The organism is Pseudomonas sp. C32 (assembly GCF_030417915.1).
Classification (GTDB): Bacteria; Pseudomonadota; Gammaproteobacteria; order Pseudomonadales; family Pseudomonadaceae; genus Aquipseudomonas.
Window position 1 is genome coordinate 1 of sequence record NZ_JAUHUK010000020.1, and the last position, 57,671, is coordinate 57,671.

A 57,671-nucleotide genomic window follows, 5' to 3' on the forward strand; every position below is an offset into this window, starting at 1 on the left:
TAATAATAGGGGATACAACATGAGCAGTTCCGTTCGCATCGGCGATATCATCGACGATGCCAAGATATCGGTATATCAGATTGTCATTCTGATCCTGTGCTTTCTGATCGTCCTGGTGGACGGTTTCGATACCGCAGTCATCGGCTACATCGCCCCTTCCTTGAAGGATACGTGGGGATTAGCACCTGCCCAACTCGCACCCGTATTCGGTGCAGGGCTTTTTGGTTTGATGATAGGAAGCCTGGTCTTCGGCCCGATAGCAGATGCTGTGGGTCGCAAGCGAGTGCTGCTCGTGTCTGTATTCGTCTTTGGTGCTTGCACATTGGCCTCGGCCTACTCTACCTCAATTGAAATGCTGACGGCGCTTCGCTTCCTGACCGGGCTTGGTCTGGGCGGAGCTATGCCGACCTGCATCACGCTGACTTCTGAGTATTCTCCGGCGCGCCGGCGGATGATCATGGTCACGTTGAGCTGGAGCGGTTTCACTGCCGGCCTTGCTTTGGGAGGCCTTCTGGCAGGGCAGATCATTCCTGTCTTTGGATGGAGAGGGGTACTTGTTCTTGGCGGAATAGTTCCATTGGCAATGTTGCCTTTGCTGGCTTGGTATCTACCTGAGTCGGCCCGCTTCATGGCCTCCCGTCCAGATCATCAGGGCGCGTTGCGCAAAGTAGTGGAAAAAATCACTGGCAGTCGCTGGGAGGGAGGGATGATTTTGGAGGACGAGCGTTCTCCGAGCGCCAAATCTCCCATTTCTCAGCTGTTCATCGACGGTATGGCATTGAGAACGGTGCTGCTCTGGAGTGCGTTCTTCTGCTCTCTGTTTGTGTTCTACCTCATCACCAGTTGGCTGCCGTCACTGCTTAAAGATGCAGGTTATGACATCACCCATGCATCCAGAATCGGTGCCATGGTGCCAGTCGGCGGAACGGTCGGGGCCATCCTACTTGCCCTGCTGATGGATCGAGTCGGCCCGTACCGCGTCCTTGCCGCGTCTTACCTCGGGGCTGCGGTGATGATTGCCGCGACGGGGTATCTCATCGACGACATCTACAAGCTGGCGGTAGCTGTTTTCCTGATCGGCTTCGGCGTTGCCGGGGCACAGAACGGGTTGAACCTAGTCTCTGCCAGTATTTATCCCACCACTGCCCGTGTCACTGGTGTCAGCTGGGCGATGGCGTGCGGACGGCTCGGCTCGATCACCGGCTCAACCATGGGCGCCTGGCTCATGGCTACAGCGGGAGACACCCAGACTTTCTTCTGGTGGCTTGCACTGCCTGTGTTAGTTGGAGCCTTGGTCGTCTTCACGCTTTACCTTATTAGTTTGACGCGCAATGCATCTTTGCCTGGGGTGTCACCCTACTCAAATTAATTCTAATTGGTTTGTTGCCACTTAAATAGCGCCAAGTGCCCACTGTTTTAGGTGCTTTGAACGCTTGCGCACTCAGTAATTTTTCCGCTACAAATAAAATAATTCGGAGAAAAATATGTCGTACTGCAAACAATTCTTTTTGGGTGCGGTCGTATTGGTAGGGCTGCCAACAGGGAGTTATGCAGAGGGTTTTTTTGAGGACTCTCACGCTCGACTTGATACGCGTAACTTCTACTTCAATCAGGATCTACGTGACGGTACGATCAAACCGTCGAAACTTGAAGAGTGGGGTCAAGGGTTTGTACTTGATTACACCTCAGGGTACACGACCGGCCCTGTCGGATTTGGCGTTGACGCGCTGGGCCTGCTGGGAGTGAAGCTGGACTCGGGTAAGGGTACTCATTACAACCCGCAGAGTACTAACCGCGCTGGGCAGTTGTTCCCAACTGACGGTGATGGTCGTGCAGTAGATGAATTCAGTGCGCTGGGTGTCACTGGCAAATTCAGAATCTCCAAGACTGAAGTAAAACTTGGCACTTTACGGCCAAAAATGCCTGTCTTAGTCTTTAACGATGGTCGGCTCTTGCCTGAGACTTTCCAAGGATTGCAAGCCACCTCTCGTGACCTAGATAAATTCACCTTCACAGCGGGTCAAATTCAGAGAGTAAAGAGCCGTAATTCATCGAATGGCGAAGGTATGGCGATTTCTGGAGCAGGCGGTGCAACTGGGAAGCGCAGTAACGAGTTCGACTTTGCAGGGGTTGATTACAGTTTAAGCAAACAACTTACCCTCCAGTATTACTACGGAGAACTAAAAGATTTTTATCGTCAGCATTTTGTTGGGCTGGTTCATAACACCCCACTCTCCGTTGGTTCGTTCAAAAGCGATCTCAGGTTCTTTGACAGCAGTTCGTCCGGTAAAAACGGCAGCGTCGCTGGTCGTGCAGAAGGATATCGCGGCGCAGGATTCCAAAATGGAGGTGAGGTTGATAACCGCGCACTGGCTGGTCTTTTCACCTACACATTGGGAGCACACTCCGTAGGGCTGGGATATCAACATATGAGTGGAAGCAGCGATTTTCCATTCGTTAACCAACAGGATGGTGCATCAACCTACTTGATCACTGACCGCCAGACGGGCGCGCGTTTTCAGAAGGCGGGCGAGCGGACATGGGTGGCTCAGTACAACGTGGATTTTGCCACTTACGGTATCCCGGGGCTGACCACGTTGCTTGCCTATCAGCGTGGGGATCACATCGAAACAGCCACTGGCGACAAGCAGGAGTGGGAACGGAATTTCTGGGTCTCGTATGCCTTCCAGGGGCCAACCTTGAAAGGTTTGGGTGTCTCGTGGCGTAACGCCTCGCTGCGAAGCACCTTCCCGACTCAGCGCAACCTGGATGAAAACCGGCTTTACATCACCTACACGCTACCGCTGTTCTAACCATTTGGTTGCAACGGAAAAGCGGAATGGACAAGGGATGCGGGATCGTGAAGTCAGTCGTCACCAAATGACCAAACGCGAAACCATGTCTTAAAAATTACAGCCGGGTCTCGTGTCGCTCTTTAATTGGAGCAATGCGATACCCGGCAAAAACATTTGGACAACTCGCACTATTTTCGAACCGATCAGGTCGAGTCAGCGTGTCCTAATTACCTTTCCCCACAAACCTGACCGGAGATAATAATGAGCGGTTACGTAGTATCCCTTTCTCAGCTAGGCAAACACGATGTTGAGCACGTTGGGGGCAAGAACGCATCCCTAGGCGAGATGATCAGTAACCTGGCAGGCGCCGGCGTGTCCGTACCAGGCGGCTTCGCCACTACAGCTCAAGCCTATCGCGATTTTCTTGAACAGAGTGGGCTGAACGATCAGATTCATCAGGCCCTCGACGCGCTCGACGTTGACGATGTCAACGCCTTGGCCAAGACCGGCGCACAGATCCGTCAATGGATCATGGAAGCCGAATTCCCTGAAAAACTGAATGCCGAGATCCGTACCGCGTTTGCCGCGTTGTCGGCCGGTAACCCTGATGTGGCCGTGGCCGTGCGTTCCTCCGCCACCGCCGAAGACTTGCCGGACGCCTCGTTCGCCGGTCAGCAGGAAACCTTCCTGAACATCCGTGGTGTGGAAAACGTTATCCGTGCCGCCAAAGAGGTGTTCGCTTCGCTGTTCAACGACCGTGCGATTTCCTACCGCGTGCACCAGGGCTTCGACCACAAACTGGTCGCCCTGTCGGCTGGCGTGCAGCGCATGGTGCGTTCTGAAACCGGCACTGCCGGCGTCATGTTCACCCTCGACACCGAATCCGGTTTCCGTGACGTGGTGTTCATCACCGGCGCCTACGGCCTGGGCGAAACCGTCGTACAAGGCGCGGTCAACCCGGACGAATTCTACGTACACAAGGGCACGCTGGAAGCCGGTCGTCCGGCGATCCTGCGTCGCAATCTGGGCAGCAAAGCCATCAAGATGATCTACGGCGACGAGGCCAAGGCCGGTCGTTCGGTCAAGACTATCGACGTCGACAATGCTGATCGCGCGCGTTTCTGCCTGTCCGACGCTGAAGTCAGCGAACTGGCCAAACAAGCGATGATCATCGAAAAGCACTACAAGTGCCCGATGGACATCGAATGGGCGAAGGACGGCGACAACGGCAAGCTCTACATCGTGCAGGCGCGTCCTGAAACCGTGAAAAGCCGCACCCAGGCCAACATCATGGAACGTTACCTGTTGAAAGAAACCGGCACCGTGCTGGTTGAAGGTCGCGCCATCGGCCAGCGCATTGGCGCCGGCAAAGTGCGCATCATCAAAGACGTCTCCGAGATGGACAAAGTCCAGCCGGGCGACGTACTCGTTTCCGACATGACCGACCCGGATTGGGAACCGGTCATGAAGCGCGCCAGCGCCATCGTCACCAACCGTGGCGGTCGTACTTGCCACGCGGCGATCATCGCTCGTGAACTGGGTATCCCGGCAGTGGTCGGTTGCGGCAACGCCACCCAATTGCTGAAAGACGGCCAAGGCGTGACCGTTTCGTGCGCCGAAGGCGACACCGGTTACATCTTCGAAGGCGAACTGGGCTTCGACATCAAGAAGAACTCCGTGGATGCCATGCCGGAGCTGCCGTTCAAAATCATGATGAACGTTGGCAACCCGGATCGCGCCTTCGACTTCGCGCAACTGCCGAACGCCGGTGTGGGCCTGGCCCGTCTGGAGTTCATCATCAATCGCATGATCGGTGTGCACCCGAAAGCGCTGTTGAACTACGACGGTCTGCCACAGGAAATCAAGGACAGCGTCGACAAGCGTATCGCCGGTTACAACGACCCGGTCGACTTCTACGTCGACAAACTGGTGGAAGGCATCAGCACCCTGGCTGCAGCGTTCACGCCGAAAAAAGTCATCGTGCGTCTGTCGGACTTCAAGTCCAACGAATACGCCAACCTGATCGGCGGCAAGCTCTACGAGCCGGAAGAAGAAAACCCGATGCTGGGCTTCCGTGGCGCTTCGCGTTACATCAGCGAATCGTTCCGCGACTGCTTCGAACTCGAATGCCGCGCGCTGAAACGTGTGCGCAACGAGATGGGCCTGACCAACGTCGAAATCATGGTGCCGTTCGTCCGTACCTTGGGCGAAGCCAGCCAGGTCGTCGATCTGCTCGCCGAAAACGGCTTGAAGCGCGGCGAAAACGGTCTGCGTATCATCATGATGTGCGAACTGCCATCCGACGCCTTGATGGCCGATGAGTTCCTCGAATTCTTTGACGGTTTCTCTATTGGCTCCAATGATCTGACTCAGCTGACGCTGGGTCTGGATCGCGACTCCGGCATCATCGCGCACCTATTTGATGAGCGTAATCCTGGGGTCAAGAAGCTGTTATCCCTTGCCATTGACGCTTGCCATAAAGCAGGTAAGTACGTGGGCATCTGTGGCCAAGGCCCGTCCGACCATCCTGATCTGGCGCGTTGGTTGATGGAGCAGGGGATTGATAGCGTTTCGTTGAACCCTGACTCAGTAGTGGAGACGTGGTTGTTCTTGGCCGAACATCCAAAATGACCGATGGTACTGCCGTCGCGAACGGCGGTTAAGTCGGTAGCCTCTGCGCGGTGAGTGCGTATTGCTCGCCACCTCCCCTCAGACAAAGTGCCGCCCACATAGGGCGGCACACCTGCCATTACTGCTTCGATTTCACTGATGCCACAGGATTCTCTGAAGCGCTCTCTATGCGTGGTCATGCCGCATGCGGCAACTGTTGCCTGCTCACAATTTCACCTCGTATTTCCGATCTAATTATCGCGATAGGCTTGCGTTGCATTGTCCAGGCAAGGGCACATATAGACGCGGAAGGACGCAGGGATTCCTAGGGCAGTAGGTCTTACCGCTGGCTTGCGGGGGCATTTCGGTAGTGCAAGGCTGGGGTTTGCCTTGCCTCATCTCTGCTTTCAGGATTGGTCATTCAAACTGGGCTGCTGGGGGCAGGGGCCCCCGCCAGAGGTTGTCACATTCGTTATGTTCGATACTCGCAAAAAAGGCCCCAGTTCAAGACGAGAACGTGGGGCCAAAGGAGCGCTAATTGAGCAACGTTAAGTCAGTCAGAGATCTTGGCCGGAGCGACTTTCAGGCAAATCAGCATGATGGCCCCAAACAGAGGGCCAGCAGCCAAGACGCTGAATGCTACTGTGAACGAGCCGGTGCTCTGGAAGACAAAACCAACGGCCACGGGCACTATGACGCTTGCTAATTGCCAGATCGCTGCTGTCAGACCTGTTGCGGATCCGGCATGTTTCGCCCCTGCGATTTCACCGACCATAACTGCCAGAAGGGGGCTATAGACAAAAGCGCCCAAGCCGATCAAAGGCGCTCCAATGAGAAACGCCGTACGCCCTTGAAGCTGGCCGAACACGACCAACATCGCTGAAAAGAACAGCAGACAAAGGACTGCGATGAGTTTTGGGTTACGGATCCAGTCCGAAAGAAGTCCAAAGGCAGGCTTACCGAAAATCGCCGCGATACCGGCCAAAGAGACGATCCCACCTGCTTCAACGGGGCTGAATCCCTCATGTTTGATCAGCAGTGTGTTTGCCCAGAATGCAAAGCCCCACGTACCCCAAAAGCCACCGAAACCTGCAAGAGTAAGGAACAACACGTTTCGATTACGCATCAACTTGATAACGGCTTTTAGTGGCGCGGGCGCATTGTCTACAGGGCCATCGCGAAGCAGAAAGATGCTCAAAATGCCTAGGCCGAAAGTGACGATGCCCAAGATGTGATAGACATTACGCCAACCTACCGCTTCCGCAAGCGTTGGCACTAAGAGGTTCGTTACGACAACTCCGAGTGAAGAAGCAATCATGAAGAGCCCCATTGCCCGGCCACGACTGCCTTTGTCGAACCAGGTGACGATGAGTTTCACGCAGCAGGCAAAATCGGCGCCGGCAGCAAAGCCCATGAAAAGCTGTAAAGCCAGGCCTTGCCCGAAGGTGTGAGTGAAACCAAACAAGCCAGTAAAAACGCCGAGCGACAGCATAGAGATGATGAGTACCATCCGCGCGCCCAGCTTATCGCTAAGCAAACCGCCTAGTGCATTGAACGCAACGTAGCCTACGTAAAACGATGTGAGATAGGCGCCGAGAGTGGAGAGGGGAAGCCCCATAGACTCACTGACGGAGAGAGAAAGGTTCGCCCATGCCAGACGATCGATGAAACTCATCAGGAAGTTAAGCGTGCATATCGCCAAAATCACCCAGCGATAGCTCAGTACCTTCGTTGAGGAAGCAGTCATTGGTGCAGTCGATTCGTGGTTCATTGTTATTATTTTCCTATTCTGTGAAGCGCAGAATCTGTGTTCTGCGCTCTAGAGCATTCACATTCTGTTACCCGAGATATGCACCATTCTTCTGAAGGATTTGCTGGAGTCGGGGAACGTCGATCTGCCGGGGAGTTAGCCCTTCCTTGGCGCAAATCGCAGCCGCAGTGCCTGCGGCTTCACCCATCACAAAGCAAGCACCGGTGACGCGTGCCGCTGACTGAGCGGTGTGACTCATGGAGGCACATCGGCCGATTACGAACAGGTTGTTAATGCCTTTGGGCAGCAGCATTCGGTAAGGCAGCTGATTGAAACCCCTTACGTTTGGAAGATCTGGCCAGCGCCAAATCACGTCGCCTTGTACATGGTCTTCCACAGGCCAACTGTTGACGCCGATCGTGTCTTCGAAGCTTGCGCACGACAGGACATCGTCGTCGGTCAGAACGTAGTCGCCCTCGATCCGCCGTGTTTCTCTGATGCCCACCTGTGGTGGAATATCCACGATGTAGGAGTTTTTAAACTCTGGAATTGCCGCGCGCATCATTTCGAAAGACATTTGGATCTGACGTCGACCTTCGACCTCGGCATAGCTCAACTGCTCTGCGTCGATGCCATTAACCGGAGTTCCGTCCGGGTTGGCGACTTGCGTCAGGTTAGCGCGCCATTCAATGCTGTGGTTTTGAGGTCGAATAATGGGGCCCTTGCGTGGGAAATGTTTCCCTGAACGCATCTCTTCAGCAGCCATCAACTCAGGGAATTTGTCCCACCCACGATTCTGAGCAAGCTCAGCGGGTACGTCGTTAATGCGGAACATCGTGGATGGATACATCATCGAACCTGGGCTATCTGTCAGCACCGATGCCCCGGCCCAAGCGGCCATGTCTCCATCACCCGAACCGTCGATGAACAGTTTGGCGCGAACCGCGCGACGACCGGATTTTGTCTCGAGTATGAGGGACTCGATTTGACCTTGGTCTGACAACGTCACGTCAGCTGCCAAGGCGTGGAACAGCAGCTTCACACCGTTCGAAAGCAACAACTCGTCAGCTGCAATTTTGTAAGCGGCAGTATCGAAGGCTTGCGCTAAAATTTTTCCGAAGATCAGATGAGGCTCTTTGAGACCGCGCATCTCGTCCATCCGCTCCAACAGCCGGGAGGCGACGCCATGGACGACTCGTTTCGGCTCGCCGAAGTGGTTGGCATAAAGCCCGCAGAAGTTACTGACGCCGGCGGCGGTGCCCATGCCTCCAAGGAAGCCGTAGCGTTCAACGAGAAGTACAGAGGCGCCTTGAATAGACGCCGCTGTAGCCGCAGCGATGCCGCCGGGGCCTCCGCCTAGCACTACGACGTCATACTCTCCGAAAAGCTGAGTTGTGCGAGCGGGTTCATTTACGAATTGGTTGGCCATTGAGTGGTCTCCTTGTTTTGTGCCCAATTTAGGCTCTTGCGTTCACAAGGAGAATCCAGCAAATTGAGGAAGCACTATTCGCAAAACGAGAAAGGCTGAATGGACACGCTCACAAATCTGAGAACTTTTCTGCAAGTCGCCGAAAGCGGAGGATTTTCGGCTGCAGGCCGAGAGCTTGGGATCGCCACGTCTGTTGTCGCCAAGCGAATAGACCAGCTTGAGCACTCCACGCAGGCCCGCTTGTTTGTAAGGACGACCCGGTCGTTGACGCTGACGGATGCAGGTCAGAACTGGCTGAGGAGGGTTGAGTCTCTTCTTGCGGACGCGGATGATGTGATGGGGGCTTTGACTGAAAGTGAGGAGGGGCTTCAGGGGCCTTTGCGGATCAAAATGCCGACCACTCTGACGATCTTGTTTCTATCCGATATCGTCGCCAAGTTTCAAAAGAAACACCCCAAGATTTCGCTGGAGATCGTTCTCACCGACAGACCTGTCAATCCGGCTGTGGAAGGTTTCGATGTGGCGCTCGGGGCGTTTGGCACCAGTTACAAAGAGGTGACGGATTTCGCGCTATGCCCACTGCACCGATACCTTTGCGCATCGCCATCTTATCTTGCTGCAGCGCCGCCGATTACTCACCCGAGAGACCTTCAAGATCACAGTACGCTGAGCTTTCAACCTACGGGCAATAGCTGGGCATTCGAGAGTAAGGATGGCCCGATCCAGGTCACTGTAGCCCCCTCTATCAATGCCAATGAAGCGCACTTGTTGTACACCTGTGCATTGGCCGGCAACGGCATTGCGATTTTGCCCGAGTACCTTGCTGTACCCGCATTTCGGGAGGGCACCTTAGTGAATGTTCTGGAGCAGTACACTCCACTCGATTATGCAATCAAGGCCCAGGTTCCGACCGCACGGGTGTTAGTGCGCCGTATCACCTCATTTATTAGCTTCCTTCAGGACAGCTTCCTCCCGGAACCCCCGTGGTTGCGTGACCGTTGATGCTGCGGTTGTTTGAGATGCGGACGTGACTGGTGGATTGAATGAGGCATGGAGGTAAAGAACTTATTAAGGGTTCATTGCCATATGAAGGGGGGCAGTGGCTCGCTCCTTTGCCGACCACAGTGACGGCGGCCCCTAAGCTGCTCGTGCACTGGGTAAGAATATGTCATTGAGCAAACTGCGCTCATCTCTTCAAAGCTGCGTCTGCCGCTCTGGGCACCAGGTAGATAATCACCAGACCAGAGTGTTTGATACTGCATCCACACCCAGACTCGTACCCCATGCGATGCGGTGACCACCATTTTTTCGAAAATGGTAATGACAAAATATCCCAGGTTCGCAAAGGCCACGTCGAGATCCCGTCTGACCTCTCCGAGGACATTTACACTGTTATGGATCCCGAAGAGGGATGTCAGTTAAAGCTTGTAGAAGAGCGTAAGGCCGACAAGCTAAAATTAGACGTAGATCGTCTTTGGGAGTAGTGGATGACGGCTTCGGAATATGGCTGGCGGCGCGCCGATTGAACCAAGGCAAGTTTCACTGGCCTGGCATTCGCCACGGTTCTGAAATGGAACTGGATATTGAGTAACTTCAGGCATTGGTGTTGGGTCTGCCATGGCAGTGCGCAGGTTCTGAAGGCACGATCACACGGCTTTAACGGCTGCCATTATGGAAACAGCAATATCGGTGGTCATGAGCGAGAAGCCTCTTCTGGTTTACTTTTGTCTAGAAGCGGGACGCCACAGTACGCATCAGCCTAATCACGGCGAATCAACATTTATGTAAGCCGGTATTAATTGCCCATAAATGTAGTGGGGCAATCTCACTGATTGTGGTTTCTTCTGACTCAATTCACGCCCAATCCCGCTCATGTGAAACCAGCCTGATACTCCCGTGGGCTCTGGGAGGCGCTGCATATGGGGGGTAGCGGGTTGCGTTTGGTTTTGCTTAACGCCCTCTTACCAAAATGCAAATTCCGTAAACGGCCTCCCCGGGGCATCCTCGGCACATAGCTTCATAAAAAAAACAAAAGCCGATAGAGATGCCCCCATGTCCCAATCAAAACTCAAGTTGATGTGTGCGCGGATCCTCACCAGTGCTGTGATGGGTCTTTCTACGCTTCCTGCGTTCGCCGAGGGTGATAAGCCCGACTCCGTCAAAATTGGTATCACTACATTCATGTCAGGCTCGGCCTCGGTGTTTGGTATGCCGGCAAAGGCCGCTGCAGAGCTCTATATTGAAGAGCTCAACGCAGCCGGCGGCATTGATGGGGTTAAGGTTGATCCTATCTACGTGGATGAGGGGGTGGGTGGCGATAGGCTCTTATCCGAATATCGGCGGGTAGTGCAGGAGCAGGGGGCGAAGGTAATGATCGCCTCAATCTCCAGCGGCAACTGCAACACGCTTGCACCTGTCGCTGAAGATCTCAAAGTCGTGAACATCCTGTGGGACTGTGGGACGGAAAAAGCTCTGGAGGGGCATTCGTACAAGTACGTCTTTCGCACCCAGGCGAACGCGGTCACAGAGATGGTTGCTAGCGTTCTCTACCTGCTCAAGGTCAAACCTGACTTTAAAACCATTGCAGTAGTAAACCAGGATTACGCTTGGGGCCGAGACTCGTGGGAAATCTTCAGTGCTGTACTTAAGCAGCTCAAGCCAGATGTAAAGGTGGTTGCCGAGCTATTCCCAAAATTTGGAGCTTCGGATTTTTCCGCCGAGGTCAGTCGGCTTCAAGTTCTGCGTCCCGATGTCGTACTGACGACATCTTGGGGGGGAGATCTGGACACCTTCATACGCCAAGCCAGTCAGCGCGGACTACTCAAATCATCCCAGTTTTTCCTCGCCCTCGGTGAGACTTCGCTTGAGCGCCTCGGGAACACTCTGCCGGATGGCGTGCTTATCGGTGCGCGTGGTGACCACTACTTCCTGAATCCCCAGTACACCAAAGACGCCCGCCATCAAGCGTTTGTCGCCAAATACCATGAACGTACTGGTAGCTATCCCATCTACTCGGTGTACCACATGGTGCAAGCACTTGATGGCATGAAGGCCGCCTACTTGAAAGCGATCAAAGCTAACGGCGGGAAATGGCCCAACGAGGAGCAATTAGCCGACGCCTTCAGAGGGCTGGAGTTCCGAGGCCTGACTAGCACGATCCATATCCGGCCGGAGGATGGCCAAGGCCTTGAGTCACAACTGTTTGGTGTGACCGCCACAAGTTCCGACTACAAGTTCAAGGTTTTGAAGGACATTGTCATTGTTCCGGCAGACAAGGTGACGACGCCTGCAGGCGAGAAATCCCCCGATTGGGTCAAGACCGTAACCCTCGGGTTACTTGATCAGGTTCAACCTGTGAGTGCAGAAAAATGAGCAGGGACATTTTCATCCTGGCATTGCTGGATGGTTTCTCCTACGCCGGCTTGTTGTTTCTAGTGGCACTGGGGCTGACCTTTATCTTTGGCGTGGTGCGTATCCTGAATGTGGCCCACGGTAGCCTTTACGCATTCGGCGGCTACGGCGCTGCTTCACTAGGGCTATGGCTGGGCCAGGGATCAGAGTCGGCAGTGGCCTCCGTGCTCCTGCTGGTGGGAGGTGCTATTGCGGTAGGGATTGTGCTGGGTACGGTGCTGATGCTGTTGCTAAGGCAATTCCAGGATCGCGATCCGATTCTCCAGCTTTTGGTCACCTTCGGCGCCTTCATGATCTTTGAAGATCTGCAACGGATGATCTGGGGTACGCAGCCTTATTTCGTGGCTGATGTAGTCAACCAGATGGGGACTTCAGAACTGCTGGGCGTGGTGTACATGAACTACCAGTTGATGTTCGTCCCGGGTGCGGCCTTGGGCGTTTATTTCCTGCTTAAGTGGTTCCTGAACAGCACCCTGATGGGGCGGCAAATCATCGCTGTCACTCATGACCGTGAGGTGGCGACAGCACTTGGAATCAATGCTCGTCGAATCGCCTATTTAACCTTTGTCGTTGGTGCCGTTCTGGGCGCTTTGGGCGGCGCGCTGGCTTCTCCTACCACCTCTCTGGTGCCGGGCATCGGCGCAGACATGATCGTGTTGTCGTTCGCGGTCGTTGCAAGTGCGGGCCTGGGTCAGATCACCGGTGCCTTGATCACCGCCTTGCTGATTGGCTTATCGCGCTCATTTTGCGTTTACCTCGCCCCAGAGTTCGAAGTAGTGATGCCTTATCTGATCATGGTTTTGGTTTTGCTAGCGAGGCCTCAAGGCTTGTTCACGGTCGTTCAGGCGAGGAAAATCTAATGCGTTCTCTACTTCTTAATGCTGCCGCAGTTGTTGTCATCCTTGGCTTGGGAATGGCATTTCCTTGGCTCAAGATCCCACTGATTCTCTCGCTTTGCTACGGCTTGGCCGCTCTTGGGATAGTCGTTCTTCTCAAGGCTGGGCAGATATCCTTTGGGCATGCCATGTATGCCTGCATCTCTGGATATGTAGTGGCCTTTGTCGGGAATAGGTATCCGGGCACAGACGGGATCTTGCTGATCGTCCTCGGTACCTTGGCAAGTGTTATCGCGGGCATGCTCATAGGTGCCTTCGTTGTTCGCTATAGAGAGATCTTCTTCGGAATGCTAAACCTTGCCATCTCGATGGTGCTGTTTACCGTCCTCGGCAAGTTCTACGCTGTCACGGGCGGTACCGATGGCTTGCGCATCAACAGGCCGACATTGCTAGGGGCTGAGCTGAGCCGAGATCCTTTCGAAATCGCATTGTTGGTACTGGTGCTCGTCATCTCTCTGGCGGCTATCTGGGGAGTCCAGCGATATTTCCTTTCCAGTGGTGGACAGGCTCTAGCCGCGATCAAAACAAATGAAACTCGCCTTGAATACCTTGGTGTTTCCGCCAAGAAAGTACTTTGGAAAGGCTACGTGCTGTCTGCCTCATTGTGCGGCTTGTCCGGGGCGTTGTTTGGTCTCTCTCAAGGGTTAGTAACACCTGAGATGGGCTACTGGCTTCGCTCTGGCGAATTCGTCTTCATCGCCATCCTGGGCGGTGCCGGTCACGCGGTCGGCGCATTTGTCGGAGCTCTGCTTTACGAGTTCCTGAAGATGTACGCCGCCGCGTTAGTCAGTGGATCATGGCAGCTTGTGTTGGGTGCCATCCTCATCGTGATCATCTATTTCCTGCCCAAGGGTATCACCGGGCTGTTGAATCGTCGTAAACGCCTTGCTGGGGGTGCAGTATGACAGCGCTTTTGCAGACTCAGGATTTGACCCTCGCTTTTGGCGGGCTGGTTGTGGCTAACGGCATCAATTTTAGTCTGGAGGAGGGCGAGCGCCTGGCAGTGATTGGCCAGAACGGTGCGGGTAAAACGACCTTCATCAATATTTGCACGGGGCTACTCAAGCCGAGCAAGGGACGCGTCAGCCTGGCCGGCCGCGACATTACCGGCCAGTCGCCACGGAAAATCGTCAAGCAGGGCATGGCGAGATCCTTCCAGCTTCCCCAATTGTTTCTTGAGCATACCGTGCGTGAATGCCTGCAGTTGTCCGCCGTCGCCCGTGCCGGAAAGCTCTCGTCCTGGAATATGTTGGCCAGAGGTAGTTGCGCTAAGGAAATTGATCGGATGCTTGATCTGATCAGCCTGCGCGACAGACAGGATGAGTTGTGCATCAACCTTCCTGAGGGCCAGCGCAAGCTTTTGGATGTAGGTATGTCGCTAATGCTTCAGCCCAAATTGCTGATCCTTGATGAACCCACTAGCGGCGTATCGACCGAAGAAAAGCATGGTGTGATGGAAATCCTCATGCGCGCTTTGGATGATCAGAAGGTTACCGCGATCTTCGTGGAGCACGACGTCGACATCGTTAAGCGCTATGCCACACGCGTCGCCGCATGGATCAGTGGAGCAATTGCTGCGGATGGTGATCCCGCCAGCGTCCTAACCAACCCGCTCATTCTGCGAGAGGTGCTTGGCGAATGAAAAACGATATCTTGATTCACCTAGAAAACGTAAGTGCGGACATCCTCCGGGTACCGATCCTCAGACGCGTTCACGCTGATCTAAACAAAGGAAACATCATCGCCGTTGTGGGCAGAAATGGCGCAGGAAAAACCACTCTGCTGCGTACGATCATGGGTCTTATAAAGCCCAAGGAGGGCCAGATTTTGTTCGAAGGCGCCGACCTTGCTCGTGTCCCAGCCCATGGACGTGCACGCCTTGGTATTGGCTACGCGCCCCAGGAACGGGTCATGTTTCCGACTCTTTCGATCGAAGAGAACCTGCGTCTTCCTTGCCAGGTTGCAGGTATGAGCAAGCGGGAAGTTGATGAACGACTGGCAATGACGCTTGAGGTAGTTGCACAGCTTAAACCAATGCTTAATCGCTCTGGCGCTGCATTATCAGGCGGACAAGGCAAGATGGCCGCACTTGGGCGAGCCTTGATGATTGGTAACAAGTTGATCTTGCTGGATGAGCCTTTTCAAGGCTTGGCTCCGGCCCTTGCGACTGAATACAGCAACGCCCTCAAACAGCTTCAGCAACGTCGTCCAGATCTTTGCATCGTGGTGACGGAATCCAATGGCAGCCTGCTTAAGGATGTCCCTGACCTTGTGTTGCACATCGAGCGGGGGGAGCTGTCACGTGTTCTCAACACGAGTCACGAGACTGGTTCCGACTCAGTTTACCATCTGCCAATGGAGGCACAATCATGAGCACGCTTTACATCGACGGCCGCAAAGTCCCAGCCACCGGCGGACAAAGCATTTCTGTCTACTCTCCCGTAACTGGCGAAGCTTATGCCGAAATTGCCCGTGGCATGCCTGAGGACATCGACCTGGCAGTTAAAGCGGCACGTGGGGCGGTCAATGGCGTTTGGGGCCGGATGAGCGCTACTGAACGTGGCCGCATCCTGGTGCGTATCGGCAATGGCGTGCTCGAGAACATCGAAGAGCTTGCTGAAATCGAAGCCAAGGATACCGGCAAGCCCATTGCGTTGGCCCGTAAGGATATCGAAGCACTGGCTCGGTACTTCGAGTTTTATGGTGGTGCGGCCGATAAAGTTCACGGCGAGGTGATCCCGTACCTTTCCGGTTACACGGTCAGTGTGGTCAGAGAAGCATGTGGTGTGGTTGGTCACATCATTCCATGGAATTACCCGGCACAAATGCTCGGCCGCACCATTGCTCCTGCTTTGGCAATGGGTAACGCATCGATCGTCAAGCCAGCAGAGGACGCCTGCATGACGTCGCTTCGCTTCGCTGAGATTGCCGCCGAAGCAGGGTTGCCTGCTGGTGCCCTCAACATTGTGACCGGGTATGGACGCGAGGCGGGTGCTGCTCTGGCGAGTCATCCAGGTATCAACCTGATCACCTTCACCGGTTCTCCTGACGTCGGCGTTGCAATTCAAACAGCTGCAGCTGCTAACCATGTCAAATGTGTGCTGGAGTTGGGTGGTAAATGTCCGCAGGTCGTATTTGCTGATGCCGACCTTGATAAAGCTGTGCCGGTCATCGTTGGTGCGATCATTCAGAACGCTGGCCAAACCTGTTCAGCTGGTAGCCGCGTCCTGATTCAAAAGGAGGTCTATGACGAGGTTATCTCGCGGGTTGCTGCCAAGTTCCGAGAGGTACGTGTAGGGCTTCCTGAGACTTCTCCAGACTGCGGCCCGATCATCACCAAAGCTCAGTTCGGCCGCGTCAATCAATTCATCAAAGAGTGCAAGGATTCCGATCTGCCAGTGATCGCAGAGGGCGCTATGGACAGCGATCTGCCACAAGGCGGTTATTACGTACGCCCGACCCTGTTCGGCCCTGTTCCGCGTGATCACAAACTGGCACGTGAGGAAGTGTTCGGCCCCGTGTTGGCGGCACTGCCATTTGAGGATGAGGACGATGCTGTGGCCTTGGCCAATGGCACTGACTATGGCCTGGTCGCCTCGATCTGGAGCGAAAACGGTGCACGTCAGCAACGCATGGCCAAACGACTGGAAGGCGGGCAAGTCTTCATCAATTGCTATGGCGCGGGTGGCGGTGTCGAGTTGCCATTCGGTGGTATTCGTAAAAGCGGACACGGACGCGAAAAAGGCCTCCTTGCTCTGGATGAATTCAGCATCACCAAGACAGTGGTCAGCCACCACGGTTAAGCCTGTATCAAAACAATGACTTTCTTAATGGTAACGGAGAGAAAAATGGCACAGCTCAATAATAAGGTCGCCATCGTAACGGGAGCGGCAAGCGGCTTCGGCGCTTGCATCGCACGTCGCTACATCGAGGAAGGCGCCAAGGTAGTCCTCGCAGATATCAACTTTGAAGCTGCCAGCAAACTGGCTGACGAACTGGGCCCCAACGCGATAGCGGCTGCCTGCGACGTCACCAAGGCTGACCAGGTTCAGGCGGCTGTGGATCTTTGCGTTAAGTCCTTCGGTGTACCGGATGTGGTGGTAAACAACGCAGGTACGACGCATCGCAATCAACCGCTGATGGACGTTGACGAAAAAACGTTTGATCGTGTGTTCGCCGTCAATGTGAAATCGATTTTCCACATGACTAAGGCGGTAGTTCCGCTGATGCGCGAGCGCAAGAACGGCTCGATCATCAACGTGGGGTCGGTTGCCGGTATTCGCCCGCGTCCTGGTTTGACCTGGTACAACGGCTCCAAAGGGGCTGTAAATCTGCTCTCCAAATCCTTGGCCGTAGAGCTGGGCCCGGATGGTATCCGGGTAAATAATATTTGCCCGGTCATGGGCGAGACAGCACTGCTGGAAGACTTTATGGGCATGCCAGACACGCCTGCCAACCGCCAGAAATTCCTCGCTACCATCCCGCTAGGCCGCCTGGCTAAGCCGGACGACATCGCAGCTGTCGCTGTGTTCCTGGCAACAGACGGCGCCGCGTTCTTGAACGGCGTTGAACTGCCGGTCGATGGTGGCCGAGTGGTGTAACCCTATTGAGCCCCGAGGCACCAGCCCACGACAGTGTGCCTCGGGATTCAATGATCACTCGAAGTGCAATGCTTTGAGTCTACTATCTCAACGCCGCCCTAACGGCGTTCGTCCTGGATTAACCCCCCCTTTTCATAATGCAGATTCAACGTGTGCCATTTCTGATGCATCGTGACACTAGGCACACTTCGTCATTTACAAGAACACCAACGACGTTGTCTGGGCGCATGGAGAATAATAAGTATGCAAATCAGAGCGGCAGTAGTTCGTCAGAAATCGGCTCCTTTCATTGTTGAAAATCTCACCCTTGAGGCTCCCCGCAACGATGAAGTGCTGGTAAAAATTGTCGGCGTTGGTGTGTGTCACACCGACATGGTTGTGAGAGACCAGGGATACCCTGTCCCACTGCCTCTTGTGTTAGGTCATGAAGGGTCAGGTGTTGTCGAAGCGGTCGGCGCTGAGGTTAAACACCTCAAGCCTGGAGACCATGTGGTGCTGAGCTATGCAAGCTGCGGCCACTGTGGAAACTGCTTGAAAGGTTTGCCTGGATACTGCGCCCAATTCTATGAACAGAATTTCGGTGGTTATCGGCCGGATGGAACCAGTCCCTACAAAGGAGAAGACGGCAGCACGGTCTGCGGATGCTTTTTCAACCAGTCCTCCTTCGGTACGCATGCATTGGTGTCGGAGCGTAATGCGATCAAGATTCCACGGGATGTCCCCCTGGAATTGATGGGCCCCCTGGGCTGCGGAATTCAGACGGGTGCTGGAGCGGTAATGAACGCTCTCAAGCCGGGTGTTGGCAGTAGCATTGCCGTGTTCGGAGCAGGCTCCGTAGGGCTTGCGGCCGTCATGGCCGCTAAAGCTATCGGTTGCACCGTTATCATTGCTGTCGATATGAATGACAGTCGCTTGGAGTTGGCACTTGATCTGGGTGCAACCCACGTTATTAGTGCAGGCACCACCAACGCGCTTGATCGCATCCGCGAGATCACCGGAGGCGGCGTTCAGTACAGTCTGGAATGCACATCTAGTCCCAAAGTTCTTCGCCAAGCAGTGGATTGTCTTTCCATCCCTGGCGTATGTGGCCTTGTAGGAGCCGCTCCACTGGGGGCGGAAGTGTCGCTGGACATGAACACGCTTCTTTTTGGCCGCAGCGTTCGGGGCATCATCGAGGGCGACAGTGTCCCTCATGTCTTCATCCCGCAACTGATCGAACTTTGGCGCGCGGGCCGGTTTCCGTTCGATCGATTAGTGAAGTATTACGATCTGGAAGATATCAACCAGGCCGTCGCTGATTCGGAAAGCGGTGTCGTGCTTAAGCCTATCCTCAAGCCTTGAGCATCGATGCTTTTACTTACTCACAGATAATAAGAAGGTTTGCATAATGAATACGGCTCATTCCTTGAATCTACTGCAGTCGGCAGGAGTACCGTCGGTGTTCCACCTGTCTATTAATGGCAAGCTGGTCAAAGCTGACCGCTCCTTTGATGTCTTAAACCCTGCCACTAATCAGGTGATCGCCCAAGCGCCGGAGGCCACTGCCCAGCAGCTTGAAGAGGCCATCCAGGCGGCCGCTCACGCATTCAAGAGCTGGTCGGCTCTGCCTTGGCAGACTCGGTCTGATTACATCCTGCGATACGCTGACGCACTCGAAGCTCGACAGGATGAACTGATCACCTTGCTGACACTGGAGCAGGGTAAGCCTAAGCACAGCCAGGCGAAGTCAGAAGTAGAAGCGGCGATTTACTGGGTTCGGGAAGTTGCTAAACGCGATATTCCGGTCGAGGTGATAGAAGATACTGCTGAGCATGTCGTCGAAGTTCACCACACACCACTGGGTGTGGTGGGGGCCATCACTCCCTGGAATTTCCCGGTACTCCTTGGCCTTTGGAAAGTGGCGCCATGCCTGATCACCGGCAACACGATGGTGATGAAGCCGTCACCGTACACGCCTTTGACCTCGCTGTTCTTTGGTGAAATCGCTCAGTCTGTCCTGCCACCAGGAGTGCTGAGCGTGGTATCCGGGGGAAATGAGCTTGGTCAGATCATCACTGAACATCCGGCTATCGCTAAGATCAGCTTCACTGGCAGTACCGCAACGGGCAAGAAGGTGATGGCCAGCGGTGCAAGTAATCTCAAACGCATCACGCTTGAGCTGGGCGGCAACGACGCAGCAGTTGTTCTTGCTGACGCCGACTGGCAATCCATCGTCAAACCGCTGTTTTGGGCTGCATTCGGTAACTCTGGGCAGTGGTGCATTGCCGTCAAGCGGCTGTATGTACATTCCAGCATCCATGCGGCTTTTACGGCCGCGTTTGTAGAGTATGCCAAAACGGTGAAGGTGGGTGACGGGATGGATCCGGCGACTGACCTGGGGCCTATTCAGAACCGCATGCAATACGAGAAGCTGATCGACCTATTCGAGGACACGCGCAAACAGGGGTATAGCGTTCCGCTGGGGGGCGTGATCGACCAAAGCCTTGCTGGCAACTTCGTTCCGATTACGGTGGTGGATAACCCTCCGGAGCACAGCCGCATCGTCCAGGAGGAACCGTTTGGGCCAATTCTGCCCATCATTGCCTTTGACGATGTGGAAGAAGTCATCGCCCGTGTCAACGCCAGCCCCTACGGGCTTGCTGGCTCTGTATGGGGGGGGGATCGTGCGGCTGCTATTGCTGTTGCCAAGCGGATGGAGACCGGTACGGTGTGGGTCAATGAAATCCACATTCACGGCATCGACATTCCTTTCGGTGGCCACAAGTTATCCGGGATGGGCGTTGAGAATGGTCAGGAGGGCTTGGCCGGCTTCACCAACACTAAAAGCTATATGTTCAAAAAGTGAAACATGGCGCGGCCTCAGCGTGCGAGCGCTGAGGCCTGACTGCCCTGTGATTCGTCCCGAAACTGCATCATCAACTCGCTCACTAGAGATGTGAACCATCGAGTGAAGGGGTCTTGATTCAACACATGCTGCCACGCTATCCCGATATTAAATCGAGGTGAGCTGAACGGCAGGGCGCTCATGGCCAATCCGAAATGGCTGGCCAGGAAGTGCGCCGTTGTCGACGGCATGTTGCACAGAATCTGAGTCTCTTTGAGTACCAGCGGCAAAGTCGAGAACCTTGCCAGCGTGGCAATGACGTTGCGACTGCGACCCAACTCCTGTAGTTGAGGCTCAAGCATGCCGCTGATCTCACCGCGTGGCGAGATCAGTAGCCGTGGTGTAGCGAGATACTCATCCAGCCTCATGGGGACTGCCAGGGCCATCTGTTTGGGGTCAAACAACGCCACGAACGTTTCTTCGTAGAGGACGTGGCTGGGCTCTCGAAGTTGCAGTTTTGGGAGTAGGGCCGCCAGGACGACTTCGGCGTCGCCTGACTGCAGCATTCTGTCGATGGAGTGATAGTCGGCATCCCTCACGACTACCCGAATATCCGTTGGCGGAATGCCAACGGATTTTTTTTGTTACTACGGCCAATCTAAAGCATGAGCACTCTGCACTTTTACAGGTTCGTCGGCATCGATCGAAACCGCATCCGTTTCGCCCTGTTCACCGCTGTAGCTGCGTGGTTGTCCATCGCATTGGCTACTGCACTTGATTTGCCAAACGCGCATTGGGCTGGCATCACGGTGTTCACTGTTGCTCAGCCCAGCCGGGGTCTGCTTATTGACCGATGCATGTGGCGTTTGGTGGGCACTGCGGTAGGCGCGGTGGTCGGTGTGCTGTTGCTCATTCTGTTTGGCAACGAGCCTGCATTGCTTGTGCTGTTCCTTTCATGCTGGTTGGCAGTCTGTGCAGCTGCGTCTGCCTTAGTCAGACATTTCAGAAGCTATGGTGCAGTGTTGGCGGGCTATACCGGAGCGATCGTCGCGCTGATTGATGTAACTCACCCAGGTAACGTTGAGACCCTTGCCTTCGGCCGCATCGCTTGCACTGTGATCGGCGTCTGCATTGCAACACTGGTGTCGGGGTTCTTCGTGCCGGCGTCGGGCACTCAGGAGTTGCTGAATAATTCGCGAAGACTCTCTGTGCAGACGCTTCAATGGGTAGCTGACCTGCTGAGCGGACTGGTATCGGCAGAGGAGCGTTTGAGGCTACAGAGGTTGATTCTCGACATCTCCAATGTCGAAGCCGAGGCTGATGAGGTGCTGGATGGCAGCGCCGGCGCCCGATGGCGCAAGCGCCGCCTGCGTAATTTGCTGGCATCTCTGTTGGCCGTCGTCGACACGGCTAATAGCTTGCACAATCAACTGCTGCGCCACGAAGCTGAGCACGGTGACCTCGACCAGGTAAGAGTTGTTCTGCACCAGTGGCTGAATAGGGCTCGCGCAGCAATCAACGACGGCGAACAGGGCACAGCCAGCTGGAGTGAGATCGCCCCCCATAGCCGTATTCTCTCTGCGCAAGTCGCTGCTTTTCGCCAAGCCCTCTATAGCCTCACAGGCGACATAGATGCCTTGGAGCGCAAGACCAATATTGGGCCAATTCCTCTTCGGCTGGTCTCCGAGCCGGATTGGCCGGCGGCATTGCGAGCAGCCCTACGCACAGAGCTTTGCGTGCTGCTCGTTGGCGGTACGTGGGTTGTGACGGGATGGAGTGCAGGCTCGTTCATGCTCATGGGGGCGTGTGTCTATATCACGGTGTTTGCGACCAATGAAAATGGCAAACGCAATGCTCGAAGGGTGATTCCTGGAGTTGCTTTAGGGATCTGTGCTGGCTACGCATTCAGAGTGTGGTTGCATCCAGCGCCAACAAACGTTGAAGAGCTATTGTTTGGTCTGCTGCCGTTTATGCTGGTAAGCATGATGGGTCTGGCCATGAGGATCACAGCAATTAGCGCGGTGGAGTTCAGCAATTTCTTCCTGATGCTAGTACAACCTTCCCACCTGACGCCCATTGGTCTTCCGATTGAAAGTCAGGGGCTGGCGTTGATGTTAGGCACTTGTCTCTCTGTGGGCGCTCTGCACTTTCTGCTGCCACTTGACCCGTTTCACCGTCAGCGACTTCAGTCCAGGGCCATCGGTCGTCATCTTGAGAGTCTGGCAGTGCAGAACGCTGTACCCAGTGTCGATTATTGGAAGGCTCGGATGTACTTGCGCCTGTTGCGGTGGATCGCACGACCAGGCGTAGGCGAATCTGCTTATCGTATCCCAGATGTACTGCTCGCTCTCGATTTAGGCGCACTGATATTGGCTTTGCGATCGTACTCAACTGGGAGCCTTGAGCTACGTGCCGAGGTAGCCGATTTGCTGAGCATACTGGGAAATTTACGGGTACCCCCGGCGCAACTCAGTGAGGCGCTTCGAACCTGTTCCGATCGCCTCAAGAGTGATGAACAAGCAGTCAGTATCAGGGCGGCCATGCATTCATGCGCAGATGATATTGCCAAAGAACCTGTGCTTTTTGGAATCAAATGAAACTGCATGAGGCCTGCAGCGTGTCCCAGCAGGCCTTGCAGACGGCTGCTTATCCACCGCTGCTAGGCATGGAGTGAATGTCAATGGTGTCAGGGTGCAGGATCGAGATCAGCGCCCTTATACAGCCTGGTAAGGCCTCCAACTGCCTTACCAGGATGCTTCTTTCCCTCACGGCCCAGGGCTCATCCAGTTGAATGATCGACAACTCCATGGTGCGGCTATGGCGAGTCGCTGCTGATTCTGGGAGGACTCCGATGCCCACTCCTGCCTCAACCATCCGGCAGATGGATTCGAAGCTAGTTACCTGTATCCGCCAAGTCAGTTGCTCACCCAGCTTCTCGGCCTGCTCGCGAATGAACTCTTGTAGCGTACTGCCTACTTGCAGGCCTATGTGATGAAAAGCCAGGGCGGCCCTGAATTTCAGGGGCTCACCGGTATCTAGAACGTGTCCCTTTGGAACCACCAGCACGAGCCGGTCAGTGCTGAAGTGCAGCACCTGTAGATCCTTAGCCACCACCGGGCCCGCAATGATCCCCATGTCGGTCGCCCCATCCTGAACCCCTCGAACAATGTCGCGCGACAGACGCTCCTGCAGGTCTATGGTGACGCCGGGATTTTTGGCGAGAAATCCTGCCAGCACCTCAGGCAGAAACTCTGTCACAGCTGTCGTGTTGGCAAATATCCGGATGTGGCCCGAGGAATCTGTACCGTATTCCGCAAACTCGGTTTTCAGATAACCGATCTGCCGCATGATCAGCCGGGCATGCTTGAGCAACCGCTGACCCGCGTCAGTGAGTTCGACCCCCTGGCTACCTCGATAGAGGAGGTGACAGTTGAGCTGAGCTTCGAGGGACTTGATTCGAACGCTGGCGGCGGCGGGAGAAATGAACGCGCGCTTCGCGCCTTGAGTGAGGCTGGGTGCCTCCGCGATGTGGATAAAAAGGCGCAGGTCAGTTAGGTCGAGGTGCATGGAGATATGGCCTTGGCTAGGTGTTAACCATTTCAAAACGCTGGGTTTAAGAAACGCTAATTCTCAGAACGCTACGAGGCTCTCATGATCTGCTCATAACAACAACTGCTGAGTGACAATTTGATGGCTCATTTCACCGAATGGTTGGGACGAACGGAACGGTCATCAGACCTACTAAGCGAGAACCTTCTGAAGCGTGTAGCTGCCACACTCGATCAAGATACGCCTTGTCTGGGCGCGCCGCTGCCAGCCTTGTGGCATTGGTGTTTTTTTCAGGATCCAGTAGGCGAGCCTTCGCTTGGTGCTGACGGCCACCCACAGCGTGGCAGTTTTCTCCCTGAGGCTGACGGCCGCAATCGCATGTGGGCTGGCAGCAGGGTGGAATTTATCGAGCCCCTGCAGACGGGACTACCGGCGGTTCGCTCCTCGAAGATATTGCGCATCGAGGAGAAAAGCGGCCGCTCCGGCAAGCTTTTCTTTGTCACCGTCAATCATGAATACGCCCAGAACGGTTATGTCCGGGTTCGCGAGCAGCAGGACATCGTTTACAAAGAGCCTACGCCTCCAAAGCTGCACGCTGCCGAAGTGATCCAGCATGGGCAATGGAATGAACATATCAAGCCTACACCCACATTGCTGTTCCGCTACTCAGCGGCAACGTTCAATGGCCATCGTATTCATTACGACGTGCCCTATGCCACTGAGGTCGAAGGTTACGCCGGCTTGGTGGTGCATGGCCCATTGATCGCAACGCTCAGCCTAAGCGCATTCATACGCGCAAACCCAGACGCAAAAATACGTAAGTTTTCCTTTCAAAACGTCCGTCCTCTAATGCTGCCAGACGCCTTCGATGTGGGTGGCCATGTCACAGCAGTGGGCACAGCTGCGCTTTGGGCGGGCAACCGAGCTGGTGCCGCGCAGCTTGCACAAGTGGAGTTTGACTGAGTATCCGTTTATGAGCCGCACTTATGGAACACACCGACAATGACCAATAAAAACAGCGAAGAACTCAATTCTATCCGAGAGGGAGTCAGAGGCTTGTGCGCAGGTTTCGACGCATCCTATTGGCGCAAGATCGATGAGGAGAAAGGATTCCCGGAATCTTTTGTGACGGCTCTCACCGAGGCTGGGTGGTTGGCTGCGATGATCCCAGTTGAATACGGAGGATCGGGACTGGGCTTGACTGAAGCTTCAGTGATTCTCGAAGAGGTCAACGCGTGCGGGGGTAACTCTGGGGCAGTTCATGGCCAGATGTACAACATGTTTACATTGCTGCGCCACGGGAGTGATGAACAGAAGCAGTACTACCTTCCTAAGCTGGCTAGCGGCGAACTGCGTCTGCAATCTATGGGCGTCACGGAGCCGACGACCGGCACTGACACCACCAAAATCAAGACTACAGCGACGAAGAAAGGCGACAAGTATTTCATCAACGGGCAAAAAGTCTGGATTTCGCGAGTACAACATTCGGATTTGATGATCCTTCTGGCCCGCACGACCCCTCTGTCCGAAGTCAAAAAGAAAGCAGACGGTATGTCGATATTCCTGGTCGATCTACGGGAAGCGATTGGAAACGGCCTCACTGTCCAGCCGATCGCAAACATGGTTAATCACGAAACAAACGAGTTGTTTTTTGACAATCTGGAGCTCCCAGAATCCAGCCTCATCGGCGAAGAGGGTAAAGGGTTCCGCTACATCCTTGATGGGCTTAACGCCGAGCGCACCCTGATCGCGGCTGAGTGTATTGGCGATGGTCGTTGGTTTATCGAAAAAGCCCGTACCTATGCCAGGGAGCGAGTGGTGTTTGGCCGGCCGATTGGCCAGAACCAAGGAGTGCAGTTTCCAATTGCAGAAGCCCATATCGAGATCGAAGCTGCAGACCTGATGCGCTACAGAGCCTGCGAGGAGTACGACAGCGGTGCGCCCGCCGGAGCCAGTGCAAACATGGCCAAGTATCTCGCCGCCAAGGCGTCCTGGGAGGCGGCAAACGCTTGCCTCCAGACACATGGTGGTTTCGGCTTTGCCTGCGAATACGACGTTGAACGGAAGTTTCGAGAGACCCGGCTTTATCAGGTCGCTCCCATCTCGACCAACCTCATCCTCTCTTACGTTGCCGAGCATTTGCTTGAGCTGCCACGCAGCTTCTAGGAGTTAACCATGAGCTACACACATGCTCTGGCGGACTTCTTGGAGCAGCTGAATTACCAGCAGATTCCAGCGCCCGTCATCCGTCGTACTGAAGACCTATTTCTGGACTGGCTTGGTTCAACCTTAGCCAGCAAGGGCTCTCATCCCATCCCATTGTTCGAGCGATACGCTGCGGTCATGGGCCCCGACGATGGCCCCTCGAAAATCATCGTCAATGGCAAGTCGACCTCACCCTATTTTGCCGCGTTGGTGAATGCCGCGTCATCGCACCTGGTCGAGCAGGATGATCTGCACAACAGCTCAGTATTGCACCCTGCCACAGTTGTCTTCCCTGCGGTTCTTGCGGCCGCCCAGGAGCGAAGGTCGACAGGGCGAGAACTTTTGGTAGCGGCAGTAGCAGGCTATGAAGCGGGTATACGGATCGGAGAGTTTCTTGGTCGATCCCATTACCGAGTGTTCCATACCACTGCCACTGTCGGGACTCTGGCTGCCGCAATTGCCGTTGCAAAGCTCTTGAACTTTGATGCTCCACGTTTTCTGAATCTCTTCGGGACGGCTGGCACGCAGGCTGCCGGTCTATGGGAGTTTTTGCGGGACGCCGCTGACTCGAAACAGCTGCATACCGCGAAGGCGGCAGCGGATGGGTTATTGGCAGCCTACATGACTGAGCAGGGGCTGACGGGCGCCCAGAATATCTTCGAAGGTGAGCAGGGCCTCGCAGCTGGGATGTCTAGCGATGCCGAACCTTCCAAGCTCGCAGACAGGCTGGGTAGTCGGTGGGCATTGGCAGAGACATCATTCAAGTTTCATGCATCTTGTCGCCACACGCATCCTGCGGCGGATGCGCTGCTGGCTCTGATGGCACGAGAACACATTGAGGCCAAGGACATTTCCAAAGTGATCGCCCGTGTTCACCAGGGAGCGATTGATGTTTTAGGCCGCGTGGGAGTGCCGAAGACCGTGCACCAGGCCAAATTCTCAATGGGCACTGTTCTTGGATTGATCGCTGTTCATGGCAAAGCAGGACTTACCGAATTTCATGAGCTGGCGCTGACGGATCCAGAAGTGAGCGCATTCCGAGAGCGCGTTCATATGCAACTCGATCCCCTCGTTGATCAAGCCTATCCCCACCGTTGGCTAGGCCGGGTACAGGTAACTGTCAAAGATGGCCGTGTACTTGAAGGCGCCATAGACGAGCCTAAAGGGGATCCAGGTAACTCTCTCTCTCGGCCGGAGCTGGAAGAGAAATTCTCTCGCCTAGTGGCTTTTTCATCAGCGCTCAATCCATTTCAAACAAACCTTCTGATCAAGCGTGTCTGGTCGCTCGACAACGACACAGATCTCGTCACGCTAACGGAGCTTAATGATGACTGAACCTACAACTTCTCCCCGCCCGTTGGATGGCATAACTGTTGTCAGCCTCGAACATGCCATTGCTGCTCCTTTCTGCACACGCCAGCTCGCGGATCTCGGCGCACGTGTGATTAAGATCGAGCGGCCAACTGTTGGTGATTTCGCCCGAGCTTATGACGCCCGAACAAAAGGGTTGGCTTCACATTTCGTTTGGACAAATCGCTCCAAGGAAAGCTTTACCTTGGACGTGAAAAAGCCGGGCGCAGATTCGATTCTCGGAGAGCTGCTGGTCAAGGCTGATGTCCTCGTGCAGAACTTAGCGCCGGGGGCTGCAGCGCGCATGGGGCTGTCCTTCGATGCTCTTCATGCTCACTTTCCGAAGCTGATTGTCTGCGATATCTCTGGTTATGGTGAGGGGGGGCCGTATGAACATAAGAAAGCCTACGACCTGCTCATTCAGAGCGAGGGAGGCTTTCTCTCTGTCACCGGCGGTGCGGGCGAAGATGAGCTGGCCAAGGCAGGTTGCTCCATTGCTGACATTGCAGCGGGTATGTATGCCTATACGGGTATCCTCTCGGCACTTTTGCTCCGAGGTAAAACAGGGTTGGGAAGCCGTGTAGATGTCAGCATGCTCGAAAGCCTGGTTGAGTGGATGGGCTACCCGCTGTATTACGCATTCGACGGGGCAGAGCCACCTCCGCGGGCGGGTGCTTCTCACTCCACCATCTACCCCTACGGCCCTTTTCCGGTAGGGAAAAGCGATACAGTTATGCTCGGCCTGCAGAACGAGCGTGAATGGGCACTATTTTGCGAGCGTGTCCTCTGCCTGCCGACGTTATTGGCCGACGAGCGTTTCAACTCGAATGCACAAAGGTCTACTTACCGTAGTGAATTGCGCGCAATTATCGTTGAGTCTTTTGCAGCCCTTGGCATTGAGGAAGTGGTCAAACGTTTGGACGAAGCTCCTATCGCCAATGCGAAGGTCAACGACATGCACGCCGTATGGTCGCATCCGCAGTTGAAGTCACGTAACCGCTGGGTAGATGTAGGAAGCCCTCAGGGCGCTCTGCCTGCGCTACTGCCGCCTGGAGCCAATAGCGCGTTCACACCGCGTATGGGCGCGATACCGGCCTTGGGTGAGCACACTGAATCTATCCTCGCTGAGCTAGGCTACTCCGTATGTGAGATCGAGCAACTGAAGGTAGCAGGCGCAATATGAGCATGCATTTGGAACCATCAGTCAAAAGTGCTTTGTTCGTTCCCGGAAGCCGACCAGAAAGGTTCGACAAGGCGATCGCTACCGGTGCGGACAAGATAGTCGTTGACTTCGAAGATGCTGTCGAAGAATCGATGAAACGACAGGCACGAGAGAATTTAGGTATTTATCTCACCGCCAATCCGCACCTGCGTGTGGTTGTGCGCATTAATGCTAGTGACCACCCCGAGCATCAGGGCGATCTAGATTTCTGTAGCCGCTTTCCCGAAGTGTCTGCCATCTTGCTGCCGAAAGCGGAGTCTGCTGGCCAAGTAGATCATGCCGCATCCACAGGTAAGCGGATTTGGCCCTTGATCGAAAGCACTAAGGGGCTGGAGTTTCTCCCAAGCATCGCCTCAGTAGCTGGCGTCGAGCGATTAACCTTCGGTGCGTTGGATCTGGGCTTGGATCTCGGATTGCGCGCTCAGAGCACCGCAGCGGCGCGAATGTTCGATCAAGTTCGATACCAGATACTGATCAACACCGTGAGATCTAAGCTCGCCAGGCCCCTCGACACTGTGTTCGCAAACTTTTCCGATCTTGAGGGACTGGCGGCGTTCGCCCACGACGCTCTGGATATGGGGTTCGGCGGCATGCTTTGCATCCACCCGAGTCAGGTCAGTGTCGTCAATACAGTGTTTGAACCCACAACTGATGATATCGAGTGGGCCCGCCGGGTCGTGAATGCAGCTGAAGGAGCTCCGGGCGCATTTCGCTTGGACGGCAAGATGATTGATGCGCCAGTAATTGCCGCTGCCCACCGGGTTCTAAAGATCCTTTAATCTCGCCTCAGCTCTATTTTTACAGTTGTGTCAGTGAAGACTCGCTTGAGTAATAATGAACTTGCCCTGAGTTTGAATTTGCCAGCGGGGAATAATGGTTCAGGTATTTAGTTAGCGAGTTTTCTATCGCCTCCCTAATGTAATAGAGGGATTTACAGCAGTTTGCGTTGGCGTTTAAAGCAAGAGTTAAGTGTCGACAGTTAATTAGGTAGGCGTTTGCCTTGGCAAGGCTTTAGGCATTGGTAACGATATATATGGATTTGGGTTGATAAACTGAATCCTTTATAGGAAATGATAATTTAATTGGGTGGCCAACTGTGCTGGCTCTATTTCCAATAGTTGTTAAAACCTTGTCCTGGGTGCTGCGTCGGTGCTCAGACTATTAATCGACTCGGTCAAGTCCTAATAAGTGGGCTGGCAGTTCGTGTGCTTCTGCATTTAAAAACAAAAAATATTGGAGCGTCTTAGTGAATAGAAAAGAATTGTCCACAACTTTTGCCTTGGCCTGTGTGGCGCTGAGTAACCATGCGTATGCTGACTTCCTGAGTGATAGCAAAGCAACCTTGGGTATGAGGAATTTTTACTTTAACAGCGACAACCGCGATGGCACTGCTGCCCCATCTAAAACTGAAGAGTGGGCCCAAGGTTTAATGTTCGACTACAAATCCGGTTATACCGATGGCACGTTAGGTGTTGGTATCGATGCTCTTGGCTTGATGGGCATAACCTTGGACAGCGGCAGAGGGCGGCACGTCGGCGGCACAATGATTCCTTCTGACAGTGACGGCCGAGCCGTTGACGAATGGAGCCGACTGGGGCTCACAGGGAAAGTCAGAATGTCAAAGACTGAGCTTCGCTACGGCACTTTAATACCGAAGCTTCCAATCTTGGTCGCCAATGACACGCGCGTGCTGCCACAAACCTTCGAGGGCGGTCAGATCACTTCAGGCGAGTTCAAGGATCTGACTTTGATTGGCGGACGGATCGAGCATGCAACGGGCCGTGGTTCGACCGATCAAACGGGGCTTTCCGTCCTCGGCGGCACGCGTGAAAGCAATAAGTTCGACTTTGCTGGGGGCGATTGGAAGGTCACCAAAGACCTGACTGCTCAGTACTACTACGCCAATCTTGATGATTACTACACCCAGCATTTTTTCGGACTGATTTACACGCTTACGATCTCTGAAAGTCAATCCCTGAAAACTGATTTGCGCTACTTCAAGACAGACTCGTCAGGTGAGAATAGCTCCGGCACCTCTGGCTACAGAATAAGTGGCTACACCGAAAACGGCGATGGCGAGATCGATAACCGTACCTGGAGTGCTGCACTAATTTACACCGTGGGGGGACACGGTGTTACGGCGGGGTATCAAAGCGTTTCGGATGGCAGCAATTTTACTCAACTCAATCAGGGGAGCTTGGTAGACAAAGGCGCCGGTGGCTCAAGCCTGTACCTGTATACCGATCGTATGCTCCAAAGCTTCAACCGTGCCGGGGAAAAGACTGCTTTCGGTCAGTACGCTTACGACTTCGCCGCTTTGGGTATCCCTGGACTGAAGGCGTCGGTCATTTACCTATCCGGCGATAACATTAAGACGGTATCCGGTAATGACCAGAAAGAGTGGGAAAGAGACTTTAGTCTGGACTACGTCGTTCAATCTGGGGCGTTAAAAAACTTGGGATTAGGCTGGCGGAATGCTAAATCTAATAGTGAGGCGGCTCGTAACCAGGATCAAAATCGACTAATCGTGAGCTATAGCATTCCGCTGCTTTAACTACGTGAATAAATTGAAGTTGCGCGCAGTTCGAGGTTTCTAGTCTGGTATTTTCTCCTCAACGCTGACACTTTAGTCAGCGTTTTTTTATCCCTCATCGGACGTGATTATCTACCTCCTTCGTGATTCTTCTTTGGAAGCGTCAGTGGAATAAAAAATTGAAGATAGGGAAATTTGAATCAAAGCGACTGCAATACCAATGGAGTCGCTCGATGTGTAAGACGATCTATAAGAAGTACCTCAAAAAATGGCGTTGCGACTGACTATAGCATGCTCGACTTCAGAAGCGAGTAATTGCCAATCGCTTGGAACGTACAAGATATTCAGATGGCAATGAACGACCAGGGGCGTATTTTCTGGATACTGAATGTCAGTTTTCCGCCTGATAGAAGAAACGACAATAGGAACGAATCCAAGCACGTGCTCGGAGTTAGTGAAAATCACAGGTTGCGACGTAAGAGGGGTTCCTCTTTTTGCATCAATTCCTTCGGGTGCGAACACAGTTTTACCTTGGTTCAATAGCTCCCATGTCAAATATTCGTTTGGATGCATAGCGCTAGTGATTTCGAGAAGAGCATTCTGCTCGTAGTACCCTTGAGTGACATAGCCCCCGGATTGAACTAGCTCCGCATCGTAGGACTGGCTTCCGTTGACCCAGCGAACGGAAATGTAGCGTCCATGTCTATAGTATGTCTGGACGTAGCGGCAGATTGGTAAAATCTCGTCTAGAAGACGTTTCTCATCCTTCCCCGACCTCAGTCGTAGGCGTTCGATGCCACCAGGTTCTGTTCTCAGCACCTCGAACAAAGCGTAGGCTTTGGCACAAAAACTCTAGGCCATCAAGGAGCTGACCATCTAACTCACCAATTAGATCTCCCACCTGGCAACGTCCTCTTTAGCAATGTCTGTTCAGGTTACACCGAGCCATCCACCCTGTGCAGCATTGGGGGACTGTAGAACACTAAGCAAACCGCCCCACAGCTACCTCTGCTGATTGCGGAGGATCAGTGACGCTTCCAAGGGCCTTGATTTCGATGGATCTGGGGCATCGGTTCTAATTGGAAATGGCCTCGGTTTCGCGAGGCCGGGTTTCAACGAGAAGCAACTATTTGCAGTTGCCTACCCTTCGATATACCACTGAGATCTAGGGCTTATGCAGTGGTGGGTCAAAGATTGGGGAACCGACGACACTCAGTGGACAGGCGGTTGACCGGTGCCGTGAAGTCATCAAGGTCGGTCGTCGTTTCGGAAATGCTTTTTTTCGCAGCCCGCTTCTTCCGCCATTTGAAGGAAGGGCCGCATGTAATGCAGCTTTTAGCTGGAGGAACACTCTATTTCAAAATGACTCAACTTCATCCTAAATTGCCAGTGATTGAGTGTGGCGCATTTTAGCTGCGAGCACACACCCAGCCAATGGGAGTCGCATTCCATGATAGGTAGTTGTGAGGCCATCATTTGAAGAATGTGACTCAACGATAAGAAAAGTTGAGCGCACTTTTATCTCAGCGTTTCAAGATAACTGATCAGTGCGGCACGAGATTCTGGATCACTGATGCCGGGGAACTCCATCCGTGTACCCGCAACAATGTTCTTTGGTTCATCTTTCAGCCATTCATCGAGATGGGCTGTATCCCATTTGAAAGTAACTGCTCCCAATTCGTCCGAAAAATCATAACCTTCTAACTTTCCAGCGCCACGATTAGAGACTCCCGCAAGGCTCGGGCCGAACAGATTTACACCCGGTTCAATTGAATGGCAGCCTGCGCATAGCTTAAATACTTCCCGACCACGTTCATTGTCGGCGGCAACTGCTGCGGTTGCGTTGAAGGTGAGGACAGCGCTAATGAATACACCTAGTAGCAGATGACGCGAAAGGATCTGATACATACATCTTACCTAATTTCTAATGAGGACGGTCAGGCGGTGCCGAATGTCTCGACACCACCCAGTCCAATTAAAAGCAACCGTCAGGCAACGCCGCGAATCATTTCCGCACACTTCCAGCCGATCATTATGGATGGAGCATTGGTGTTGCCTGTCGTAATGCTTGGCATTACCGAGGCGTCAGCGATGCGCAGGCCTGAGATCCCATAGACTCGGAGTTTCGGGTCAACGACGGACATTGCGTCTACTCCCATCTTGCAAGTAGATGAAGGATGGAAGAATGTATTTGCGGATTTGGCGAGGAATTGATCCCATTCAGCGGAACCCGTTTTCACGCCAGGGCCGGGCAACCATTCTTTTGCGCGTACAGCGTCAAATGCTTTCTGCATGGCAGTTTCCCGTGCCAGTTCTGTCGCCTTTGAGAAGATCCGACGGTCGTGTTCGGTCGCTAGATAGTTTGGATCAATGATAGGGGAGTCGGTAAACCTGTTCGATTTAAGGCGGATAGTGCCAGTGCTGGAGGGACGCGCGAGTCCAGAAAGAACACACCAACCGTTTTTCAAGCCTTTCGTGGGGAGTGCGGGGGTGGAGAACGGGACATTCAAATAGAGTGTAATCATGTCTGGGCGGGGCAGATGGTTCTCCGATTTTGCCCACATATACACCTCAGACGCGTTGTAATTCGACTCCGGCAACGGCTGCGATGATTCGTAGTTAGGGCCACCCCCCAGCACGTGGTCTTGAAGGTTCTGTCCAACGCCTGCCAATTCGTGTATTGGATTGATCCCTACAGACTTTAGATCCGCCCCACGACCAATACCTGAAAGCATCAATAGCCGTGGAGTATCAATAGCTCCAGCCGCTAAGACTACTTCCATGTCGGCGCGTACCAATCGCGGCGTGCCGGCATGGAGATACTCCACACCCACACACTTTCCATTTTCAACTACGACACGAGTTACCGGCGCATCGGTCAGTACCGTAAGATTTTTACGCACCATTGCGGGCTTCAGGAATGCCACCCCCGTGGATTGCCGACGCTGATCTTTGATTGTGAAATTGACCCAGGACGGGCCTTCCATCTGTGCTCCATTGAAATCTTCAGTTTCCGAGTAACCCAGGGCTTTCGATGCGTCGATGAACATCTGCCCCCCCGGATGACGCAAGTTTGGCTGAGGACGTGTAACGGACAGCGGGCCGCCAACACCTCGGTATTGACTTGCGCCACCCTCATAGTCCTCAAGTGCCTTGTAGTGAGCCAAAACCGACTGGTAATCCCAGCCCACGCAGCCATCTTTAGCCCAGCCATCGAAGTCGGAATGATGGCCACGGGCGTAGATCATCGCGTTAAGGCAACTTGTCCCTCCGATAACATTGCCGCGTGGCCAACTATGGGTACGGTTCGCTGTGTGCACTTGCTTGGTGGTGGAGAACCACTTGGCTGCTCGGGTGCCTAAAGACTGGGCCCACAGGCGCGGATCGTGGATTTCTGGAACGTCGTCCGTTCCCCCTGCTTCGAGTACTAAAATACGTGCGTCAGTAGTTGTCGCGAGGCGATGTGCAAGTGCTGATCCTGCAGAGCCGGAGCCGACGATAATGTAATCATAACCCGTCTCGACGGCTTCGACTTCCTTGGTTGAACTGGCGAATACATTGTTCATGTAAATCGTGGAAAGTGAACCTGCTATCGCGGCCGAGACTCCCAGCATGCCGACGCGCTTCATAAATTCCCGGCGATCTAGATTACCTTCGCTGTAGTCTCGAAGAATAGTCGCGAGCGTTTTCTTATCGAGTGACATGTCGTGTCCTTCCCATTATTGGAATAAGTTAAATTGTTGCGGGAGTCAGAACAGTTGGAGAATTCGGATGTTTAGCCGCGCTTCTTCCTTGAAGCCGTTTTCGACATCAATGTCTCTGCCAGCGATGGCAAGAATTTGGGTCTTGGGGCCAATGAAGAATGAACCACCGATGCCTAATTTTGTGGTTGATGTCCTGTCGTCTTGAGAGGCACCGTCCACCTCCGTCTCTCCGCCGAAAGTCTTCGACGCTAGGAACCTCAGGTCGGCTGTCGGCGTGAGGTGGTAGCGTAACCACGCTTGAGCTTGAATTAGCGGCTTCTGTTCGAGCGTTTGCCCGCGAGTGCCGTAGTCAGTGTTGTCACCGAAAAACATAACGTCGCCAATCAGATCGATGGACACATTTTCCGAAAGGGGGCGAACATGGCCAAACTGTAGGTTGTACTTCCAGCGGTTTTCACCCAAGTTCAGAGCTTCTTTCTTGTCATAGCTGCCTAGCGGCACATATAGATATGGTGTTATGCCTGTGTACAACCTATTTTTAGGATCGTTTTGTATCCAAAACGTAGAAGCAAGGATCGGATCTCCGAACCCGCTATTACTGCCAAGTGGCTCAGACATATCGTCCTTACCAGATAATCGGCCGAATGGGATTAAAATCTGCGGGTCAGCTGTCATGCCGCCTATTGAGGTGAAGTGTACCGCGCGTAGTATGCCGACACTGCTATCTAGACCATTATCCCCAGAGTTCCGCTTACCGTTGTTATATGATTCGTTTCGCCAAGCTTGTTGAAGATAGAGCAAGCCCACGTTTGTTCCAGGTGCCGCCGCCTCGTAATCACCTGCGTCGACATCGATCGCATTAACAGAAAATGAGGTTAGTGCCATTATAGTGGTTAATATCAAGCAGCTCAGGTTGTGCCTGTTATTATTCTTTTTAAGCATTGTCTGCGTTTCCTTGTTTTTATTTTGAGATGAATTTGCCGTTCGACTTCGATTACGTTGCGGGTTTAAAAAATATTCTGGTATAGACGAGCAGGAAATTTTTTTTGTCGGTTTTAGAGAAAACTAGTATTTAATTTTGGGCGTTTTATTATCCAGTGGTGTAGGTGTGAAAAAGATAATAAGTAGCAGTTCTACGCGGTAAGCTTTCAGAAGGGCGGCTCTAGTTTTTATGCTGTCAGTGCGGCCGATGAGACGTGATATTGGTTGAGTTCGAAACAACACCGGTAAGGCGCTTGTGCGCTAGTGTCTGTCTCGTAAAATGAGTAGGACTGATGCGAAGTGAAAAAAATTAAAGTTAATATTTTTGTATTGAAGATCGCCGATGTGAGGTTGGAGGTGGGGCTGTTAAGTAATTGCAGAGAACTCTTCAAGGTATCTCCTTCTTCAGCTTGCGCTTTTCTAGCGGCTGCGAAGTTTTGTTTTAGATATCATTACTCTACGCCAATGAGCGGATTACTGGATTTGATATGTTTGCAAGCCCGGCTTCGCATATTGAGAAGGTCATCTGCGATGAAATGCTGCGAAACTAAGGGGCGCAGGCATGACGCTACGGCTCGGGCGAGATGAGTCCAGGCTGACCACTCTTGATATCAGTAGCGATAGTCAAGAGTGACCGGAGGGGAGGTATTCGTCAGGCTGCGTCTGCCTCAGGGCGAGACGACGCGATGAGTGATGCCGCAAAGATCGTTTGCAGATAGCCGAGGCCAACCCCTATGCATACGGATGCAGGTACGACAATTAAGACGTTTTCCAGGCTGATCGATGTAATGGTTTCCAGCGTAAATTTTCCAGGCGTTTGAGCGAGGTAAGCAAAACTTGCGGCAAAACCGTAGAAGGTTGCCGGAACTACGCTTAGCAGAGGAAGTTTAGATGCCCAGATCATGCACGGGGCCAAAATAGCTACTAGTGAAGCTGCCACGATAGGCACCGGAAATATTAGTAAACCACTGGCTAAGCACAACGCGAAGACCCAAGCCATGATCACGCCAAATAATAGGCATAAAAGTGTGGTCGGGATTTTATCTCGAGTTCCTCCTGAATGAAGAAAGGCTGCCCAACTGATGAATGCGCCCCATATCAGCAGTCCAGGGAATTGGAGAAAGCCCCATGTTGCGACCGAGGCAATAATTGCGCCCGATAAGGCATAGGCATGTAGTGATCTCATAAGGTATCTCCATTATTTTTGTAAGAATGACCTGGTGTGGACGATGGCGCAGCAACGGGTTTGCACTCTGGGTAGAGTTTCAACCTAGTGGTAAATCGTCGAGAAGTGAATCTATGTTGCTGATTGTCTAAAGTCCAATTCGAAAAAATAGATCAGTTGATTAAATTTGAATATGGATCTTAAACATCTGAAGTGTTTTCTAGCCGTCGCGGAGGAACTTCACTTCACGCGTGCGGCGGAGCGTTTAGGTATCGCTCAGCCCCCATTGAGCCAGCAAATTAAGGACTTGGAAATTGAGTTGGGAGCCTCTCTGTTTTTTCGCACAAGTCGTATAGTTGCGCTTACCTCGGCGGGAAGGGCATTGCTACCGCATGCCCGAGCGGCGTTGCGGGACGCGGATTTAGGTCGTGCGGCTGTGCACTCAGCCATTTGCGGTGAAGCGAGATGTCTGCGGGTAGGGTTTACCAGCGCGGCGTCGTTCAATCCGCACGTCGGGTCAATCCTATGTGGTTTTCGGCAGGCTCATCGTTCCGTCGAAATCAGTCTTATCGAGCTTTCGACTGATCTGTTACTTAAGGAAATGAACGAAGGTCGCGTGGACGTTGCGTTTCTACGCCCGTGTACTCAGCAGCGTGAGGAACTCACGATGTTTGCACTGCCCATGGAGGCGATGTGGGTCGCGCTGCCAAGAAATCATTCACTCTGCGACGAAGCCAGCGTGAAGCTGGATCGGTTGGCTGGCGATACGATTGTGATGTGCCCAAGATCCAATGGCAGTTGGTTCTATGACTCTGTCATGGCGATATTCCTCGCTAGCGGATTAAGTACTGCCATGATTCAAGAGGCGCCACAAATGACAACCGCTGTAAATCTGGTCGCGGCCGGAGCCGGTGTAGCAGTCGTCCCTGAGTCGATGCGGAGTATGCAGCCGGCTGGCGTGGTTTACGTCCGTATCGATACTCCAGGAGCTAATATTGGACTCTGGGTTGCTCATCGTAGGCTCCTACAGGTTCTTGCACCTATTGGGATATTCATGGATTTTGTAGCGCGTTACTTCGAATGCGACAACAACTCCGTTTTTGGGAGCAGAGGCGTCAAATAGGATTGCTGTGACTGTGTTTTTTAGAAAGTAAGGCCCACTTGTTATTTGTCCGCAAATTGGCTACGCCAAGATCGCAGCGCCATTAACCTGTTATTAATGCTGGATTAATGAAGTAAATATTCCTTTACTCATAACGTCTAAGCTAGAATCCAATGCCATCGGCTTTTTAAGGTGTGGGCTGACTTTCAAAAACATCTGCATTTTGCGTGATATTTGGCTTGTTGTAGAGAATGCTTTGGTTGCGCTAACGAAGAACTTGCTGTGGCGAAAATGCCTTAGAAATTGATGGCTTTAAAAGTCTCATATCAACCCTCGACGCTGAACAAGGTGGTGCAGTGATCGTTCTTCCCGACTTACTCTCTATGGCACTGTTTCTCCGAGCGGTTGAGACCGGAAGTCTGTCGAAAGCAGCGCACCAATCGCACATTGCACTGGCGGCTGCGAGTCGAAGGATTGCCATGCTTGAACAGAGATATGGCGTGATACTGCTCTATCGCTCTTCTCTGGGGGTAACGCTAACGCCTGCTGGTGAAGCATTCGCCTATCATGCTCGTTTGTTATTAAGTCAAGCGGAAAAATTGCAGGCTGATCTTTCTGACTATTTGGAGGGGGTCAGGGGGCATGTTCGTATTCAGACAAACACGTCTGCAATGACTCAGTTCGTTCCGGATGATCTAGCAACATTTGCGAATATGTACCCCGATGTGAAAATTGAGATGGTAGAGAACCGGAGCCAAGACATTGTGGATGCGCTGCATGACGGGCGTGCCGATATCGGTGTCATCATGGAGGGAGTGGCTACCGACAATCTGACGTGCTTTGAATATCGGAGCGACAAACTCGTAGCTATCTTGCCGGCCTCTCACGCGCTGCAAAGTGCTGAAGTCGAGTTCGCGGAGCTGCTTAAATACGATCTGATCGGTCTAGATGGGTCTGCGATTATCACCAAACGGATGGCTGCCTGTGCTGCTGAGTTTGGCGAGCGTCTAAAGATGAGAGTTCAAGTCCGCAGCTTTGATGCGGTGTCTAAGCTTGTTCAGGCCGGTATGGGAATAGGTGTAATGCCTTTGGCTGTAGCGCTGAACTTTTGTGAAGGCATGGGTTTACGTTGGATTCCTCTTTCGGACGAGTGGGCAACACGAAAAATGTACGTTTGCATACGTGAGATAGAAACGTTGCCTTTAGTAGGGCGCAAACTGTTGGAGAGGTTGGTCGGTACAGTCAACACGGGCTCATAGCCAGGGCGCCTAGCTCTTAAGTTCATACGTGAAGCACCCTTTTCACATGATGCAATAGAGGGTGCCATAGAAAACGTGCGCTGAGCTGTCCCAGGCGCACGTGCTACCAGGCGTACCCGTGACCGACTCTCTCAAGATCAGCCTTTACGAGTTCGTATCCCGCTTCAGTGTGAGCAGGCACTAATGGTGTTCTCCCACCGAAGGTGGGTTTTCGGTTGATTTAGCCAAATATCTGCTTTCGCTTTGTTGCCCAAGACCTGCTTGGCTGTTGGTGCTGACGCCGAATTGACCCAGTGGCCGAGATGTCACTGCCCCAGTCTTATTCCTCGCGAACCATTGCCTATGCTGGATTTCTGTCTACCAAGAGTAGGGCAGCCTTGCGTCGGCAAGAGGGTCAATTAGGCGTCAGCGTCTACACCCAGGCACTCAATAGCTCGATAGGATCGGCTCCGTCGCGCTGCCAGAGATCGAGTGTCCCGACTCTGCCATCAGGCGACCTGCAGTATTCGCAGTAGTCCAGGGTGTCACAGTCATTGAAAAGCGTTAGCTGCCAGCCATCAATCTCCACGGGCATAAGGCCGTGGTAGATCTCATTCCATGACTGAATGGTGCTTCGCATCATGATGCGTTTGCCGAGCGCGACGTCCGTCAGCACTTGGCAGACCTCGTGGGCAGTGAGAGGGGAGGTTGTGTTCAATTCATTCTGAGCTCGAGTCATCGCATATCCATCGCTAGGCTGCGGTATGAAGTGGCCTCAACGGGAAGGTCGATACTTCGGGCCAATGGCCCGGCTCATCAATTAGCTAAGTATCTCCTTCACGATGGAAGTCACATTTCTTGCGTCGTCTATCCCTCGGTGGTGGGTACCTAGCCATTCCAAACCTAACGACTCGACAGTTTGCTTCAGACTTTTCGGCTGATCGTCGTAGAGGCCTTTATGCCATTTCCTGACGTTGAAGTGTTGCAGACCGGAAAGCAGGGAAGGGCACGCAGCAAACCCTGCATCTCGTTCAAGCTGCCTTGCATCATAGTTGAACCCCACGATGCCCAAGCAGCGTTTGGATTTCTCGCAACAAACGCTCCTAGCTCTTGGCCAACCTCCGCATAGGTAGCCCTTATGCATCTCCATTACTCGTACTCCGTCGGCGCTCGACAACCTCGTAACGTAGATAGAGGTCTTGATTTTATGGGGTTTTGGGCCCGACCACGCTGCCACGGGAGAAGCGCTATGTTGCAATCATCTTTAACAAAATTCGTTGTTACGGAAAATTATTTCCCTTCAGCGTTAAAGATTGCCCCAAAACATCCGATTTGATTTTAAGAATCATAGTTTATGGCGGTGTTTGTGGGCAAAAGTAAAGGGCAGTCAGAAATATTTCTTGTAGCTCGCGATTTTACATGCTGGCGCGATCGTGAGTACAACGACCAATATCCATGTCAGGTTTCCAGGCAGGGCGAGAATACTGTCAATCTAAACTTAGATATTGTATCAATCGTGTTCGCCAGCGCCGTAGCTGAAGAGGTTGCGCGCTGCCTTTACGATGCTGTCCTGATTACGTTGGGAAATCTGGCCGGATTTGTACCAACGCCTGCCGCACGGGACAGTATGTTTGAGCGCAAATATCATAAAAGAGTATCCGGAGATTGGAGTTACACCGCTGACGGGAAATTCAGTTGTCACGGATCCGAAAGTACGGTCTATTTTGTCGAGCTCCCAACAGATACCAATGATACAACTGAGCAAGTGGGCGTCTACACAGTTGAGGACGGTGGAGCAGAGCTTGTATTCGAGTTCATGTGCTATTCGTTCAGCATGCTTGACGCGGTTTGGCTAGCTAACAGTTTGATGGAAGCAGCAGGAGGTGAGCCTTTGGATGTTCTGGAAACTACTAGTGGGAGCAGCTCGAGCTGCGTGCCACTGGCGGTACTAAATCACCATGGATTAATTTTAAAGCTAGAACAACCTCTGCAATCCTAGTCAAGGCTATAAACCTTATCGCCCCTTCGGGCTATTGCCCGGCTTTCCGCCAATCGCGAGTTTGTTCTGTACGCATGTGTAACGGACTCACGAAGCTGGTGACGACTCAGAGCGGTAGTCAGGATTCCGGAGCCCTATGTCGATAGCCTGGTTTGTTGCACGCCGAACGGTGCTGATGGAGGGTGGGAGATAAAACCCCCGATATTCGATTCAGGCCGGCTGCGGGCCACGTAAACCGCGCCGCTCATCAAATTCTGGTGCCCTGTCTCGGTATATGTTGGTTCGTTGCACGTCGAACGGGCCAGGGATGCTGATGATGGACGGTGGGAGATAAAACCCCCGATATTCGTTTCCGGTCGGCTGCAGGCCATGTAAATCGGGCCGCTCACTAAGTTCCGGTGATTGCTTTGGCTAGGAAGCGCTGACCAAATTCCGGTCTGCGTACATAGAATTCCGGTGCCCTATGTCAATTGCCCGCCGAAAGGTTAGGATGATTTCGCTACCTATCGATTCCTCGTCATCTCGGGTCTGATTTACCTAAGCGTCGGGCGATTGGAGATGTCGCTTCTTCGGGCCTAAAGGCCTGGCTTGGTAGTAGGTTTTCAGATGGAGGTGAAAGTGCTGTCAACGATCAAGGAATACCAACCAGGGCCCCAGATTCCACAAAGCATTTGGATGAACCTAGGGCTGCCGTCACGCGGCACCAGGCTTCATGACCTGGTTCGCGAAGGACTGCCTTTCGAATTCCTCGACCAGATAGCGAGCCTACTTCAGATGCCGCGAGGGGTTATCACCAAGGCTATTTGCGTGTCGCCCACAACTTTGGCGCGAAGGGCGAAAGCAGGACAATTCAGTTCCTTAGAAAGCGACCGCCTCGTCGCATTGGTAGCTGTCATTGAGGAGGCTCTTTCCCTATTCAAAAACGATGTCGCTGCTGCAACAGTATGGATGAATTCGCCAGTTCGAGGGCTTGGTTCGAAGCGCCCGTTGGATATGCTAAAGACGAGAGTGGAAACAGAAGCAGTCTTGGATCTTATCGGGCGATTGGACAGGGGAGTTCTAGCCTAAGCTTCATCGCACGGTTCACTCAGAGGTGGCTACTGTGGCTGGTGTTGATATCGCTCCTTCGGACTAAAGGCCAAGCTCATATAGTCAACTGAGCATCTCTTACACAAGTGAAGCGACATTTCTAGCATGGTGTATCCCTCGGTGATAGTACCCTGCCAGATCAATTTCATCGACTCTACCATTTGATCGAGTATTTCGAAGTGCATAGAAGCCAGATCTTTGAAGCTATTAAGCCCGCCTGTGAACCGAATAACTGTAAGTAGCCATTGTTGTTCCAGCGTCGGTGCTATTCCAGAGGGTGCTCTTCCGAAACTCCCATTATTCTGTGTAAAATTCTCCGATCTGCTTCGAACGGTGGTGTGATGCTGGCCCGGCTGGGCTGCGGCGACTGTAAATACTTGGGGGTCGAGGGTTTGGAAGCAAACGTATCGAAAGGCAGCTTGGACGCTTAGTCGGCTCCAAGCTGTAATCTGGGCATATTTATCGGTCACTGCAGTCTTAAGGGCGCGACCATCAATCGTTTATATAATTGAGGACAAGCCTCATCGGGATCCATCGAAAGACCTCCGTGCTCAGTTACTATTACTCAACAATAGGAGTAATTCTCTGGATTGAGCAAGGGAGCTGATCCGGGAGGTCGATAGAGCTATATGTTAAGCACTTTTTTATTGTTATTTTGATGTCGAGTAACATGCGTATGAGCATGTCTTTGTTAGTGTCTCTGCAAACCAATATAGCATCCTTAATCCCTATGCTGCATGCCAATTCTGGTGTCATTGCAAATCCAGGTGACACGAAGGACTTATTTAACAAGGATGATGGAATACGTATGTAGCCGCCAGGAGCCTCTGCATAAACGCCTTTGTCGTTCGTGGAGAGCAACCTGCAAAAAATTGAAGGCTCAGACCCCAATGTAGGTGAGTGGATAGTGACCTTATCATTTCGTCTAAAAATAGAACCGGCGGATATCAATACGACGTCCTCAGATATGTGAAGCGAAATATTGTTTACCGCTATAATCACGCCAGGGTGGTCGCAAACAGCCACAAGCGTCCTCTCCCTGTTAAGCTCTAATGCGAGCTCTTGTATGTCAAGATCTGAGATTTCGATATTTGTTAATATTGCTGTGTTCGTAGCGCTAGTGATGTTCGCGCTTGGAAAATACGCGGCGAGTTGCCTGGCAATTTGGGTGCCGACATGGAATTCGGTTGCAGCAGCAAGGTTAGATATCGCTACAATTCTATCTTTGTCAGTAAGTTTGCGGAATAGTTGATGGTAATCGCCGGTAGTGTAGTGATGGAGGTCAGGGACGATAACTGTCCTGTAGATTAAGTCTGGCTCCGGGAGATCCATTAAGTAAGTGAGATCTGCATCTGCGGTAAAGTAACGCTGCGCATCATTTTTGTTCCGAACAACGAGGTATGGAGGAGGGTTTCCCAGTAGTTGAAGTATGGCCGATGCTTCGGTTATGTACTGGTGTATGGTGGTCGCTGAATCTGAAGATATATAAGAAAATCGCGAATTTACAGAAGTTGACACGGCTTCTAAAAAGCTTTGTTCGTAAAGAATACCCATGAGGCCTGAGTAGCGCGAATACGCGTAGTTTATTTCTGAGTTGGAATGTTTTGGAAAGAATCCACGACAAACGCGCTGGATCTCAATGCGAAGTAGTCGTTGCTGTACTGCATGACTAACGAGTTGAAGTTTTTCTATGCCGCCAATGACCAGTTTATTTTGCTTGCACCAATTGACCGCTTCCCAGAGTTCAACTGGGATGTCAGAGCTATTCACTATAGTGCTGCCGCAATTAGCGTTTTGATCTAGCCATTTGAGTGCTCTACACTCGTCACTTATTACTTTTGCATTTGAAGCCTGAAATTCCATCAGTCTAGTTGGGGATTTTATAATTTCAGAATAAGCCTCACCATACAGGTCGTATATGGCTTCGCAAGCCTGTTGAGTGATACCCGCCTGCATCATTGAGGTTAACGCTGTCTGTAAATTGCTAAAGCGCCGGCAACAGAACTTTAGCTCGCTTATGTATGGTTCTGGTACGTATTGCTCGAATAAGCCAAAGGCTTGCTGGGAAAAATCTTCTATCAGTTTTTGGGAGATATCTGCGTCTATGCTTAGCAAGATTGACTTAACTTTACTTGGTAATCTTAAATCTTGTGCATAGAAGTTATTGGAAACAATATGAGGCCATAACTTATTTGGGGTGCTCGCAGGCGCTGCGGTTACTATTTCTTTGCGCCCCAGATGATGTTTCCAAGTGAAGTGATATGCGGTGCCAGCGATTACTGGCGGTAGGTTAGGGCAACTAGTTAGCCTTAGCGTCAGCAAGCGCTGATTATCCGGCACAACGCAGTGCACAACACTGGTACCGTCAACACGATGGCTGACATCAGTTACTAGGTAGATCTTCATTGGTAAGGTCAGTCAGCAGAGAATTTGTGAAAATGGTATCGTTAATTTTTTCAAGTTGACGTACACGCTTTTTCAGATCTTCATTTTCTTCCTTGGCCTGCATGAGTTGTGTTCGTACTCTATTTACTGCCTGGTTCGTACTGATATCCTTCGCTGGAAGTAAATTAAGTTCGTGACGATGCCTATTTAGTAATTCTACTACTGAGATCAGTTCACTAGACCCTCTGCCTGGATAAAATATTTGACGGCTGGTGCCTAGCTCCTTGGCCAGCCATGACAAATTCAATCCATTACTATGACTCTGGAACGGATATCCGGATTCCATTTTCTCGAGTACCTTTTCTTTCAATAATTTGGCGTGCCTATTTCTCAGGATCAAGCTGTTCAAGGCGCTTTTCAGTGTTTGTTCGTGCAAGTTCCCACCTCAAATAGGCATTGGTTCTCTTACTTGTGGAAATAATCTCCGGTTGGCCGGAGAATGTTGCTTCATCATAAAGCTCGTTGTTTATAAACTTAAAATTAGGATTCTTATCAAGTATGTCTTTAATAAGCATGCAAGTTGCTTCATATTCGAAGAAGTAGTTCTCCGTACTCTTCTCTGGCGGTGAAATAACTTGAGTCGGAGGCCGTTCGGCAAGGATGTTTTTTAGAACCTTAATCTTCTGATCTTTTTCCGTCACCTTGCTGCGCAGAGCTTTCAATTCCATTTGAACGTCGGCTATTACGGCTTTGGTGGTTGGGACAAGTACTTGAAGATATTGATTCAGCACCTTTCGATGCTCACTGTCAGCTTTCCTGAAAAGAGAGGGGTCTAAATCAAGTTCCTCCCCTAGCTTGGCTGATAGTTTGGATTTATTTTCGAAGGTGCGTTCGTCTTTCACCATAGCCTTCAAGCTTGCCTGAAGGCGGGATAAGTTGCTCTTCAATTGCTCCTTTTTATGGTGCGGTCGACGGTTATTTTCGGTGTTCATTATGCTGCATCCAGCAATTTTATGTGCCTATCTTCGATCTTTGCGCTGAGTTCACCCAAGGAGATTCCCATCGTGGTCATAATTGTGAAAATTTGAGCGGTGTACATCGCTTTAGTTTCTGGATCACTCAACGCCATCTGCAGCAATTCAGGGCTCTTAGCGATTTTCTGGATGAGATGTGGATAGCCCTCGGCTGCGAACTGGGGAAAAAGAGAGCTGTCGAGGACTTGGGCAATAACACGTTGAGCAGGATTATTCATGTTAACTTCGTGCTTTACATAACTATTAAGGTCTCGTAGCCTACTAAACATGCCGCCGTTATCTTTAGACGATTCTAGGTACTTATTTAGCAATTGAGTAATGTGATAATAGCTTGCCAGTTCAAGCTTGCTAACTGTCAATTCGTGGTGAATACTCTCAATCTCATCGGGATGGGCGTTGGTCGATTTCAAATGTTGAAGCTTTTGCACAAGTTGTTCTGATCTTGCTGCTAGGGTTCTCATAATGCAGTTGATTCCTGGTAGATGATCCACTCCAAATATTGCAATAGGGCATAGTCCGCAAATACGCTCACGGCCTGTGAAGTTAATTAGTTGTTTGGGGCACTCGCCATTTTTAATGCACACGCAGTTTGTGTAAAATGCTACGGGATTTTTGTCTGTAGTCGCAATGAGCTGCATTCCTGTGATTTCGGACTCGATCACAGCTGATGTAACACTGATGAAGTTTTGATTTTTTGCCAGAGCATCCCGATCTCTGCTCCATTCACGGGAAATGGCAGAAATAGGATGAGCTGTAAAATTGGTAATGCCATGCAACCGTTGCCAAGCCTTTGACTCCACAGATGAGTTAGCAATGTTTACCTGTTCCATCAGCTCTTTCGAGTTGGGAACAACGTAGTAGTTTGTTGTGTATTCATTCTCATGAGCCACTTGTCCCTGGATGATCGAAATTTTTAGATGTCCGTAGATTTTCATGTGAGTAATCCACGTTGCGCGCAAAGCGTGCGGTGTGTGAATAGCCCGTAAATTTCCATCGGTTCCGTAAGTTACAAAGGCATGATGACGATCCTTAGGAACAATTGAGTTGTAAATTTCTTCAATTCCTAAAAGGATCTTTGGCCAAACTGTAGTATAGGAATTGTCCGAAAATGGCATGCCGGAATCAGTCCATGGACTCCGGAATAAAGCATGAATCAAACCATACTTTTGAGGGTCGCTGGAATCATTCTCATAGAACACAGGTTTTACAGGGGTAGTATAGATTTTGGTTTGAAATTCCTTTTCATCCTGTAGGGCCCGCATAACCTCAAGTGAAACGACTGAGGGCCGTTCTTTACCATTTTTATCGGTATTCACGAACATCATGCAAGATGACAGCAGCACGCCATCTGGGTCTCTGAGATATCTGTCGAAATTTCTCAGATCTAACCACTGGCAGTTTTGCATGCGTAATCCCGCATATAGAGCAATGGATAGCATTCTGATCATGCTTATCCATGGAACATATGTTGGTATACTCAATCCTGCGTACTTACCTTTATACCATGAGTAAACATTGGCAATTTTCAATAACGGGATCTCTAAGTAATCCTCGCTGTTGGCTGAACTTTGAATTTTCATCGTGTATGAGAGCCCGAGCTCACTGAGTTGGATCCATGCAAGTCCCCTGATACTATTCACGGTGGAGGGGCTTATTTCGGATGCTAAAATTTTATTTCGTACTTCAATGCCAATATCATTAATAGCCTGGAAATATGCTTTGGCTATAATTGTAGAGTCCAGAGGTAAGGCTACCTTGTCACTCGTTCCTCGGCTTCCGCTTCCTTCTCTATCAATGAGGATGTTTACGGGGTTGGTGAAGTCGGTATCAACGGCACCATTTACTCGTACATTGATTATGTCTTTATTGGCGCGACAAAACTCAAAAAATTCAAAGATGTTTGCAACGAAGGATGCTTGCGTTTTTTTGCTGTATGCTCGTGAATAAAACTGTATTGCTGTGAGAGGAAGTACGATGTCGCTTTGCAGGCCGGCAGCCTGAAATAGGTAACTTTTTTTGTCCTCTTCGGTAATATGATTGTTCCAGAACAAGACCCTCTCAAAGTCAGATATCATTTTTGGAAATCTGATCGGTGTCTTTGGATTATGCTCGAACCATAGCGGAAGATAACAAAAGATATAGTCAAGTATCATGTTTATGTCTTTTACCTTGACTCTCCTAGTATTAGTGGCTGTGCCTTTTGATTTGAGGTAAGACATATACATTTCTGCCGATGCTTTCCAGGCGACGCAAAGTTCATCAATGTTTATATGCTCGCGCCCGAGGTAATGTTGGTTGTTTAGCCAGTCGAAATTACCAAGAGATTTGGTTGCTTTTTTAATCAATAATGCTAAGTCTTCGGGGGTGTGTATGTTCGAGTCAAGTAAAAGTTTTTCGATGTTTTTATTTCGCTGAGAAGCCTTCGATTTAGGGTTTTTTCTAACGAGTTCCGCTTGATACACTCTGCGGCTATGCTCGCGTTCCTTTGCGGACATTGTGCGTGCCTGTTCGGGGGTGCAATTGTAACTCGCCTGGAATTCCTCATAGGTCATTGCGGACTCTAGTGCTGCGTTGGACTTGCTTTGGCGTGAATACAGGTACTGATGATACCTTTCAAGATAAAAATGCTGTGTTGGTGAAATTTTTTCTGGAAATAGTGTTGAGAATATTCCTAGCCATGAAATATAGCGGAAATCGTTGGAGTTATTGTCTGGAATAGAACAAACGAATGGGGCGGCATTCCAGGCGGAGTCGAACGACACCTGATGTGCAGAATGCCAGTTCGTTCTATACTGAAACACCCTTGAGGATATGAGGACTGCTGGTCGCTTTGATGCAATGTCGAATATGAATCCTTTTGTCATACTATCCAGTAGCGGGAATTTTATTGACACTCCTTCCGTGGTGAACGTGTAAGGGAGCGTTACCTTACCTTTAGCCCAGAGGATCACAAACATTCCTCTCAGGGAAGTCCTCAGTCCAAGTGCGTCCTCGAACATTATTGGCCAGTGACCTACAAGCTTTGAGTAAAGCTCGGATATTTCATTGCGCTGAGGCTTAGGCTTGATGCAAAGTTTGTACATTATGTGAAGGTCGTCAAGCTCGAACTCATAGAATGACCGCGCGTTTTCCAGCGTCAGAAGAGCAAATCTATTTCTGCCCTGCGCATTGAGTGCCATCGGGTCGAACGCAAACCTTGCGCCCATTTCATTTCTGATCATCTTGGCAAGAGAGCTCAATGCATCTCCGATGTCCAAACTTATGTTTGGAGCGTTAAATACTTCTACTCGGGTGCCAAAATTAATCATGAGTGCCTCGCGTCCTTAATTCATTAGCTAGGTCAATATATACAAGTGCGCGAATTTCATTGATGTGGCAGTTTTTTCCCCAGTAATTCTTATTCCGCTCTGCAATCTCAATTTCAGCAATCAAGTTTTCTTCAGAGAGTTTCGCGTAAACTTCCGTAGACTTTATGTCTTTGTGGCCCATAATTATCTGAATCTCGGCAAGGTCTAGTCCGAGCGCTGGTCGTCCAGGGATATATATAAAGTTTCGAGCCCATGTCCCATAGAAATGCCGCAGGCTATGCGATGCGTATATTTCCTCTGGGGGGGAATCTGGCCAGTGCTTTTTTTGTGTTTTTTTTAGTGACCTGTTCAGTTGCTTGTTTGTCGTATTTGCTTTTTGGCAGGTAAGCAGTGGCATTCCGTAGGTCTCTTTTTTGTCAGATACGAACAGGTACTCGCTATCGGTAGTGGGGCGTACTTGCAGGTATTCTATTAGGGCCTCAAAGAAAATGCTTTTGAATGGCTCAAAAAGTATGACGGCTGCGGTCAAACGACCTTTAAATGGCATTTTTATGTGAGATTTGGCGGCACCAGGGTTGCGATGGAAGTTGGGATCTTCTATCTGGACTGTTCGAGCATTCTCATCGATATCCTTTAGCCTAACCGGCCATAATTCTGATTGGCGTATTCCGCCAGAAGCCATAAGTGCCGCGCAGCAGCGGTGCATCGGGTCTTTGATGCCATTCAGTAGAAGCAGAATTTTTTCTACAGGGAAGTGTTTTGGTAGGTTGTTATGAGCGATTTTTCCTCCCGGAATGCCCCCTGCAGCTAAGTTGTTGTAAGTTTCTGACAACCTGCCAAACTTCAAAGTGCTGTTTGAAATCTGTGCCATTTCAGCGGCGGTGCGAGTGCGATCTTCCAGAACTGGCAGTGCCTTGATGTTGGCAAAGGAGTTGTTGCCGGTCAGAATTTGCAGAAGTCTGGCGCTATCTTTTAGCTTGGCTTGGCTAATGTGTAAGAACTTATTAACCGGGGCGATATAAGTATTTGCGCTATTGGATGAAATTGGATTCCTTTTCAGAGCTAGCGCGGCTTTCCTTATGACATAATCTTTGCTTTCTGATCCTTTGGTGAGGAAGTCATAATACAGGTTAATGGTCTTCTGCGCGGCTTCCTCATCCAAGGGAGTTGCGCCCATTACGCCTGTCTCGTAGCAGAAGTCGAAGAATTTACCTAGGTTATAAGTGTACTGCTCTGGTACATCTCCGGAGAAAGTGTGTCTGATTTGATTGCAAATATAATCTGAAAAAGTATTAAACGCCTGTATAGGCTCTCCTGTCGCCATTTCATACAGGCGAGGGTAGCCAGCGTTCACATAAAGCACGTTCTTCATGATACGTCCTTGCGGAATGCAGGGTGAGCAGCATGGGATTCTTGTTTTACCGTCCCGGCATCTGAGCTCAGATGCTCTAAGTCCCATCTTCTTTTTTTTTCGGGGTCGCCAGCTTTCGCACATTTTGTAACTCTGGTGTTGATTTCCAAGCGACCGTTAGCCATCGATCCCATAGAGGGAAGTGAGGGCGAGCTCGCTCGGATTTCGCTTTCGGGGTCGGCGGGAATGGCAGCCGTGATGGTGAAAGGCAAAGAATTTTTATTTAAAACAATAGGCATATATTGACACTCATCTCGAAACAAGGTATAAGATCGTGACGACAATCCTACACGCTTTTTTGTTGCATGTGTTATAGCTAAAAGTTATAAAAAACACTCGCGTGTAGGTTTGTTGTTCGTTCTCTAGGCGAAGAAATGCCCGCTCTGGTCGCCTCTGTCTCTCGTCTTCAATGCTTTCACAAGACGTTTTTTACCGCTTCTTTGTGGTTGAGCTGGTTTTCGTGTGCGTACGTATCAGCCTCAATTGCTTCACTCTCCTGACTTCTTGGAGTCTTTCAGTAAGGCGTTCAGGTGTAGTGGTCTAATGAAACAGGACACACATTTAGGCGAGAATGCTCGCCAGATAGAGGTGTCTGATGACCAAACAACGTCGTTCTTATTCCGCTGAATTCAAACGCGAGGCCGCAGGCCTCGTGCTCGATCAAGGCTATAGCCATATCGAAGCCAGCCGCTCACTTGGTGTGGTCGAGTCCGCGTTGCGCCGCTGGGTTAACCAGCTTCAGCAGGAGCGCACCGGCGTTACTCCGCAGAGTAAAGCGCTCACGCCTGAGCAGCAGAAAATCCAGGAACTGGAAGCTCGAATCGCTCGCCTTGAGCGGGAGAAAACCATTTTAGAAAAGTCTGCCGCGCTCTTGATGTCGGAAGAGCACGAGCGCACGCGCTGACTGATCAACTGAGCGCCCAAGAGCCGGTCGATTGGCTTTGCGCAGTCTTTGATGTCGCTCGTTTGTGTTACAACGCCCACCGCCTCAGGCGCCGAACTTCAGACGTTGAGCTGCTTCGGTTGCGCAGTCGAGTCAACGAACTGTTTACGCAAAGTCGAAGCGCCGCCGGTAGCCGCAGCATCGTGTCGATGATGCAAGAAGACGGCGAGCAAATTGGGCGGTTCAAGGTGCGAGGCCTGATGCGGGAGCTGGAGTTGGTCAGCAAACAACCTGGATCACATGCCTACAAACAAGCGACGGTTGAACGGCCTGACATTCCGAACATCTTGAATCGAGAGTTTGATGTGCCGGCGCCGAATCAGGTCTGGTGTGGCGATATCACCTACATCTGGGCTCAAGGGGAATGGCGTTACCTGGCTGTCGTTATGGATCTTTACGCGCGCCGAGTGGTGGGCTGGGCGCTGTCGAACAAGCCGGATGCGGATCTGGTCATCAAGGCGTTGGACATGGCTTACGAACAGCGTGGCAGGCCTCAAGGGCTTCTGTTTCACTCGGATCAGGGCGCCCAATATGGCAGCCGCCAGTTTCGTCAACGGCTCTGGCGTTACCGCATGCGCCAAAGCATGAGCCGTCGTGGAAACTGCTGGGATAATGCGCCGATGGAGTGTGTGTTTCGCAGCTTGAAAACTGAATGGATACCGACCGTGGGCTACATGACAGCTCAAGAAGCGAATCGCGACATCAGCTATTACCTGATGCATCGGTACAACTGGATTAGACCGCATCAGTTCAATAATGGGCTGGCCCCGGCTCAGGCCGAGAAAAAACTTAACGTCGTGTCCGGGATTAGTTGACCACTACAAGGGGCGATTCTTTGGCAGGCTGTAGATGAGCCTATTGGTAGGCGTGGCTATGAGCTGGTGGGGTAGGCTGAAATGGGGGGCTGTTCGCCATACTCCGTGTTGAGAGATGGCTCTTTGGTAAATGCCAGGAAATGTCGAGCTCTCATCTCCATATACACCGCCGTCGCTGAGGTCGCATTCAGTCGTTCAACTATTTATGGTCAGAGGCATATTGTTTTTATCAGGTGCCTCATCGTTCGTTCGATTCTGAGGTTATTAATACGCTCTAACGCTACTCCTCGTTCACGGTGGAAGCGGAAGGTTTAGTCGTTACGAAAATCGTTGAGCTTAGTCGTGCCTGTGTTTTTTGGAGGGGGAAGGACGGAGCCTCATCATCACAAGAAACTGGTTTTGGGAGAGCAACGATGAGGAGGGGGTGGCTAATCGTTCACAAGTCGGGAATCTTGTGATTAAGCAGGAAAGTATCTGGGGTTCTGGTCTCTAGACCGCAAGATACAAGGCGCGGAGGTGGAGCGGGTAGAGGGAATCGAACCCTCAACTAAAGCTTGGGAAGCTTTCGTTTTGCCACTAAACTATACCCGCCTTACGCGTGTTTCTTTGCTCACAAAACGAGTAGTCCTATAAGAACCGTTATCAGCTTGGGAAGCTGGAGTAATGCCATTATACGACACCCGCTCAGAGCGGTGACTTTGTACCAGATGTGCGCGTGGAAATGAAGTTTTTCTTTGCACCAGACGGGTTTAGCGCAGATGAGACAAGGCAAGGACCGGGTAATGGTCGCTCGCGGGCAAGCCTCGGCTACAGGAATGCGATCAACACTGTAGCGCGGGGCTTGCTCGCGATGACGCTGTTTCAGATGGCCAATGCATGGTGGTCCTGGACGTAGTGGTAACGCGGTCGGCTTTCATGCTGTGCCGGTTTCAGGAAGCCCAACAGTGCGTTGCGGCTGTCTCGGCAAGCGGCTTTGTGCTCCATGTCGAGAAAGTGGCCGGTGGCCTGGAGGGTGCTGAACGTGCTGTGTTGCACGTGCCCGGCGAACAATCGGGCGTCGTCGGCGGCGGTGTATTCGTCCCATTCGCCGTTGAGGAACAGCACCGGCACGTCGATTTTCTTCGCCGCGTGCAAATAGCACTGGCGATCGCTGTGCAGCACGTCGTTGATGTGGAAGTGCATCTGCCCGTATTCATGCTCGGCCAGGGAGCTGACGTGACGGTAGTTGAAGCGCTTGAACAACGACGGCAAGTGTTTGCCGATGGTGTCGTTGACCAAATGCCCAACGCGGTCGCCGTCGCGGCTGCCCAGATAGTCGACGCCGCGCTCGAGGTAATCGAGCATGTGCGCGTTGATCACCGGGGAGAACGAGCTGATCACGGCTTTTTCGATGCGCCGTGGTCGTTGCGACAGCGCCATCATGGTCGCCGCGCCACCCCAGGAAAACGACAGCACGTGTTCGGCGCCGAAGTGGTCGATCAGTTCGAGGAGGATCTGCCCTTCAATTTCCTTGGTGAGCATTTTTTCATGCAGGTTGTGGGCTTTGGACTTGCCCGCGTAGGGCTGGTCGTAGCAGACCACATTGAACTGTGGATAGAGGTTTTTCACGGTTTGTGCAAACGACGCAGTCGTGGCCATCGAGCCGTTGACCAAGATAATGGTCTTCTCTGCGGCGTCTGCGCGATAGAACTCCGTGTAAACCCGATACTGACCTTGTATATCCAGCACAGCGATTTCTGGCCTCATGTCATAAGACTCCTGGCAAGCGGGTATGCGCGCAAATGAGATTGCACGAGCTTTGTGACAGGTAGGCATACGCCTGGAATTTGAGAGGCCCATGTCGATCCATTGCAGTCCGGTCGACGGGTATTGTTATTGGCGGGCAGTCTGCCGGATGAGGCCGGAACCCAAGGGTCCCTACCGGCAAAAATTTTCTTAGAGGTATGGGGTGACTCGTCGGTCACATTTCGGCCGACGTCCTGATTCAAGCAGGGGTCACATCAATGTGCAAGTGCCGTTGGTAAATTGTTCGACAACTTCGGCTGAGCGGTCGATTGCTTAGATCAATCCGATCTCTTCATCGCTCAATGGGCGGTATTTGCCCGGTTTCAACGCGTCGTCGAGCGTTAATGGCCCCATGCGTTCCCGGTGCAGGCGCAGCACCTTGTTGTCGAAGTGGCCGAACATGCGCTTGACCTGGTGATAGCGACCTTCGACGATGCTCAGGCGTGCGGACCTTGGTCCGAGCAGCTCCAGGCTGGCGGGGAGGGTGGTGAGGTCTTCAAAGGCGAAGTACAGCCCTTCATTGAATTTGATCGCGTACTCGGGGCCGATGTCCTGTTCGGTTTCGACGTAATACACCTTCGGCAATTTGGTCTGCGGTTGGGTCAGGCGTCGCGACCAACTGCCATCGTTGGTGATCAGCATCAGGCCGGTGGTGTTGAAATCCAGGCGTCCGGCGATGTGCAGATCGTCCTTGTCCGGCTCTTGAATCAGGTCGAGCACGGTCGGGTGCTGCGGATCACGGGTAGCGCTCACGCAACCGGCAGGCTTGTGCAGCATGAAGTGGCGCAGGGGTTTTCCGATTTGCAGCACATCGTTGTCGACTTCGACACGATTGAATTCACGGACTTCAGCGTGTGGGTCGCTGACGATTTTTCCGTCAACCCGGACGCGTTTTTCCACCAGCAACAGGCGCACTTGCTTACGGTTGAAGCAGGGCAGGTTACTGAGGAATCGGTCAACACGCATGAATTAACGATCAGTGAAGAAAGGGCCGCGCATCTTACTTGAACGGCTGTTGCGCCGCTTGCAACTGCGTCTCGACTTCGGCGCAACGCGGGCACAGGCAGGACGCATTGCGCACTTCGGCCGGCAACGCTTCGAGGATCGCCGGGTCGATGCTGACGCCATAGCACCAGCAGGCGCGGTCGGCGGTTCGCGGGTCGGCCAGGGTGCAATCGTTGGATGCACCGCAGGCCGGGCAGAGGTCAGGCGGGTTCATAGCGGGACTGAGACATTTCCATGCAGGTGCGGTTACGGCCACTTTGTTTGGCCCGGTACATCGCATGATCCGCTCGCGACAGCAAACTGTGCAAGGTGTCATTGGGTTGCAGGGTGGTGAGGCCGATACTGACGGTTACGTGCAGGGCCTGATCGTTGTAGGCATAGCGCTGTTGTTCCACGTGCTGGCGAATTTTCTCGGCGATCATCCGACCGGTCTCACCGTCAGTGTCCTTGAGCAGCACGATGAATTCTTCCCCGCCCCAGCGGCAGACGATGTCGGACTGCCGCAGGCAGCTTTCCAGGCTCCGGGCAAAACCGATCAGCACCTGATCGCCGGCCAGGTGACCGTAGGTGTCGTTCAACGCCTTGAAGTGATCCAGGTCCAGCAACAGCGCGGTCAGTGGTTTGAGTTCGCGTTGGGCTTCGTGCATGGCTTGCGCCGCCAGCAGGTCGAAGCCGCGACGGTTGGGCAGTTCGGTCAGGCTGTCGAGGGTGGCCTGGGCCTGGATCTTGTCCTGATAGCGTTTGATCGCCCGGTTGAGCAGGGCCAGGACGATCAGCATGACCAGAAAACAGATCAGCAGGTTGAGGTACAGCGACTGGCGGATTTCAGTCAGGGCGCCGTCTTCGCGTTTGTCGACGAACAGGTACCAGTTGAGTTCTGGAATGAAGCGCACATTGAGGAAGTGTTCCTGGTCCTGGACCGAATACTCGTAGCTACCGCTGTGGGGTTTTGGCAGCCGGTTGGCCAGGTCTTTCATGCTGTCGAGCTCGCTGAGTTTCTGCCCGATGTGCGCGCCTTGCGGGCCACCTTCGGCGCCCGTGAGCACCAGGCGCCCAAAGTTGTCGACGAAGAACACGCTGCGTTGATAGCGCTGCTGGTACTTGTCGATCAGCTTGATGACCGCATCAACCGTCAGACCAACGCCCGCCGCGCCGATGAATCGGTTGTTGTAGTCGTAGACCTTGTAGTTGATGAAGAAGGTCAGGTTGTCCTTGTTGGCGAGGTCCGGGTCGACGTTGATCTCGTAGGGATCCTTCATGTCGCGCACGCGAAAGTACCAGGCGTCGCGGGGCTCGGTAGCCTTGATCTGTTTCAGCACACCCTTGGCGTGGTAGTAGGTCAGGCTGGTGTTGGAGACGAAGAATGCGGTGTAGGCGCCGTAATGGGTCATGACTTCGTTGAGGTAACGGGTCATCTGGTCGGCGTCATTTTCACCGTTGACGACCCAGTCACGCATGAAGGTGTCGCGGGACATCATCGAGGAAATCAGGATCGGTCTGACAAGGTCTTTCTGGATTTCCGAATAGACCGTGTCGGAAGTCAGCGGCAGTTCTGTATTGACGATGCTGTCGCGGATCGACGCCCGCGACGCGTAGTAACTGAGAAAGGACGTAGCCATGAAACCTGCGCCCAGCAACGCGACCAGCGTGATGACCAACGAACGTTGAGAATACAGCGGCGAGCGAAGCGGCATGGCAGTTCCGTTGGCAGTGGTCCGATGGATAGCATTCTAATGGCACTGCCGGGAAATAACTGCTCCATGTACGCCGCGAATACTCGTTCCAGTGGTTGCGTCATCACATAACGTCTGCAGGAATCGCGTTTATGCCAGTGTTTTCAGGTAGGCCCGCCATCCGCCGAGATGGCTGATTTCGGTCGCGCCTTCCAATCCATATGCCTCACAGATAAAACCGCTTTCCCAGCGACCATCCGCCAGTTGCACTTTGCCCAACCCCAGCGGCGCCGGAATCCCGGTCAGGAACGACCCCAATTCCGTGCTCGGCAACTCCCAGACTTCCACGGCAATCGCCACGCCACCGTCTTTCACGCGGACCATGCCGGGCCGAAACGGCGGTCCACCGGCCAGCGCATAGAGCTGATAGTCAGGTGAGCTGAAGGTCGTTTCCAACAACCGGGCACCTCGCTGCTTGAGCTGCCAGTTCAGCGCCAAGCCGTCCAGGTGTGCGCCGCAAACCACCAGTCGAGCGCGGTCATTGCGTGCGACGGTCGTTGAGGCAGGCGCCGCCAAACCGTGCTGGCGTTGCAAACCATCGGCCACGCTCAACAAGTACTGATCGGTGAAGGCACGACCAAACAGCGTCACGCCCCACGGCAAACCATTGCCCATGAGACCGTTCGGTACAGCGATGGCGGCGTAGTCGAGCAAGTTCATGAAGTTGGTGTAGTAGCCCAACTCGGAATTGCGCAGCACGGGTTCAGCGTCGAGCTCGGCCAATGTGACCGGGCGGCCAATGGTCGGCGTGACGACGCAATCGAGACCCTCCAGCGCTTTATCACACAAGGTTTTCAGC

Annotated in this window: 45 protein-coding genes and 1 tRNA gene (1 of these 46 running past the window's edge); 25 read left to right on the plus strand and 21 right to left on the minus strand. The window is 52.4% G+C overall.

Going from position 1 to position 57,671, the window contains the following annotated elements:
- Window positions 1–19 precede the first annotated feature (19 nt).
- From QYH43_RS21170 to ppsA, 3 genes are all read left to right on the plus strand, one after another.
- Window positions 20–1,369, plus strand: coding sequence for an MFS transporter (locus QYH43_RS21170; RefSeq protein ID WP_301158058.1), 1,350 nt, complete (start codon window positions 20–22; stop codon window positions 1,367–1,369).
- A gap of 115 nt (window positions 1,370–1,484) precedes the next feature.
- Complete coding sequence (locus QYH43_RS21175) at window positions 1,485–2,813, plus strand: OprD family porin (protein WP_301157995.1); 1,329 nt, start codon at window positions 1,485–1,487, stop codon at window positions 2,811–2,813.
- Between the two features lie 243 nt (window positions 2,814–3,056).
- Window positions 3,057–5,426 carry a phosphoenolpyruvate synthase gene (ppsA, locus tag QYH43_RS21180; RefSeq protein ID WP_301157996.1) on the plus strand — a complete coding sequence of 790 codons (2,370 nt, stop codon included), beginning with the start codon at window positions 3,057–3,059 and terminating at the stop codon, window positions 5,424–5,426.
- A 532-nt stretch (window positions 5,427–5,958) separates the two neighbouring features.
- Here the strand turns inward: ppsA and QYH43_RS21185 are convergent.
- The gene (locus tag QYH43_RS21185; protein ID WP_301157997.1) at window positions 5,959–7,176 is read right to left on the minus strand and encodes a nitrate/nitrite transporter; all 1,218 of its coding nucleotides are present in this window, start codon (window positions 7,174–7,176) and stop codon (window positions 5,959–5,961) included.
- 67 nt (window positions 7,177–7,243) lie between these two features.
- Complete coding sequence (locus QYH43_RS21190; protein ID WP_301157998.1) at window positions 7,244–8,584, minus strand: FAD-dependent oxidoreductase; 1,341 nt, start codon at window positions 8,582–8,584, stop codon at window positions 7,244–7,246.
- Between the two features lie 99 nt (window positions 8,585–8,683).
- Between QYH43_RS21190 and QYH43_RS21195 the strand changes: the two genes are divergently transcribed.
- The 10 genes from QYH43_RS21195 (at window position 8,684) to QYH43_RS21240 (ending at window position 20,337) form a co-directional block, all read left to right on the plus strand.
- On the plus strand, window positions 8,684–9,586 hold the full coding sequence (locus QYH43_RS21195) for a LysR family transcriptional regulator (RefSeq protein ID WP_301157999.1): 903 nt from the start codon (window positions 8,684–8,686) through the stop codon (window positions 9,584–9,586).
- A 1,050-nt stretch (window positions 9,587–10,636) separates the two neighbouring features.
- Window positions 10,637–11,956, plus strand: a complete 1,320-nt coding sequence (locus tag QYH43_RS21200; RefSeq protein ID WP_301158000.1) for an ABC transporter substrate-binding protein — start codon at window positions 10,637–10,639, stop codon at window positions 11,954–11,956.
- The gene (locus QYH43_RS21205; RefSeq protein WP_301158001.1) at window positions 11,953–12,855 is read left to right on the plus strand and encodes a branched-chain amino acid ABC transporter permease; all 903 of its coding nucleotides are present in this window, start codon (window positions 11,953–11,955) and stop codon (window positions 12,853–12,855) included. Before QYH43_RS21200 ends, QYH43_RS21205 begins: the two co-directional genes overlap by 4 nt.
- The gene (locus QYH43_RS21210; protein WP_301158002.1) at window positions 12,855–13,796 is read left to right on the plus strand and encodes a branched-chain amino acid ABC transporter permease; all 942 of its coding nucleotides are present in this window, start codon (window positions 12,855–12,857) and stop codon (window positions 13,794–13,796) included. Before QYH43_RS21205 ends, QYH43_RS21210 begins: the two co-directional genes overlap by 1 nt.
- A complete protein-coding gene (locus QYH43_RS21215) occupies window positions 13,793–14,533 on the plus strand; it encodes an ABC transporter ATP-binding protein (protein WP_301158003.1) in 741 nt (246 codons plus the stop codon). The genes QYH43_RS21210 and QYH43_RS21215 overlap by 4 nt, the downstream gene beginning before the upstream one ends.
- On the plus strand, window positions 14,530–15,264 hold the full coding sequence (locus QYH43_RS21220) for an ABC transporter ATP-binding protein (RefSeq protein ID WP_301158004.1): 735 nt from the start codon (window positions 14,530–14,532) through the stop codon (window positions 15,262–15,264). Before QYH43_RS21215 ends, QYH43_RS21220 begins: the two co-directional genes overlap by 4 nt.
- Window positions 15,261–16,694: an aldehyde dehydrogenase family protein gene (locus tag QYH43_RS21225; RefSeq protein ID WP_301158005.1), complete on the plus strand. Its 1,434-nt coding sequence runs from the start codon at window positions 15,261–15,263 to the stop codon at window positions 16,692–16,694. Before QYH43_RS21220 ends, QYH43_RS21225 begins: the two co-directional genes overlap by 4 nt.
- Before the next feature lie 45 nt (window positions 16,695–16,739).
- Complete coding sequence (locus QYH43_RS21230) at window positions 16,740–17,492, plus strand: SDR family oxidoreductase (RefSeq protein WP_301158006.1); 753 nt, start codon at window positions 16,740–16,742, stop codon at window positions 17,490–17,492.
- Between the two features lie 243 nt (window positions 17,493–17,735).
- Window positions 17,736–18,833: an NAD(P)-dependent alcohol dehydrogenase gene (locus QYH43_RS21235; RefSeq protein WP_301158007.1), complete on the plus strand. Its 1,098-nt coding sequence runs from the start codon at window positions 17,736–17,738 to the stop codon at window positions 18,831–18,833.
- A 46-nt stretch (window positions 18,834–18,879) separates the two neighbouring features.
- Window positions 18,880–20,337, plus strand: coding sequence for an aldehyde dehydrogenase family protein (locus QYH43_RS21240; protein WP_301158008.1), 1,458 nt, complete (start codon window positions 18,880–18,882; stop codon window positions 20,335–20,337).
- 14 nt (window positions 20,338–20,351) lie between these two features.
- Here QYH43_RS21240 and QYH43_RS21245 read toward each other — a convergent pair whose 3' ends face one another.
- Window positions 20,352–20,942 carry a LysR substrate-binding domain-containing protein gene (locus tag QYH43_RS21245; protein WP_367316910.1) on the minus strand — a complete coding sequence of 197 codons (591 nt, stop codon included), beginning with the start codon at window positions 20,940–20,942 and terminating at the stop codon, window positions 20,352–20,354.
- Between the two features lie 39 nt (window positions 20,943–20,981).
- On the opposite strand from QYH43_RS21245, the gene QYH43_RS21250 reads away from it, so the two are divergent.
- Complete coding sequence (locus QYH43_RS21250; protein WP_301158009.1) at window positions 20,982–22,913, plus strand: FUSC family protein; 1,932 nt, start codon at window positions 20,982–20,984, stop codon at window positions 22,911–22,913.
- 49 nt (window positions 22,914–22,962) lie between these two features.
- Here QYH43_RS21250 and QYH43_RS21255 read toward each other — a convergent pair whose 3' ends face one another.
- Entirely contained in the window at window positions 22,963–23,883 is a 921-nt protein-coding gene (locus QYH43_RS21255) for a LysR family transcriptional regulator (protein ID WP_301158010.1), read from the minus strand.
- 123 nt (window positions 23,884–24,006) lie between these two features.
- Here QYH43_RS21255 and QYH43_RS21260 point away from each other — a divergent pair, with 123 nt between their 5' ends.
- The 6 genes from QYH43_RS21260 (at window position 24,007) to QYH43_RS21285 (ending at window position 31,196) form a co-directional block, all read left to right on the plus strand.
- On the plus strand, window positions 24,007–24,828 hold the full coding sequence (locus QYH43_RS21260; RefSeq protein ID WP_301158011.1) for a transposase: 822 nt from the start codon (window positions 24,007–24,009) through the stop codon (window positions 24,826–24,828).
- Between the two features lie 39 nt (window positions 24,829–24,867).
- Complete coding sequence (locus QYH43_RS21265; RefSeq protein WP_301158012.1) at window positions 24,868–26,031, plus strand: acyl-CoA dehydrogenase family protein; 1,164 nt, start codon at window positions 24,868–24,870, stop codon at window positions 26,029–26,031.
- A 9-nt stretch (window positions 26,032–26,040) separates the two neighbouring features.
- Complete coding sequence (locus QYH43_RS21270; RefSeq protein WP_301158013.1) at window positions 26,041–27,405, plus strand: MmgE/PrpD family protein; 1,365 nt, start codon at window positions 26,041–26,043, stop codon at window positions 27,403–27,405.
- The gene (locus QYH43_RS21275; protein WP_301158014.1) at window positions 27,398–28,603 is read left to right on the plus strand and encodes a CaiB/BaiF CoA-transferase family protein; all 1,206 of its coding nucleotides are present in this window, start codon (window positions 27,398–27,400) and stop codon (window positions 28,601–28,603) included. The genes QYH43_RS21270 and QYH43_RS21275 overlap by 8 nt, the downstream gene beginning before the upstream one ends.
- On the plus strand, window positions 28,600–29,421 hold the full coding sequence (locus QYH43_RS21280; RefSeq protein WP_301158015.1) for a CoA ester lyase: 822 nt from the start codon (window positions 28,600–28,602) through the stop codon (window positions 29,419–29,421). Before QYH43_RS21275 ends, QYH43_RS21280 begins: the two co-directional genes overlap by 4 nt.
- A 467-nt stretch (window positions 29,422–29,888) precedes the next feature.
- Window positions 29,889–31,196 carry an OprD family porin gene (locus QYH43_RS21285; RefSeq protein ID WP_301158016.1) on the plus strand — a complete coding sequence of 436 codons (1,308 nt, stop codon included), beginning with the start codon at window positions 29,889–29,891 and terminating at the stop codon, window positions 31,194–31,196.
- 1,497 nt (window positions 31,197–32,693) lie between these two features.
- Here the strand turns inward: QYH43_RS21285 and QYH43_RS21290 are convergent.
- The 4 genes from QYH43_RS21290 to QYH43_RS21305 form a co-directional block, all read right to left on the minus strand.
- Complete coding sequence (locus tag QYH43_RS21290) at window positions 32,694–33,083, minus strand: c-type cytochrome (RefSeq protein WP_301158017.1); 390 nt, start codon at window positions 33,081–33,083, stop codon at window positions 32,694–32,696.
- Between the two features lie 80 nt (window positions 33,084–33,163).
- A complete protein-coding gene (locus QYH43_RS21295) occupies window positions 33,164–34,879 on the minus strand; it encodes a GMC family oxidoreductase (protein ID WP_301158018.1) in 1,716 nt (571 codons plus the stop codon).
- 45 nt (window positions 34,880–34,924) lie between these two features.
- Window positions 34,925–35,821, minus strand: a complete 897-nt coding sequence (locus QYH43_RS21300) for a transporter (protein WP_301158019.1) — start codon at window positions 35,819–35,821, stop codon at window positions 34,925–34,927.
- Window positions 35,822–36,512: 691 nt separating this feature from the next.
- Window positions 36,513–37,046 carry a DUF1097 domain-containing protein gene (locus tag QYH43_RS21305; RefSeq protein ID WP_301158020.1) on the minus strand — a complete coding sequence of 178 codons (534 nt, stop codon included), beginning with the start codon at window positions 37,044–37,046 and terminating at the stop codon, window positions 36,513–36,515.
- 172 nt (window positions 37,047–37,218) lie between these two features.
- Here QYH43_RS21305 and QYH43_RS21310 point away from each other — a divergent pair, with 172 nt between their 5' ends.
- Window positions 37,219–38,148: a LysR family transcriptional regulator gene (locus QYH43_RS21310; protein WP_301158060.1), complete on the plus strand. Its 930-nt coding sequence runs from the start codon at window positions 37,219–37,221 to the stop codon at window positions 38,146–38,148.
- A gap of 335 nt (window positions 38,149–38,483) precedes the next feature.
- The gene (locus QYH43_RS21315; RefSeq protein ID WP_301158021.1) at window positions 38,484–39,386 is read left to right on the plus strand and encodes a LysR family transcriptional regulator; all 903 of its coding nucleotides are present in this window, start codon (window positions 38,484–38,486) and stop codon (window positions 39,384–39,386) included.
- A gap of 412 nt (window positions 39,387–39,798) precedes the next feature.
- Here the strand turns inward: QYH43_RS21315 and QYH43_RS21320 are convergent, their stop codons facing one another.
- Complete coding sequence (locus tag QYH43_RS21320; RefSeq protein WP_301158022.1) at window positions 39,799–40,104, minus strand: hypothetical protein; 306 nt, start codon at window positions 40,102–40,104, stop codon at window positions 39,799–39,801.
- A 615-nt stretch (window positions 40,105–40,719) separates the two neighbouring features.
- Between QYH43_RS21320 and QYH43_RS21325 the strand changes: the two genes are divergently transcribed.
- Both QYH43_RS21325 and QYH43_RS21330 read left to right on the plus strand, forming a co-directional pair.
- Window positions 40,720–41,364, plus strand: coding sequence for a hypothetical protein (locus QYH43_RS21325; protein ID WP_301158023.1), 645 nt, complete (start codon window positions 40,720–40,722; stop codon window positions 41,362–41,364).
- A 675-nt stretch (window positions 41,365–42,039) separates the two neighbouring features.
- Window positions 42,040–42,432, plus strand: coding sequence for an antitoxin Xre/MbcA/ParS toxin-binding domain-containing protein (locus QYH43_RS21330; protein WP_301158061.1), 393 nt, complete (start codon window positions 42,040–42,042; stop codon window positions 42,430–42,432).
- 582 nt (window positions 42,433–43,014) lie between these two features.
- On the opposite strand, the gene QYH43_RS21335 is transcribed toward QYH43_RS21330, so the two are convergent.
- From QYH43_RS21335 to QYH43_RS21360, 6 genes are read right to left on the minus strand one after another with little or no spacing between them, the layout of a single operon-like run.
- A complete protein-coding gene (locus QYH43_RS21335) occupies window positions 43,015–44,859 on the minus strand; it encodes a hypothetical protein (RefSeq protein ID WP_301158024.1) in 1,845 nt (614 codons plus the stop codon).
- On the minus strand, window positions 44,837–45,247 hold the full coding sequence (locus QYH43_RS21340; RefSeq protein WP_301158025.1) for a hypothetical protein: 411 nt from the start codon (window positions 45,245–45,247) through the stop codon (window positions 44,837–44,839). Before QYH43_RS21340 ends, QYH43_RS21335 begins: the two co-directional genes overlap by 23 nt.
- A complete protein-coding gene (locus QYH43_RS21345; protein WP_301158026.1) occupies window positions 45,222–45,830 on the minus strand; it encodes a hypothetical protein in 609 nt (202 codons plus the stop codon). Before QYH43_RS21345 ends, QYH43_RS21340 begins: the two co-directional genes overlap by 26 nt.
- On the minus strand, window positions 45,830–49,180 hold the full coding sequence (locus QYH43_RS21350) for a hypothetical protein (RefSeq protein ID WP_301158027.1): 3,351 nt from the start codon (window positions 49,178–49,180) through the stop codon (window positions 45,830–45,832). The genes QYH43_RS21345 and QYH43_RS21350 overlap by 1 nt, the downstream gene beginning before the upstream one ends.
- Window positions 49,173–50,552 (minus strand): site-specific integrase, encoded by a 1,380-nt coding sequence (locus tag QYH43_RS21355; protein ID WP_301158028.1) that lies wholly within the window; start codon window positions 50,550–50,552, stop codon window positions 49,173–49,175. Before QYH43_RS21355 ends, QYH43_RS21350 begins: the two co-directional genes overlap by 8 nt.
- Window positions 50,549–50,830 carry a hypothetical protein gene (locus tag QYH43_RS21360; protein WP_301158029.1) on the minus strand — a complete coding sequence of 94 codons (282 nt, stop codon included), beginning with the start codon at window positions 50,828–50,830 and terminating at the stop codon, window positions 50,549–50,551. Before QYH43_RS21360 ends, QYH43_RS21355 begins: the two co-directional genes overlap by 4 nt.
- A 356-nt stretch (window positions 50,831–51,186) precedes the next feature.
- Between QYH43_RS21360 and QYH43_RS21365 the strand changes: the two genes are divergently transcribed.
- Window positions 51,187–52,349, plus strand: a protein-coding gene (locus tag QYH43_RS21365) for an IS3 family transposase (protein ID WP_301158030.1) whose coding sequence is annotated in 2 segments (ribosomal slippage) — window positions 51,187–51,454 and window positions 51,454–52,349 — 1,164 coding nt in all. Because the reading frame shifts where the segments join, the coding sequence is not laid out codon by codon here.
- A 517-nt stretch (window positions 52,350–52,866) separates the two neighbouring features.
- Here QYH43_RS21365 and QYH43_RS21370 read toward each other — a convergent pair.
- From QYH43_RS21370 to atzF, 6 genes are all read right to left on the minus strand, one after another.
- Window positions 52,867–52,940, minus strand: a tRNA-Gly gene (locus QYH43_RS21370).
- A 270-nt stretch (window positions 52,941–53,210) separates the two neighbouring features.
- Window positions 53,211–54,095, minus strand: coding sequence for an alpha/beta hydrolase (locus tag QYH43_RS21375; RefSeq protein WP_301158031.1), 885 nt, complete (start codon window positions 54,093–54,095; stop codon window positions 53,211–53,213).
- 312 nt (window positions 54,096–54,407) lie between these two features.
- Entirely contained in the window at window positions 54,408–55,100 is a 693-nt protein-coding gene (locus QYH43_RS21380) for a pseudouridine synthase (protein WP_301158032.1), read from the minus strand.
- 34 nt (window positions 55,101–55,134) lie between these two features.
- Complete coding sequence (locus tag QYH43_RS21385) at window positions 55,135–55,353, minus strand: cysteine-rich CWC family protein (RefSeq protein ID WP_301158033.1); 219 nt, start codon at window positions 55,351–55,353, stop codon at window positions 55,135–55,137.
- Window positions 55,340–56,833 (minus strand): sensor domain-containing diguanylate cyclase, encoded by a 1,494-nt coding sequence (locus tag QYH43_RS21390; RefSeq protein ID WP_095060234.1) that lies wholly within the window; start codon window positions 56,831–56,833, stop codon window positions 55,340–55,342. The genes QYH43_RS21385 and QYH43_RS21390 overlap by 14 nt, the downstream gene beginning before the upstream one ends.
- A 129-nt stretch (window positions 56,834–56,962) precedes the next feature.
- Window positions 56,963–57,671 carry the 3' portion of an allophanate hydrolase gene (gene atzF / locus QYH43_RS21395; protein WP_301158034.1) on the minus strand. It continues 1,070 nt past the right edge of the window, so 709 of the gene's 1,779 nt are visible here — the last part of the coding sequence; the start codon falls outside the window, past its right edge; the stop codon is at window positions 56,963–56,965.

Excerpts from the sequence above, each read along its gene's own strand:
- QYH43_RS21230 (WP_301158006.1), top strand. The coding sequence starts at position 16,740 with ATGGCACAGCTCAATAATAAGGTCGCCATCGTAACGGGAGCGGCAAGC.
- QYH43_RS21175 (WP_301157995.1), top strand. The coding sequence starts at position 1,485 with ATGTCGTACTGCAAACAATTCTTTTTGGGTGCGGTCGTATTGGTAGGG.
- QYH43_RS21205 (WP_301158001.1), top strand. The coding sequence starts at position 11,953 with ATGAGCAGGGACATTTTCATCCTGGCATTGCTGGATGGTTTCTCCTAC.
- QYH43_RS21390 (WP_095060234.1), bottom strand. The coding sequence starts at position 56,833 with ATGCCGCTTCGCTCGCCGCTGTATTCTCAACGTTCGTTGGTCATCACG.
- QYH43_RS21330 (WP_301158061.1), top strand. The coding sequence starts at position 42,040 with ATGAACCTAGGGCTGCCGTCACGCGGCACCAGGCTTCATGACCTGGTT.
- QYH43_RS21375 (WP_301158031.1), bottom strand. The coding sequence starts at position 54,095 with ATGAGGCCAGAAATCGCTGTGCTGGATATACAAGGTCAGTATCGGGTT.
- QYH43_RS21260 (WP_301158011.1), top strand. The coding sequence starts at position 24,007 with ATGGCTCATTTCACCGAATGGTTGGGACGAACGGAACGGTCATCAGAC.
- QYH43_RS21385 (WP_301158033.1), bottom strand. The coding sequence starts at position 55,353 with ATGAACCCGCCTGACCTCTGCCCGGCCTGCGGTGCATCCAACGATTGC.
- QYH43_RS21195 (WP_301157999.1), top strand. The coding sequence starts at position 8,684 with ATGGACACGCTCACAAATCTGAGAACTTTTCTGCAAGTCGCCGAAAGC.
- QYH43_RS21225 (WP_301158005.1), top strand. The coding sequence starts at position 15,261 with ATGAGCACGCTTTACATCGACGGCCGCAAAGTCCCAGCCACCGGCGGA.
- QYH43_RS21240 (WP_301158008.1), top strand. The coding sequence starts at position 18,880 with ATGAATACGGCTCATTCCTTGAATCTACTGCAGTCGGCAGGAGTACCG.
- QYH43_RS21360 (WP_301158029.1), bottom strand. The coding sequence starts at position 50,830 with ATGCCTATTGTTTTAAATAAAAATTCTTTGCCTTTCACCATCACGGCT.
- QYH43_RS21335 (WP_301158024.1), bottom strand. The coding sequence starts at position 44,859 with ATGAAGATCTACCTAGTAACTGATGTCAGCCATCGTGTTGACGGTACC.
- QYH43_RS21170 (WP_301158058.1), top strand. The coding sequence starts at position 20 with ATGAGCAGTTCCGTTCGCATCGGCGATATCATCGACGATGCCAAGATA.
- QYH43_RS21275 (WP_301158014.1), top strand. The coding sequence starts at position 27,398 with ATGACTGAACCTACAACTTCTCCCCGCCCGTTGGATGGCATAACTGTT.
- QYH43_RS21310 (WP_301158060.1), top strand. The coding sequence starts at position 37,219 with ATGGATCTTAAACATCTGAAGTGTTTTCTAGCCGTCGCGGAGGAACTT.
- QYH43_RS21210 (WP_301158002.1), top strand. The coding sequence starts at position 12,855 with ATGCGTTCTCTACTTCTTAATGCTGCCGCAGTTGTTGTCATCCTTGGC.
- QYH43_RS21280 (WP_301158015.1), top strand. The coding sequence starts at position 28,600 with ATGAGCATGCATTTGGAACCATCAGTCAAAAGTGCTTTGTTCGTTCCC.
- QYH43_RS21345 (WP_301158026.1), bottom strand. The coding sequence starts at position 45,830 with ATGAACACCGAAAATAACCGTCGACCGCACCATAAAAAGGAGCAATTG.
- QYH43_RS21200 (WP_301158000.1), top strand. The coding sequence starts at position 10,637 with ATGTCCCAATCAAAACTCAAGTTGATGTGTGCGCGGATCCTCACCAGT.
- QYH43_RS21250 (WP_301158009.1), top strand. The coding sequence starts at position 20,982 with ATGAGCACTCTGCACTTTTACAGGTTCGTCGGCATCGATCGAAACCGC.
- QYH43_RS21290 (WP_301158017.1), bottom strand. The coding sequence starts at position 33,083 with ATGTATCAGATCCTTTCGCGTCATCTGCTACTAGGTGTATTCATTAGC.
- QYH43_RS21380 (WP_301158032.1), bottom strand. The coding sequence starts at position 55,100 with ATGCGTGTTGACCGATTCCTCAGTAACCTGCCCTGCTTCAACCGTAAG.
- QYH43_RS21270 (WP_301158013.1), top strand. The coding sequence starts at position 26,041 with ATGAGCTACACACATGCTCTGGCGGACTTCTTGGAGCAGCTGAATTAC.
- QYH43_RS21300 (WP_301158019.1), bottom strand. The coding sequence starts at position 35,821 with ATGCTTAAAAAGAATAATAACAGGCACAACCTGAGCTGCTTGATATTA.
- QYH43_RS21190 (WP_301157998.1), bottom strand. The coding sequence starts at position 8,584 with ATGGCCAACCAATTCGTAAATGAACCCGCTCGCACAACTCAGCTTTTC.
- QYH43_RS21355 (WP_301158028.1), bottom strand. The coding sequence starts at position 50,552 with ATGAAGAACGTGCTTTATGTGAACGCTGGCTACCCTCGCCTGTATGAA.
- QYH43_RS21235 (WP_301158007.1), top strand. The coding sequence starts at position 17,736 with ATGCAAATCAGAGCGGCAGTAGTTCGTCAGAAATCGGCTCCTTTCATT.
- QYH43_RS21215 (WP_301158003.1), top strand. The coding sequence starts at position 13,793 with ATGACAGCGCTTTTGCAGACTCAGGATTTGACCCTCGCTTTTGGCGGG.
- QYH43_RS21325 (WP_301158023.1), top strand. The coding sequence starts at position 40,720 with ATGGCGGTGTTTGTGGGCAAAAGTAAAGGGCAGTCAGAAATATTTCTT.
- QYH43_RS21320 (WP_301158022.1), bottom strand. The coding sequence starts at position 40,104 with ATGACTCGAGCTCAGAATGAATTGAACACAACCTCCCCTCTCACTGCC.
- QYH43_RS21305 (WP_301158020.1), bottom strand. The coding sequence starts at position 37,046 with ATGAGATCACTACATGCCTATGCCTTATCGGGCGCAATTATTGCCTCG.
- QYH43_RS21185 (WP_301157997.1), bottom strand. The coding sequence starts at position 7,176 with ATGAACCACGAATCGACTGCACCAATGACTGCTTCCTCAACGAAGGTA.
- QYH43_RS21350 (WP_301158027.1), bottom strand. The coding sequence starts at position 49,180 with ATGATTAATTTTGGCACCCGAGTAGAAGTATTTAACGCTCCAAACATA.
- QYH43_RS21295 (WP_301158018.1), bottom strand. The coding sequence starts at position 34,879 with ATGTCACTCGATAAGAAAACGCTCGCGACTATTCTTCGAGACTACAGC.
- QYH43_RS21220 (WP_301158004.1), top strand. The coding sequence starts at position 14,530 with ATGAAAAACGATATCTTGATTCACCTAGAAAACGTAAGTGCGGACATC.
- QYH43_RS21265 (WP_301158012.1), top strand. The coding sequence starts at position 24,868 with ATGACCAATAAAAACAGCGAAGAACTCAATTCTATCCGAGAGGGAGTC.
- ppsA (WP_301157996.1), top strand. The coding sequence starts at position 3,057 with ATGAGCGGTTACGTAGTATCCCTTTCTCAGCTAGGCAAACACGATGTT.
- QYH43_RS21255 (WP_301158010.1), bottom strand. The coding sequence starts at position 23,883 with ATGCACCTCGACCTAACTGACCTGCGCCTTTTTATCCACATCGCGGAG.